The organism is Microcoleus sp. F4-D5 (assembly GCF_036704885.1).
In the GTDB taxonomy this organism is placed as follows: Bacteria; Cyanobacteriota; Cyanobacteriia; order Cyanobacteriales; family Microcoleaceae; genus Microcoleus.
The window spans coordinates 115344-173014 of the sequence record NZ_JAUBSX010000003.1 but is presented as its reverse complement, the minus strand read 5'-3'; the positions used below and the strand labels follow the sequence as shown (position 1 = coordinate 173014).

45 protein-coding genes and 1 pseudogene (2 of these 46 cut by a window edge) are annotated in these 57671 nt (G+C 45.6%); 21 read left to right on the top strand and 25 right to left on the bottom strand.

What is annotated here, in order from left to right:
• Together QUA80_RS02905 and QUA80_RS02900 are read left to right on the top strand one after the other, a co-directional pair.
• A protein-coding gene (locus QUA80_RS02905) for a type IV pilin-like G/H family protein (RefSeq protein WP_333421242.1) crosses the window boundary here: on the top strand, positions 1–219 show its 3' end. 336 nt of this gene lie to the left of the window's left edge; the window shows 219 of its 555 coding nt (coding positions 337–555); its start codon lies off the left edge, out of view; the stop codon is at positions 217–219.
• A 132-nt stretch (positions 220–351) separates the two neighbouring features.
• A complete protein-coding gene (locus QUA80_RS02900) occupies positions 352–2589 on the top strand; it encodes an O-linked N-acetylglucosamine transferase family protein (protein WP_333421240.1) in 2238 nt (745 codons plus the stop codon).
• Between the two features lie 5 nt (positions 2590–2594).
• On the opposite strand, the gene QUA80_RS02895 is transcribed toward QUA80_RS02900, so the two are convergent.
• The 8 genes and pseudogenes from QUA80_RS02895 to QUA80_RS02860 form a co-directional block, all read right to left on the bottom strand.
• Positions 2595–3623 carry an FkbM family methyltransferase gene (locus QUA80_RS02895; protein ID WP_333421238.1) on the bottom strand — a complete coding sequence of 343 codons (1029 nt, stop codon included), beginning with the start codon at positions 3621–3623 and terminating at the stop codon, positions 2595–2597.
• 6 nt (positions 3624–3629) lie between these two features.
• Complete coding sequence (locus QUA80_RS02890; protein ID WP_333421236.1) at positions 3630–8456, bottom strand: FkbM family methyltransferase; 4827 nt, start codon at positions 8454–8456, stop codon at positions 3630–3632.
• Between the two features lie 25 nt (positions 8457–8481).
• A complete protein-coding gene (locus tag QUA80_RS02885; RefSeq protein ID WP_333421234.1) occupies positions 8482–11757 on the bottom strand; it encodes an FkbM family methyltransferase in 3276 nt (1091 codons plus the stop codon).
• A gap of 107 nt (positions 11758–11864) precedes the next feature.
• Positions 11865–12257, bottom strand: coding sequence for a tetratricopeptide repeat protein (locus tag QUA80_RS02880; protein ID WP_333421232.1), 393 nt, complete (start codon positions 12255–12257; stop codon positions 11865–11867).
• Positions 12258–12447: 190 nt separating this feature from the next.
• A complete protein-coding gene (locus tag QUA80_RS02875) occupies positions 12448–12699 on the bottom strand; it encodes a hypothetical protein (RefSeq protein WP_333421230.1) in 252 nt (83 codons plus the stop codon).
• Positions 12700–12795: 96 nt separating this feature from the next.
• Positions 12796–13555 (bottom strand): annotated as a pseudogene (locus tag QUA80_RS02870) (Uma2 family endonuclease).
• A 189-nt stretch (positions 13556–13744) separates the two neighbouring features.
• The gene (locus tag QUA80_RS02865) at positions 13745–15223 is read right to left on the bottom strand and encodes an MlaD family protein (protein WP_333421228.1); all 1479 of its coding nucleotides are present in this window, start codon (positions 15221–15223) and stop codon (positions 13745–13747) included.
• Between the two features lie 100 nt (positions 15224–15323).
• Positions 15324–16106 (bottom strand): ATP-binding cassette domain-containing protein, encoded by a 783-nt coding sequence (locus QUA80_RS02860; RefSeq protein ID WP_333421226.1) that lies wholly within the window; start codon positions 16104–16106, stop codon positions 15324–15326.
• A gap of 174 nt (positions 16107–16280) precedes the next feature.
• Here QUA80_RS02860 and QUA80_RS02855 point away from each other — a divergent pair, with 174 nt between their 5' ends.
• Both QUA80_RS02855 and tsaE read left to right on the top strand, forming a co-directional pair.
• A complete protein-coding gene (locus QUA80_RS02855; protein ID WP_333421224.1) occupies positions 16281–17681 on the top strand; it encodes a gluconeogenesis factor YvcK family protein in 1401 nt (466 codons plus the stop codon).
• 113 nt (positions 17682–17794) lie between these two features.
• The gene (gene tsaE / locus QUA80_RS02850) at positions 17795–18244 is read left to right on the top strand and encodes a tRNA (adenosine(37)-N6)-threonylcarbamoyltransferase complex ATPase subunit type 1 TsaE (protein ID WP_333421222.1); all 450 of its coding nucleotides are present in this window, start codon (positions 17795–17797) and stop codon (positions 18242–18244) included.
• Positions 18245–18393: 149 nt separating this feature from the next.
• Here the strand turns inward: tsaE and QUA80_RS02845 are convergent, their stop codons facing one another.
• The 3 genes from QUA80_RS02845 to QUA80_RS02835 are packed head-to-tail and all read right to left on the bottom strand — an operon-like array spanning position 18394 to position 20457.
• On the bottom strand, positions 18394–18729 hold the full coding sequence (locus QUA80_RS02845; RefSeq protein WP_333421220.1) for a DUF5615 family PIN-like protein: 336 nt from the start codon (positions 18727–18729) through the stop codon (positions 18394–18396).
• 3 nt (positions 18730–18732) lie between these two features.
• Positions 18733–19074: a DUF433 domain-containing protein gene (locus tag QUA80_RS02840; protein WP_015174644.1), complete on the bottom strand. Its 342-nt coding sequence runs from the start codon at positions 19072–19074 to the stop codon at positions 18733–18735.
• A gap of 60 nt (positions 19075–19134) precedes the next feature.
• Complete coding sequence (locus QUA80_RS02835) at positions 19135–20457, bottom strand: dihydroorotase (RefSeq protein ID WP_333421218.1); 1323 nt, start codon at positions 20455–20457, stop codon at positions 19135–19137.
• Between the two features lie 403 nt (positions 20458–20860).
• Between QUA80_RS02835 and lepB the strand changes: the two genes are divergently transcribed.
• Complete coding sequence (gene lepB / locus QUA80_RS02830) at positions 20861–21469, top strand: signal peptidase I (RefSeq protein ID WP_333421217.1); 609 nt, start codon at positions 20861–20863, stop codon at positions 21467–21469.
• Positions 21470–21644: 175 nt separating this feature from the next.
• Here lepB and QUA80_RS02825 read toward each other — a convergent pair whose 3' ends face one another.
• Both QUA80_RS02825 and QUA80_RS02820 read right to left on the bottom strand, forming a co-directional pair.
• Positions 21645–23180, bottom strand: coding sequence for a peptide ligase PGM1-related protein (locus QUA80_RS02825; RefSeq protein WP_333421216.1), 1536 nt, complete (start codon positions 23178–23180; stop codon positions 21645–21647).
• Positions 23181–23550: 370 nt separating this feature from the next.
• A complete protein-coding gene (locus tag QUA80_RS02820; protein WP_333421214.1) occupies positions 23551–25167 on the bottom strand; it encodes a glycosyltransferase family 39 protein in 1617 nt (538 codons plus the stop codon).
• A gap of 318 nt (positions 25168–25485) precedes the next feature.
• Between QUA80_RS02820 and recA the strand changes: the two genes are divergently transcribed.
• Positions 25486–26625 (top strand): recombinase RecA, encoded by a 1140-nt coding sequence (gene recA / locus QUA80_RS02815; RefSeq protein WP_015174639.1) that lies wholly within the window; start codon positions 25486–25488, stop codon positions 26623–26625.
• A 274-nt stretch (positions 26626–26899) separates the two neighbouring features.
• On the opposite strand, the gene QUA80_RS02810 is transcribed toward recA, so the two are convergent.
• The gene (locus QUA80_RS02810; protein ID WP_015174638.1) at positions 26900–27337 is read right to left on the bottom strand and encodes a hypothetical protein; all 438 of its coding nucleotides are present in this window, start codon (positions 27335–27337) and stop codon (positions 26900–26902) included.
• 300 nt (positions 27338–27637) lie between these two features.
• Here QUA80_RS02810 and QUA80_RS02805 point away from each other — a divergent pair, with 300 nt between their 5' ends.
• The 4 genes from QUA80_RS02805 to QUA80_RS02790 all read left to right on the top strand — a co-directional run bounded on the left by QUA80_RS02805 (position 27638) and on the right by QUA80_RS02790 (position 31303).
• Positions 27638–29122 (top strand): NarK family nitrate/nitrite MFS transporter, encoded by a 1485-nt coding sequence (locus tag QUA80_RS02805; protein WP_333421210.1) that lies wholly within the window; start codon positions 27638–27640, stop codon positions 29120–29122.
• A 534-nt stretch (positions 29123–29656) separates the two neighbouring features.
• The gene (locus QUA80_RS02800; RefSeq protein WP_333421208.1) at positions 29657–29848 is read left to right on the top strand and encodes a hypothetical protein; all 192 of its coding nucleotides are present in this window, start codon (positions 29657–29659) and stop codon (positions 29846–29848) included.
• 727 nt (positions 29849–30575) lie between these two features.
• Positions 30576–31049, top strand: a complete 474-nt coding sequence (locus QUA80_RS02795) for a Coq4 family protein (protein WP_333421206.1) — start codon at positions 30576–30578, stop codon at positions 31047–31049.
• 29 nt (positions 31050–31078) lie between these two features.
• Complete coding sequence (locus tag QUA80_RS02790) at positions 31079–31303, top strand: response regulator transcription factor (RefSeq protein ID WP_083888111.1); 225 nt, start codon at positions 31079–31081, stop codon at positions 31301–31303.
• Between the two features lie 642 nt (positions 31304–31945).
• On the opposite strand, the gene QUA80_RS02785 is transcribed toward QUA80_RS02790, so the two are convergent.
• The 3 genes from QUA80_RS02785 to QUA80_RS02775 form a co-directional block, all read right to left on the bottom strand.
• Complete coding sequence (locus tag QUA80_RS02785; protein WP_333421204.1) at positions 31946–32842, bottom strand: alpha/beta hydrolase; 897 nt, start codon at positions 32840–32842, stop codon at positions 31946–31948.
• Between the two features lie 217 nt (positions 32843–33059).
• The gene (gene dacB, locus QUA80_RS02780) at positions 33060–34547 is read right to left on the bottom strand and encodes a D-alanyl-D-alanine carboxypeptidase/D-alanyl-D-alanine endopeptidase (protein ID WP_333421202.1); all 1488 of its coding nucleotides are present in this window, start codon (positions 34545–34547) and stop codon (positions 33060–33062) included.
• 109 nt (positions 34548–34656) lie between these two features.
• A complete protein-coding gene (locus QUA80_RS02775; protein ID WP_333234604.1) occupies positions 34657–34983 on the bottom strand; it encodes a (2Fe-2S) ferredoxin domain-containing protein in 327 nt (108 codons plus the stop codon).
• 245 nt (positions 34984–35228) lie between these two features.
• On the opposite strand from QUA80_RS02775, the gene QUA80_RS02770 reads away from it, so the two are divergent.
• From QUA80_RS02770 to QUA80_RS02755, 4 genes are all read left to right on the top strand, one after another.
• A complete protein-coding gene (locus QUA80_RS02770; protein WP_333421201.1) occupies positions 35229–35690 on the top strand; it encodes a CBS domain-containing protein in 462 nt (153 codons plus the stop codon).
• Between the two features lie 144 nt (positions 35691–35834).
• The gene (gene nblB, locus QUA80_RS02765) at positions 35835–36509 is read left to right on the top strand and encodes a phycobilisome degradation protein NblB (protein ID WP_333421198.1); all 675 of its coding nucleotides are present in this window, start codon (positions 35835–35837) and stop codon (positions 36507–36509) included.
• 511 nt (positions 36510–37020) lie between these two features.
• Complete coding sequence (locus tag QUA80_RS02760) at positions 37021–38331, top strand: CAP domain-containing protein (protein WP_333421196.1); 1311 nt, start codon at positions 37021–37023, stop codon at positions 38329–38331.
• Between the two features lie 171 nt (positions 38332–38502).
• Positions 38503–39033, top strand: coding sequence for an adenylate kinase (locus tag QUA80_RS02755; protein WP_333421194.1), 531 nt, complete (start codon positions 38503–38505; stop codon positions 39031–39033).
• Between the two features lie 204 nt (positions 39034–39237).
• On the opposite strand, the gene QUA80_RS02750 is transcribed toward QUA80_RS02755, so the two are convergent.
• The 4 genes from QUA80_RS02750 to QUA80_RS02735 all read right to left on the bottom strand — a co-directional run bounded on the left by QUA80_RS02750 (position 39238) and on the right by QUA80_RS02735 (position 42848).
• The gene (locus tag QUA80_RS02750; RefSeq protein ID WP_333421192.1) at positions 39238–39960 is read right to left on the bottom strand and encodes a hypothetical protein; all 723 of its coding nucleotides are present in this window, start codon (positions 39958–39960) and stop codon (positions 39238–39240) included.
• Positions 39953–41146: an AAA family ATPase gene (locus tag QUA80_RS02745; protein ID WP_333421190.1), complete on the bottom strand. Its 1194-nt coding sequence runs from the start codon at positions 41144–41146 to the stop codon at positions 39953–39955. Before QUA80_RS02745 ends, QUA80_RS02750 begins: the two co-directional genes overlap by 8 nt.
• Positions 41147–41340: 194 nt before the next feature.
• Positions 41341–42255, bottom strand: coding sequence for an N-acetylmuramic acid 6-phosphate etherase (gene murQ / locus QUA80_RS02740; RefSeq protein ID WP_333421188.1), 915 nt, complete (start codon positions 42253–42255; stop codon positions 41341–41343).
• 218 nt (positions 42256–42473) lie between these two features.
• Entirely contained in the window at positions 42474–42848 is a 375-nt protein-coding gene (locus QUA80_RS02735) for a DUF3110 domain-containing protein (protein WP_333421185.1), read from the bottom strand.
• An 847-nt stretch (positions 42849–43695) separates the two neighbouring features.
• Between QUA80_RS02735 and QUA80_RS02730 the strand changes: the two genes are divergently transcribed.
• Positions 43696–50340: a translocation/assembly module TamB domain-containing protein gene (locus QUA80_RS02730; RefSeq protein ID WP_333421183.1), complete on the top strand. Its 6645-nt coding sequence runs from the start codon at positions 43696–43698 to the stop codon at positions 50338–50340.
• Positions 50341–50445: 105 nt separating this feature from the next.
• Here QUA80_RS02730 and QUA80_RS02725 read toward each other — a convergent pair whose 3' ends face one another.
• On the bottom strand, positions 50446–50613 hold the full coding sequence (locus QUA80_RS02725; protein ID WP_333421181.1) for a hypothetical protein: 168 nt from the start codon (positions 50611–50613) through the stop codon (positions 50446–50448).
• 81 nt (positions 50614–50694) lie between these two features.
• Between QUA80_RS02725 and QUA80_RS02720 the strand changes: the two genes are divergently transcribed.
• Entirely contained in the window at positions 50695–51060 is a 366-nt protein-coding gene (locus tag QUA80_RS02720) for a hypothetical protein (protein WP_333421179.1), read from the top strand.
• Positions 51061–51178: 118 nt separating this feature from the next.
• Complete coding sequence (locus QUA80_RS02715; RefSeq protein ID WP_333421177.1) at positions 51179–52153, top strand: Rpn family recombination-promoting nuclease/putative transposase; 975 nt, start codon at positions 51179–51181, stop codon at positions 52151–52153.
• 128 nt (positions 52154–52281) lie between these two features.
• On the opposite strand, the gene QUA80_RS02710 is transcribed toward QUA80_RS02715, so the two are convergent.
• Complete coding sequence (locus QUA80_RS02710; protein WP_333421175.1) at positions 52282–52833, bottom strand: Uma2 family endonuclease; 552 nt, start codon at positions 52831–52833, stop codon at positions 52282–52284.
• A 155-nt stretch (positions 52834–52988) separates the two neighbouring features.
• On the opposite strand from QUA80_RS02710, the gene QUA80_RS02705 reads away from it, so the two are divergent.
• The 3 genes from QUA80_RS02705 to QUA80_RS02695 all read left to right on the top strand — a co-directional run bounded on the left by QUA80_RS02705 (position 52989) and on the right by QUA80_RS02695 (position 53988).
• Positions 52989–53150 (top strand): hypothetical protein, encoded by a 162-nt coding sequence (locus QUA80_RS02705; protein WP_333421173.1) that lies wholly within the window; start codon positions 52989–52991, stop codon positions 53148–53150.
• Positions 53151–53404: 254 nt separating this feature from the next.
• Complete coding sequence (locus QUA80_RS02700) at positions 53405–53635, top strand: prevent-host-death protein (protein ID WP_333421171.1); 231 nt, start codon at positions 53405–53407, stop codon at positions 53633–53635.
• Positions 53620–53988, top strand: coding sequence for a type II toxin-antitoxin system VapC family toxin (locus tag QUA80_RS02695; RefSeq protein ID WP_333421169.1), 369 nt, complete (start codon positions 53620–53622; stop codon positions 53986–53988). Before QUA80_RS02700 ends, QUA80_RS02695 begins: the two co-directional genes overlap by 16 nt.
• A gap of 278 nt (positions 53989–54266) precedes the next feature.
• On the opposite strand, the gene QUA80_RS02690 is transcribed toward QUA80_RS02695, so the two are convergent.
• Positions 54267–55820, bottom strand: coding sequence for a GUN4 domain-containing protein (locus QUA80_RS02690; RefSeq protein ID WP_333421167.1), 1554 nt, complete (start codon positions 55818–55820; stop codon positions 54267–54269).
• 6 nt (positions 55821–55826) lie between these two features.
• Positions 55827–56237: a Pepco domain-containing protein gene (locus QUA80_RS02685; RefSeq protein WP_333421165.1), complete on the bottom strand. Its 411-nt coding sequence runs from the start codon at positions 56235–56237 to the stop codon at positions 55827–55829.
• Positions 56238–56574: 337 nt separating this feature from the next.
• Between QUA80_RS02685 and ispG the strand changes: the two genes are divergently transcribed.
• Positions 56575–57671 carry the 5' portion of a (E)-4-hydroxy-3-methylbut-2-enyl-diphosphate synthase gene (ispG, locus tag QUA80_RS02680; protein ID WP_333421163.1) on the top strand. 124 nt of this gene lie beyond the right edge of the window, so only the first 1097 of its 1221 coding nucleotides appear in the window; it begins with the start codon at positions 56575–56577; its stop codon lies off the right edge, out of view.

Below are 57671 nucleotides of genomic sequence, written 5' to 3'. Positions count from 1 at the left end.
CAGGTTGGAAATGTCGCGTCAGGTCAAAGCACAGCGCTCAAATCGTATATAGGATCGGTAGCTCTGGTTCTACCGGCAGGCTCACCTGACAAAACCAGCACGGCTGTATTGTGCGAGAGTACTGGGGCTGGTGTAGCTGCACCGGATTTGGCAGTTACGCCTGCTACTGCTACTAGCTTAGCTTGCAACAACACTACCTATACCGTAGTGTCGAAGTAGGAAAGCCATCAAAGCAGGGATTGTTCCTGCAAGCCTAACCTGAATTTTTTAACAAAGTGGGTAGTGTTGTTTACACTACCCATTGCTATTCAGGAGGTTTATAAAAACTGGAAAGCTTCAATAACTATTACTATGACAATCTCTTTAGAAAACATTTCATCGACTGTTCTAGCTGATTGGCAGCAAAAAGCCCGTCAATATCTAATCGAAGGAGATTGCACTCAGGCTGCCAACCTCTACGAAAAGGCAATTGGAGCGGAGCCGGAAACTAAGTCCCACTACTGGCACTTGGGGTTGATGTTGCTGTTGCAGGGGCAAGAGATGGAAGCTCAAACGACTTGGCTGCTGGGCATGGCAGACGGGGAACCGGAAGAAGTTGAGGAATGGACAGCTCAACTTTTATATGTGCTGCAAATGGAAGCAGAGCGCCGGGAGGTTTTGTCAGACTATTCTGTTGCTTGGGCAATTCGGCAGCATATAAGGGAAATTAATCCGGCGGATGTTAACAACTTGTTGCGTTTGATTGAGCTTTTCATCCGGCTTGAGACTTTTACAGGAGACGAACTGACTTCTGTTGGCTTGATCGAGTTGCTACAGGTAGAGCCGGCAATTGAGGTTGACGCAGCTCTGTTAATGCAAGTATTGCAAAGTGTTTTGGCTGGCAAACCTTCACATCCGGCAACGCTGGAGTTTGCAGAAGTTTGTCTCGCTCATGTCCGCGAACCTCAAGTTTATATCGGAATTTTATTAGAAACTGCTTGCGAGCTAGGCTATATATTAAGACTAACTAGAGTAGCAATACACTTGGCTGAGCTGGTTTTACGCTTAGATTCAGAGCATCCCGAGATGGTTCGCCACTTGGCTTGTTTTTATCAAAATGCCGGTGAATATGATGAGGGGATACAGACAGCTAAGCTTTTCTATTCATTAATACAAGAATTACCGGCTAAAGTTTATGCGAATCACCTGATTTTGCGGGGGTTGATGAGTGCAGGCGGATACTGGGAAGAAGCTTGTTCGGTACTCAAGCGGCTCAAGTCAGATCAGGAGTTGTTGATAGAATCAAAGCCGACATCGCTTAACTTATCGACTGTTGACGACTTATTTGTTACGAGCTTTTTTTACCCATACTTTCAGGACGAGCCAATAAATGCTAGAAAAATTAGTAACGAATTGGCTCAGCTATGCCAACTCAACGTTCAAAACAACAGCAAGGAGCAGATAGAGGGATACCGACAGCGACAGTTAGCTCGAAAAAGCCGGGGCATTTCTGCTAAGCCGCTGAAGATTGGCTATTTGTCCCACTGCCTGAGAAGGCATTCTGTGGGCTGGCTAGCACGATGGCTGTTTCAGCATCACGATCGCGATCGGTTTCAAATTCATGCTTATTTTCTCAATTATGTTAATACCGATCACTTTTTACAAGAATGGTATGTCAATCACGTTGATAAAGCCTATCGGTGCGGGATTGTCAGTACCAACGTTGCCGAGCAAATAGATAAAGATGAGATTGATATTCTGATCGATCTCGACAGCATTACTCTAGACATTAACTGTGAAGTGATGGCGATGAAACCCGCGCCCGTTCAAGTCACTTGGTTGGGTTGGGATGCGTCAGGAGTGCCTGCAATTGACTATTTTATTGCCGATCCATACGTGCTGCCGGAGTCGGCTCAGAATTATTACAGTGAAAAAATCTGGCGCTTGCCCCAGACTTACATAGCTGTGGATGGTTTTGAAGTTGGAGTGCCAACATTACGTCGCGATCAGTTGAAGATTCCTAACGATGCTATTGTGTATCTCAGTAGTCAGAGCGGTTACAAGCGCCATCAGGACACAGCGCGACTACAGATGAAAATTTTGAAGGAAGTGCCGAATAGTTATTTTTTAATTAAAGGGGGGGCTGACGAAAAATCAATTAAAAATTTGTTTTGCCAGCTAGCAGAAGAAGAGGGTTTGGAGGGCGATCGTCTGCGATTTTTGCCAACAGTTACTTCAGAGGAAGTTCACCGAGCTAACTTAGGTATTGCGGATGTAGTTCTGGATACTTATCCTTATAATGGAGCCACAACTACTCTAGAAACTCTTTGGATGTGCATTCCCTTGGTGACGCGAGTCGGGCAGCAATTTGCCGCACGCAACAGCTATACTATGATGATGAATGCAGGGGTAACAGAGGGAATTGCTTGGACTGAAGAAGAATATGTGGAATGGGGAATTCGCTTAGGGAAAGATGCTGCTTTGCGGCAACAAATTTCGTGGAAACTGCGGCAGTCAAGGCAAACTGCTCCGCTTTGGAATGCCCAGCAGTTTACGCGAGAGATGGAAAAAGCATACCAGCAGATGTGGGAAATTTATCTCCAAAGTTAGTCTTATTAAGCTATACTCTCAAACGAGTCAATATCACAATCACTAATATAATCCCGAATTCGGGCAACGATAGGCAGGGAACCTAGTCCCTGCTTGACTAGCTCGGGAAATTGAGCTAGGCCCTCAATGATATTGTTGGCAAAGTTATATTGGGGGTTACTGCCATGTTGCAAAGTCAGATATTCAAATAATTCTAAAGCGTAGTCCGGGAAATTCATAGTGTCGGCAATGCAAGCCAATTTAAGAATATTATCAGGTGTTGTCATATTTTGATCGATTTCTTTTCCAATTAAATCGCGGAAGTAAAACGCATCTCCCCACAGTAATTGTCCGCCGCGGAGTGTTGAACCAATAGGGGAATGACTGCGGAAACGGCGAGCACCTGTTAAGTCAAATAGTGTAAAACCTTGGTTTCTGAGATAGATATCTACATCTGCAAACAAAGGTTGATTTAAGTATAAATTTGAAAACGAGACTTCAACTTGAACAGCTAGAATACTTCGTTTTAAAATTTCTACTGCACCTTCTAATACCAAAAGTTCGGCACCTTGAACATCAATTTGCAGGAAATCTATTTCATCAATTCCTTCCTGCTGGCAGAACTCATCTAAAGTGGTGGTTTCAAGTTCTATACAAAAATCTAAGTTCACAAGTTCGGGTAGTCCTGAAAAACGTTCCAAGTAAGGTTCATTCGGTGGATAAAGCGAACTGCACATGGGATGTTGTGTGACATAAAGTGTGGATTCACCTACAGACTTTGCTAAGGCTAGAGGAATATGTTTTTCAGTCCAATTGACTTGTCGTGCTTCAAGGTCAGCATTGGCGGCTTCGCAAGCATCTGCATCTGCATCAAAACCGTAGATAGTCAGCCGAGGTGCAAAAATATTCCATCCCTGGCTGCCATAGTCATCTTGGGTCGTTAATTTACGACAGCCAACATTACAAACTGTCATGTTAATTTGTTCTAAATGACCGCTTTTCTTTAAGCTTTCAATAAAAAATGTCATACTCAAAGTATCCTCTTCTTTTTCCAAAACTGATTATTCTTGAGTTAATAGGTAACTTTGATTTGAGGGTAAAGCGATGATATTCATGTTTCCGTGCAACTCTTCGGCGGAGTTTACAGGAATTAGTTTCTGCAGGTAAGGTTGATAGCGGAATAATCGATATCCTCTCCCTCTAAGGTAGTCAGCAACAGGTAAATTGCTGTCTTTACTTCCGGCAACAATATTTTCATACATAATGACGGGAGCAAATTCAGATAATATTCTGTCGCTGCCGGTCAATACTGACAATTCGTGCCCTTCAACATCTATTTTGAGGAAATCTACTCGGCTCAAGTTTTCCTGCTCAATCAAGCTGTCTAGAGTAAAGCAGGTGACTTCTTCAAAAGAGTCTGGCTGCATTTCTGCGACAGCTTCGCCAGTGGCGATTTTGTTTAATTCACTGGCAGGGGAAAGAGATAAGCGAACTGTTCCAGAGCGATCGCTGGCAGCACCGGCACAAACTTTCACCCAGTTTAGATGATTTATTCTACAGGTTTCTTGCAAATAGCTAATGCAGCCAGAAAAAGGCTCTACTGCCAGCACGTGCCCTTGGGAACCGACTCGCAGAGCAGCGCTAAAGGTGTAAACTCCCACATTAGCACCCACATCGATAACGGTCATGCCTGGTGCGATCGCACTGCGCCAAAATTCCATTTCTTTTTCAAACCAGTCTCTTTCGGCAATCAATACGCTGCTGGTTATACAACCGTAAAACCTCGGTTCAACTGCTAATAAAAGTTGAGTTTCAAAAGGCACATAAGTGAAGAGACTGTTAACTTCTAAGTCAGTCCATCTCCACTCTAGAGAATTGGGATGCTGTTGAGCCAATTGTCGAGCAAAATTTAGCCATTCCTGGGCATATTCTATCTGCTCTAAATCTTTACAGGCGATGTATAGAGCTTGCAGCACGGGTGCGGAATTCGAGGAAATTTGTTTGGCACGGTGCAAATACATGACTCCTTCCGATCGATCGTTTAGCAGACTGTATACTCCTATTTTTAAATTTATGGAACCAGAATCTGGTAAAACTTGAGCCGTTAGGTGCAGCAGCCTCATTCCGAATTCATTGTAAGAAATTATCTGCGATCGACCTAGAGCTTCAATTAACAATAATATCGATTGACTGCGAGCGTCTTCGGCTTGTAAAATTTGAATTAGCAGTTCTGCTTGGTACATCTTCAAACTACTACCAGTCGGCGGCAGATAAACAAGAGCTGGAGGAATTTTTTCTCGTGTGCCGCCAGCAGACTGCTGAATACCAAGGGATACCAAAAAATGAAAAGCTTCTTTAATTGCTTCATCGGATTCTCCCGTCAGGGCAAGAACTAGGGCAAAATGAGCTGCACAGAGTGGATGATTGTATAAATCTACTGCACTCTTTAAGGCTTCTAAAGCTGTATTAATATATATTTCTTTGAGGGATGATTCCTGGCACTGCTCTGCTTCTATCAAGGCTACTACAGCAAAATTGTTTAAATCCGTCGCTGATACAGGTTCGTCCCAAGATGTATTCTCAAGAATTGAAGCTACGCGCGACCAGGTATCTAAATCGATAGTCCGACAGTTTATTTGGAGGTATTCTAAGTAGCAAATCGCGGAGGGTTTTTCGTTAATATTATGTTGTCTTTGAGAGACTTTGAGAAATAAACTTTCTGCTAAAATGAACTGCCAATCTCCTGTTTCTGATTGGACGGCTCGCTGGCGGCTGAAGCTAGCGAGATCCCAGCAGGGAAGGTTTTCTGCTTTGGCTGCTGCGATCGCCTGTTTATTTTCGTTCTCTATGACAAGTCTACCCTGGATGCGACTCAACAGCGCTTCCCGCTGTTTTTCCTCCAGTTGTCCTACCAAGGAAATTTCGGCACACTCAGTAACGTCCAAATCTTCTTCTATCAGCAGATTCATAGCAACACTGGATAAAATCAGATTTGCATCCTCGTTAGAAATGTTGCCAGTATCTACAAGTAATGTCATCTTCATTCGATCGGGGTGAGAGGCGATCGCCCTGATAACTTGTGTAAATTCTTCGCAAATCGTCTCTTCTGATGCTAGCCAATTTGGGAAAACGATTAAATTGATTGACCGCAGCTTTAAAGGCAAGAATGCTGCATCTATCAAAGCCAAACTCACCGTTTTCGCCATTTTCGACCACGAAAAATTTTGCGCTTGTTTGAGACCTGCAGCAATTAAGGCCTTGCGAACATCCGGCTTTTGCACTTCGCAAAGCGCATTCGCCAGTCCGCTAACATCAGTATCGTTCACATATAATGCCGCTTTTCCTGCGACTTCAGGTATAGACGCATTTGCACAAGTAATGACTGGACATCCGCAAGCGATCGCTTCCAGCACAGGTAAGCCAAAACCTTCATACTTCGAGGGATAAACCAGTGCAACAGCACCGGAATAAGCAGCTATCAACTCTTCATCGCTCAGTTGCAGTAAAATATGTACCGCACAGCCTGACGTATAGTCTCTAAACTTTGTATCTAATAACAAATCGCTACCCGTACAGACAATTTCAAACCCTTGTCTGCTTTCAAGTTGAGCAAAAGCCTGGAAAAACAAAGTTCCATTCTTATAGCCGATTCCAGGCCCGATCAAAAGAAAGTATGGCTTTGATATACCGTACTTGTTTTTAAAATGATTAACTGCCTCTGGACTCGCTGGTGAAAATTTACTGTTAACTCCGCAATGAGCTACAGTTACTGAATCTGAGGCAATATCTGGAAAAAACTTTACTAAGTCACGGGCTGTATTTTCGGAAATTGCGATGTATGCAGATGCGTGGCGAATCCCGAAATGCTTTTCACGCCACATCGGTGTACTTAAATTTACTCCTTCAACTTCTGGAATCATGTCATACGCTATGAATGCAGAGGGAGTTGATAGGGGAGTTGTGTAGTAAGTCGAGATAAATAAGTCTGCACTCTGTTCGTCACAAACTTGCTGTAGCATTGCGCGATCGGCATCCACTGTGTCATAGTTGTAACCAGGCAAAGGACGGTACTGGATGCCGGGAATTTCCGGAACAGTTCCCGTTCTGTCAATAACAACTACGTGTTCGGAAAAACCGTTTTCTACCCATTCTTCTAAGAGAGATTTCCATACCCGAGCAATTCCAGTTTTATAGCGCTGAAAAAATACGCCGTCTACAATTATTTTGGGAAATAGCTGGTGAGGTTTGGCAGACTTTTGTTGCTGAGGTACTTGTACAAACTTCCAGGTATTGCTATCTTTTTCTTTCTGCGCGATCGGCTGGATTCCACAAGCCTTTGCAGTATCAACCGCCGTTAAATCTTTAACCCAGGGAAAATACTGACTCAAGCAAAGCGGGAATCTAGTTTGTCGCTGCAACTCTGTCCATTTAGCAACAGCATTAGCATAGCCGTAGTATTGCTCTTTAAAACGCAACTGTTCTTTTGTGGCGTAAGCGAAATGTTGAAAAATTAGCCCGGCTGCTTCAGTTTCTTCGTGTAAAAAAGGATTGACCGCAGCCACATCGCGCCAACCGTCAGGATTGGGTTCCGCTAATCTTGGAGGTTCGTGAGAGATCCAAAATGCTCCGGGCTTAAATCTCCAAGTACGCAACCAATCTTGTTGAGGATTCTGAGCATAACAATTGCGAGTGCTAATAACCAGATTCTCTCCGACAAAATACCAGCACCAGTAGAAAGCTGCTGTTTTTTCAGGATGATTGATAAACATCTGCCGCGCAGTACAAATTTGCTCGGCTGTCCACAGTTCATCTACATCCAATTGCCACAGCAAACATTCCTCTCTAATGTTTGTCAATGGCGCATTCGTCATTTCGCGTTTTCCATCCCAGAAAACACCTTCCGGTTTGCGATATACTGAAACGTTTTCAGGGTATTGTCTTGCCAGTTCGTCTATGTACTCAGCAGTTCCGTCATTACTGCGTCCGTTGTTGTGAATTTCGTCCGCAATTTTTCCCCCGGAGTTTAAAGACCAAGCTGTATCGTGCTTCAAGTCTGCTACACCCTCAACAATATGCCAGTGCCACTGAAAAGGTAACTCTTTTAAAACTTGGATATGGTAACGAATAAACGGTTGTCCATTGAGAACGATTGTGAAAAAATGTAGGGGCATATCGGAAACTTGGCGAGTTTTTTTTATTGTTTCAGTCTTCTTGAAAACGGAATAACCGTGACGCAAAAATAGATTTTGCTCTACCAGTACATAGTTGGAATCTAAAAGTAATCTGCAATGATTCTGATAGTTCTTAAACGTATCGATGTCGTCAAGCATAATAAACTTGGCTCCATATATTTCGTCTAGTTCCACTCGTCCCGTAAATTCAGAGCCGTCTATTATCACTACATCAAAAATATCGATGTTATTTTCTTGCTTTATTTTTTTGATGCCGTTCGGCTCAACCCCGGATTCTTTAACATATTTTATATTATCTCGCAGCCAATCTATTACCTGTGCGAGTGGATAACCTCTTAAACCTGTATTAATGTTGTTGTAGAAGTTGATAACTTCTTGTTCCTCGGGAAATTGTTCGAGAGAAACAGTAGAGACGTTGTAGCACTTGACAAAATCATCATTAGCATATCTATTTTTTAGTTGAGCAAAGCGAGGTTGTGAAATTTCTACACAAAATAGCATTGGGTTGTTCTGATTTTGCCGAATCCCTGTCACCAATGCCTCTGTACTTCCTTCTCCCGATGACGAGCCAATTTCTAAGACTGTTTTAATATCTTCGTTCTGAACAATCCTTTGAATAGCCAGATAAAATTCATCATTTTTAATCTCAGGTGGAATTATCCTGTTGAACGACGATTTAGAAACGTTATTGTTCATAGTTGCACTCACTTAAACTTAGTTTTTATAATTTGATATTTGCGAAGGTTTCTATTTTACACAGTGGCAAGTTACCTGCTCTGTGTGCCACGTGTTTATTTTCTTGCTCCAACACAATGCGAGCGCGAAGATGGTGCGAAAGAATTTCCCATTGCAGTTCGCTCATCTGTCCGATTAAGGTAATTTCCGGCACCTCGCCAACATCTAAATCCTCTTCCAGCAGCAAAGTCATGGTAACATTGCACAAAATAAGGTTAGCATCCTCTTCATCAATGTCGCTACTGTCTATAAGTAGAGTGATGCGATCGCGATCGCGATGAGCCAAAACACCTTTGATGACCTCTGACAACTCGCCAGAGAGAGACTCTTCTGGCTGATGCCAATTTGGGAAAATGATTAAATTAACTTCTCTGAGGTTTAATTTCTGGATCGTTTCTTCAATCAAGTCAAGATTAATTGTTTTCGTAGTTGTTATTAATTCGGGGTTAATTTCGTTAGTAGAGCGGATAAGGTTGACATTCCGCAAAATTGGTTCGCTATTCCACGGATCGAAAGGAATGAGTTTTTGAGCCGATAAGTGCGGACGAAAGAAAAATTTGCCTTTTTGGTTGAGCATACAAGCTGCGAAGGAAAATGAGCTATTGGAAATTGCTGTGATATCGCACTGGCTCAATAAATAAAAATCTGGATAAAATTCTGCTTCCGGTAACTCCAAACCTAAATCTTTTGCCGTGATGGGATTATACTCCTCAAAATCACTTAAAACTTTTTCCGGTTCATCGCTAGCAATAAATAGTATTGGTTCGTCGAGGGTTTCCCACAAACCTTTTAGCCATTCTCTGTACCATTCGCTCGGTGCGATGAAGAAATCGCTGTAGCCGTAGTCTCCCCGCCGCAAGTGCAAACCGACGATTGTTTTGCCGCGCGATCGCAAACAATCCAAGGCTTTCTTCATTTTAGTTTCTATTGTCGGCACCGGTTTGAACAGCGATATGAAATACTCCTTGTGCGGTGCATAATACTTTGTATGGTACTGAAAGTAACCCCAAAAATCCACATTTTTGAAGGTTTCTTTGGCTTTTGGTATGCGAGCTTCTAAAAGGTTATTAGTTTCTTCGCTAACTACAGGTAACTCCTGAGAAATTGGCTGATCTTTGCAACCAAAGAGAGCCTGACCAATCCAGGCTGGTGTCTCTACTCTGAAGTTATGTTCTTTTGCGTATATTGTCAAGAAAGCATACTGAAATATTTGATTGGCAAACCGTCCGTTTCTGCCAAGCGTGGACATTGTAATTACCGGCTTTTTCACATAAAACGCATCGCCCCAAGATGGATGGAAGGGTGTTGCAGTTGCAGCGCGATCGAAACCGCACCTCTCCAGAAAATCATCGATTTCGTCAATTAAAGCGCAGCCTTCATAGAGTTCTTCATAATTAACTTCCGTGTTTATTGCTTCTATGTGTCTGAGAACGTTCGTTGCTCCCTGCAAAGCCAATAACTCTGCACCTTGAATGTCAATGTTTAATATATTAAATTCGGCGGGATTAATTTCAAGTTCTTCTAGAAGTGTATCCAGAGTTCTCGACTCCACAACTACACGCTCAACTTCCTTTATTTGTGGATAAAACTTTTGATGATCCTTCAATGGTAAGATAGAACTGCTTTGATCCAAAGAAGTTACATACAATGTGCTTGTGCCGTTGATGTTGCTAACTGCACAATTCACCGCTAGCACGTTAGGAAAACCCGCTATATTTGTTTTCAAACGTTCAAATACAGCAGGATTTGCTTCAACAAACAGTACCCTTTGCACTCCCATTTCTCGGTATCTTGCAATTTCCTTGCCTTCGTGTGCCCCAATGTGAATAATGCCGCGCGGTGCAACAGAATGTTTTCCGCAAAGCTGCTGCAAATCGAGCAGATTTGGTGCTTGACTAAAAATCAAAGCTGTGAACCTCTCGTTCACAGCTAAAAAGTTGCTATACTCGTAATTCTCATATTCTGGTAAAAACTCGGGTAAGGGTTGTAAAGCATGGGGCAGTATTTTAAAGATTGTATAACGAAATTTTTGTAAATGCTCGAATACTTGTTTTAATGTGATGTTGGCATCAACAAATGTTCCGCCATACTCAAACTGAATATAATCTACTTTGCCTTTTTGTAAGAGGTTCGTTGCTCCGCTAAGAACTTCTAGTTCGCCGCCTTCTGTATCAATTTTTAAGAAATTAATTCGCTTTATACCCCTTGTTTGGACATAATCATCAAGGGTAGCTGTTAAAATATGAAATGGCTGAGGCGACTGAATATTATATTGTTTTTCGATTTCAAATCGGCGGTGAAATGTACTCCATCCTGAAAATTTATCGTAGTAATAAAATTCCCTGATTTCCTGTTGGTGTGCTATTGCCAAGTTGTTTAACACGAGTTGACCTGTTTTAATCGGTTCAGCCAGGTTTTGTAGAAGTGTTTGATATATTGGCGGTGCTGGCTCAAACAAATGGATTTGAACGTCGGGGCATATGTTTAATACTTGATTTGTCCAGCTACCTATGTTTGCGCCAATATCGAAAACCACATTACCGGAAGCAATAAAATTTTCTATAATCTTTAATTCATAGTTATTGATAGACTCTACCTGATTAATATTATTAGCAGACACCGCAGTGCTTTGATGATTTTGTTCCGGCTTCCCGGTGCCTGTATTTCCTAAACTTGTGTTCAAATTTTGGCAATACTGAAAAATTAGTTCTTTTGCCCGCGCCGGAACAGCAATAATAACATCATCAATAATTACAATATACCTGCTGTTTTTTCCTGAATTTAAAAAGTTTAATACTGCGCTAATATCCGGCCAATGTTGAGGTGAATGGGGCGGCGGTGGAGGAGATAAAAACAATCGGGCATCATCAATAAAAATAAAGTGTTCGCAGTCAGATCGGTTAATTATTTTGATTTCAGCGAGTAAGGGACACTCATCGATTTCTCCATAGGTTTGCCCTCCGCTCCAGTGAGCGTCTAGCCAGAATAAACTTGGGCTTTGAAGTTGTGATACTGTATTATCAAGAAGGTTTCTGGTATCACCGTACAAAAAGTCTATGTTTTTGATATGACCGTATTTTTCGGTAACTTTTTGATAAAGGTTTTGAGAATACTCTATTGTAAAAACTTGTTCAAATAATTGGCTTGCCCAGTATGCTGTATGACCTTGATAGGTTCCTGTTTCAATAAAATTATTAATCCCGTAAGCTGCTTTTAGTTGGGAGATGATGTCTATTGGTGGTCCCATGCGTACTATGCCCATATTCAATCCTTCGTTTTGTGAAACTAAGTCGGGTATTTTAATTAGGAAGCTGCATTTAATTTAAGGATTTTCAATCTCTCTTACTAACAAAATTGACCGATCGCCTACTATTTCCCCTTCGCCTGCGCCAACAGCGCCTTATAATCCGATCGTCCGGGATTTAGCTTCACCAACTTCTCCAAAGGCTCGATCGCCCCTTTCCCATTATTCATCTGCAACCGCACATTTGCTAACCCCTCCAGAGCCGTCTGATTCTGCGGTTCCCGCTGCAAAACCGTTTCATATCCCCTTTCCTGCGCCGCCAGCAAAGATTCCTGGGAAACAGCAGCCGCCGCCGGCTTTTGCTGGTGCTGGCTGCTCAAACCGCTGCTGAACAGACTGAAAATACCAAAAATCGCAGAACCACCAAACGAAACCATTGATACTAACGCAAAAATCTGCTTAATTCGATCGCTCCGATGAACCGGACGAGCACTAGATTTTTTTTGTGTACTTTCCATTGCTAATTCTTGGCCTCGCTGTTTTCCAGGCACTCAAGAAGCGCCTATATCTAGATTGCCCAAGTTCGATCGCAAAACGATCGCCCCTCGCAATTTAAAATTTTCGCTAACACTACTTACACATCAACCGATATTTGTCAAGCAAATTCAACCAATTGTCTGGTTCACAAGCGGGCCGAGCTTCTAACAATTATCGTATAACTTTACAAAGACGCGCCCGGACGCAGTACAGGTATGCTTCTAATAAAGCCCTGATAGTACCCTTTGTCTCTTCATGTTCGGGGCTAACTGTCATAATTTCTAAAATTCCATCTAAGTAAGCAAATTTGATACCGCCGACAGACTCAAAAGCGGCTTCTAGCGATTCAAATTGCGACCAACTCACTCCTCTTAGAGTCAGACAACTATCGGTGACAGAGTTTTTGACTGCTGTTTGTGTCATGTTTTCTCCTTATCCTTTTTTTAGATTAATCTTTTGAGAGCGCAACTGTTTTCTCAATTTTATTAACTTTTGTTCGATCGCGCGAACCCTACACCCTCAAACTCCATCAGGATTGATACCCTGACTTCTCAAGTATGCCATTAGTCGATCGGCCCTCTGGCGTTCCTCTTCGGCGCGCTGGCGTTCCTGTTCCACCCGTTCGGCACCCCACAGCAGCAAATTTTCATTCTCATCCCACCAGCGCAACCAATAACCCGTTCTCTGAGATTTTTCACCTTCCCAAACCCCCAGAAATAAACCCATTGATTCTATCCAGAATCGTTGATTAGCATCCGGTTCTTGCAATTCGTATTCTCCCGAGGTCGAGAGTCTGTACACTTCCAATACTCCCGATTTAGGTTGAAAAATTACATAAATCGGTACTTGCAAAATTCGCTCATAAAACCGCCATTTCCCGTAAGGATATGTCGGCTTATTTGAATATTCACTGCCGTCAGTATCCGATAAAAATTCCATCACTACAGCAGGTACTTCTCCCTCAGCATTGCGCGTATAACTAACTGCGGCGAACTTCTCCTGTTTCTGCGGGCAATACCGAGGGAACGTACACCCAATCTGGGGCTTTTACTACTATTTTGTCGTTGACTTTGGCACAGAGTCCAAAATTGGAAGCTATTAGCATTGAAGCTAGGATAAATCCTGCGATATCCAAGGCTTCTCGGAGGGCGGCGGCTAAAAGTGGTTGGTCGATGTTTTCTACAGGGTCGTCTGGTAATTTAAAGTCATCTGGCAATTTTTCCCAAGTTACAGTATACTGGGTTTTGCTTTCAGCCGATTTCGATAATGTTTGCGTCATTGATTTTACTTTTTGAGCTTGAAAAATTTTTTGTTAATAGGGTTTGGACAATAAATTTAATGCCGGGTGCTAAAGGCGCACCTTATTAACTAGCTGTAATCGGAGTGAGTATTACCCACCTTACTAACTAGAGGAAGTTGCGAATCTTGCAAGGGCTGTTATTCAATGATACCTCTTTTAAGGGGTATTTTATGGAGCAATTTGTTCTGCTGACCTGGCAGTTTGAGCAGGTATAACAGGCAATTTTGGCTGTTTTTGCAAGCGAGGAAATCCAGGCTCCACTGATGGATTTCTGGCAGTTTTACTCGCATTTACTTTCTGAGAAAGGGGAGCTAATGTTTGAGTTACTTTAACTTGCTGTCGCAGTTGTTCTGTCGAACCCAATAAGCCTCCCAATCCGTTGAATAACCTGCGAATGTTGTTGCGGAAAGCCGGATCTCCTGTCAAATCATCCACGTCGGAAGTAATTTTCTGCACGTTCTGAAATGTAGCTCGTGCAGAATCTAGAGTTTGCTGCAATAATAGCAAAGTTGCCGGATTGTTTACCTGGCTGGATAAATCTCGCAAATTACCAGAAGCTTGGGCTGCATTCGCTGATAAAACTTCTAAATTGTTCAGCAATTGTCCTTGGTTGATGCGATTAATTGTCGGACTCAAACTGCTGACAGCTACCCGCAGTTCCTGACTGCTTTGATTGATGTTATTCAGAGTTGAAACTAAACTGGCGCGGTTGGTTGCTACTAAAGAATTGAGTTGGTTGGCTGTTAATGTAACTTGATTGGCTGCTTGAGTTACTGAATTAGCAGAATTTATCGCAGCGGCAGATACGGCTTTTGTGGAAGTGTCCGCCGTAGCTGCTACTTTAGAAATATCAGCCGCGACTGCTGATATTTCCGTCTTTAGCGATTGATTTAAGGTGCTGGCTTCTCCCTTTAATGATTGATTTAAACTGCTTGCCTCTCCCTTTAATGATTGATTTAAACTTGCTATTTCGGTTTTAACCGATTGATTTAAGCTTCCAATGTCTCCCCTGACAGATTGATTTAAATTTTTGATTTCGGTTTGGGCAGTTTGAGTTAATTTCGATAAATCTTGAGTGAGTTTAGCTGCGCCTTTAGCGGTGTTGGCTGTATTTTCTGCCAGGGATTTAATATTGTTGAACAGCGCGGGGTCGGTGTAGAAATTAGCTAGGCGGACTGTGGATTTAATTAGTTCGTCGATAGTGACTCCAGCTTGACCTTTTAAGCGCGAATTTTGGCAGATAATCTCAGGGGGACAGTCGGCACTAACGGGATTGGCGGTAAGTAACGATTCTGGCAAAATCGAGTTGGGGGTAATGTCGATCGACGATTCGCCAATTAAACCGGATTTATTCGCTTCGATCGTAACATCCCGGGGAATCACTAAAGTACCGGGGGCAATTTCCAGCGTCACGTCTACGCCGTTGGAACCCGGTTTGAGGGCGGTAATTTTACCGACTGCAACCCCGCGATACCTGATGGGCGTGCCTATTTGCATTCCTTGGGCGCTGGCAAATTCTACGGCGAATTTGTAGCTGCGGTTCCCTAGCTGCACGCCCCGCAGCCAAAGCACTAAGCCGCCAAATAAACCGATTCCTACTAAAATTAAGAACCCGACAGAACCTTCTCTTACAGTTCGCGATCGCATATTACCTCCTCAGTCATCGGTCATTGGTGATTAATCGTTAGTCATTGGTCATCAGTCATTTCAATCTAAAATCTAAAATCTAAAATCTAAAATTGGCTGACTATCCAATCACTTGAATTGGCCCAGTAACACTGCCGCTAAAAAATTGTTGAATTAACAAATTATCTGTCGATGCAATGTCATTAACAGTTCCCTCCCACTGCACTTTGCCTCGATAGAGAAACACGATGCGATCGGCAGTGCGGCGGATGGTACTGTCTTGGTGAGTGACGATCGCATAAGTGCTGCAAACACCTTGGGCCGCCTGCAAGTCGCGGATTAAATCTTCAATTACCGTCGAAGCGATCGGATCTAAACCCGCCGTCGGTTCGTCGTACAGCAAAACCTCTGGATTGTCTCTAGCATTATCGGGATTCGCCATGATGGCGCGGGCAAAACTTACCCGCTTCCGCATTCCCCCAGACAACTGCGCCGGATAGCGTTCGCCAATTGCCGGCAAACCCACCATCTCTAACTTCTCCTCTACCAATTCCCGAATCCGGCGGCGCGGCAGCTTAGAATGCTGGTACAGTAAAAAACCGACATTCTCCTCCACCGTCAGCGAATCAAACAAAGCCGCTTGCTGAAACACCATCCCAATTCCGATCGGATCTGCCACGTCGTCAACCCATCCGACCCTGCGCTGTCCCTGAACGAAAACCTCACCGGCATCCGGGGCCAACAAACCCGCAATTATCCGCAGAATCGTAGATTTCCCCGTCCCGGAAGGACCAATAATTGCCAGGGCCTCTCCCCGATAAATCCTCAGATCGACTCGATCGAGGATCGGGTTCTGGCCGAAGGACTTACTTACCCCCTTGAGTTCGATTAGCGGCTCAATCATAAGATGTTATCAATAAGTTGTCAGTCCTCAGTCATCAGTCTAGCTAATCACTAATGACGAATGACTAATGGCTTAAATTGACTGATGACTTAAATTGACTGCCAGAATCAAAACTCTCTTGTATTGTAAATTTGTCAGCTCGAGCTGTTCCAATACCCTTAAGACTAATTAACCATGTCAATTAGTTCACTTCCTAAAGCCCTCCGCGTCTTGGCTAAAGCCAAGCAGGTTTTTGCCCAATCCAGAAATCCTTACGCCCCTTCTTTGCGGAACGGGCGAGTTCACCAGTGGTTTAAGTGGTTAGCCCCCGGACTTTTAGTGAAACGGTGGCTGCTGATCAGTGCCAGCGGCGTGGTACTTGCCACTTTGGGTTTAGCAATTTGGACTGGGATGACTCCCATTTTCTTCTTATTGCAATTGTTGAGAAATTTTTTAGCGTGGATTGCGGAAGTTATTCCCAATTACGTGTCGGGGCCGATCGTGATTGCTGGCGGGATTTTGTTAATTCTGTGGGGGCAAACTCGCAGTTTGAACTCTATTACTCAAGTGCTGATGCCCGAAGGGAATGAGGAATTGGTCGATCGACTCCTCAACCACCGCCGCTTGCACCGCGGCCCGAAAATTGTGGCAATTGGGGGCGGTACCGGTCTTTCTAATTTGCTCAGGGGATTGAAGGATTACAGTGCCAAAATCACTGCTATTGTCACGGTGGCGGATGACGGCGGTTCTTCCGGGCGGCTGCGCCGGGAAATTGGGGTATTGCCGCCCGGAGACATTCGCAATTGTTTGGCGGCTTTGGCAGATGAGGAAAAGTTATTGACTGAGTTATTTCAATATCGCTTTCAGGCAGGTGACGGTTTGATGGGTCACAGTTTTGGGAATTTGTTTTTGACGGCGATGAGCGATATTGCTGGAGATTTGGAACAGGCGATCGCCGCGAGTTCTAAAGTTTTAGCAGTTAGGGGAGAAGTGCTGCCGGCTACTCTGAGCGACGTTTCTTTGTGGGCAGAACTGGCTGACGGCCGGAGGATTGAGGGGGAGTCCAGCATTACAAAAGCTAACGGAAAAATCATCAAAATTGGCTGCACTCCTGCTAATCCTCCGGCGTTGCCCAAGGTGGCCCAAGCACTTCGGGAAGCGGATTTTATGATTATTGGGCCGGGGAGTCTTTATACGAGTGTCATTCCGAATTTGTTGGTGCCGGAAATTGCTGATGCGATCGCCAACAGCGAAGTTCCGCGTATTTATGTGTGCAATATTATGACTCAGCCGGGGGAAACAGACGGATACAGCGTTGCAGACCATATTCGGGCGATCGACCGCGCTTGCGGCCGGCCGCTGTTCGATGCTGTAGTAGTTCAAGGCAAAGTCCCTTCTGCAAAGGCTTTGATCCGCTATTCTCAAGAGAATTCTTATCCGGTTGTGCTCGATCGAGAAGCCGTAACGCAATTGGGGCGGCGAGTTGTCATCGCCAATGTCATGGATGAAGATCAAAATACGGGTTTAATTCGCCACAATTCTCAAAGGTTGGCGGGAATGTTGCTGCGTTGGTACGGCCGCGCCCAGAACATTTAAGCTGCTGAGTGCTGACAGTTGAGTGTTGACTAATTTTATTGGTTATTGGTTATTAGCAGCCACAAGCAAGTAACAAATAACAAATAACTAAGGACTAATGACTAATTATTGAAATGAAAACTTTGCTTCCAGATTCTGAGGCTACGCGCAACTTTGGTGCTGCGTTAGGTCGATCGCTCCCCCCCGGCACTATAATCTTATTACAAGGAGATTTAGGTGCGGGCAAAACTACCTTGGTTCAAGGCATCGCTGAAGGTTTAGGAATCTCAGACTCGATTGATAGTCCTACTTTCACGCTGATTAACGAGTATTTTGCTGGGCGAGTTCCGCTGTATCATCTAGATTTGTATCGACTGGAACCCGAAGAAGCGGAGGCTTTGCACTTAGAAAGTTATTGGGACGGGTTAGAAAGGGATTTGGGAATTGTGGCGATCGAATGGGCGGAAAGATTGCAGTACAAACCAGATAATTCTTTGCAAATTTATTTGAGTTATCTAGATAACGGGCGGCAAATTGAAGTAATGGGTAATGGCGAGTTATTAAATTGGCAATTGGAAATTTGAGAAAAGGCGATCGAATTTAAATGTTGCACTATTCTCACTCAGCCTTTTCAGCAACAGGCTTTCCGGCCTGTGAAGCGAGAAAATTCACTCTTCGCGGAACAGGCCCGAAAGCCTGTTAAGAGAGAATGGTGCAACATCTCAGCGCGAACTTACTGTGGCGGACGGTTGACACGAATCAATTTACCTCTCAAAGTTTCTTCACCAGCAATAGCATCATTGATGCGTGTTGCCAACCTTTCTAGATTTTTATCGTCTGTACACACGATAATACCAGCATGATTTGGTTGTTGAGCGTGCAAGCGAATGAAATGCCGACGATTTTGCGTCATAACCGCCCGATCGTTATTCACAGCAAAGGCTAATACTTCGGGGTCATCATCTCCGGCATTTCCGGCCTCTTGAATAGTCAGGGCATCGTGACCTAAATTTCGCAGCAATGCCACAACAGGAAACGGGAACTGTTCATCTGCATAGAGACGTGCCATAAATTATACTTCCTGCATCATTGCTGCTGCTTCTTCTCGGAGTGCTGTTTCAATTTCTTCGGAGTTAGCCTCAGCATAAGTCCAGACATTTACTAAGTTTGCAGCATTCAACTGGGGATAAAATTGTAGAAGTTCAGCATCGCTTGAACCTTGACGGCGCAAACTCACGAACAGCCACACGGGAAGTCTAGTTTTGGCAATGCAAGCATCGCCGCCACACACGTCGGGAGTTTTGGTAATTCCTGGCCAGCTATTGTTTAAACTTTGGGTTAAAAGCCGGATGGCTTCAGCTTTCTCAGTCGGAGTTAAGGCCAGGAGTTGTGTTTCTAGTTCTTGGAGAAGCATGGGTAATATCGCCTTTGCGATCGGGAATACCCAATTATAACACTTGAGTTAAATTCACGCTTACTCAGCGTCAAATGTCAAGGCTTCTCCCCTCACATTTGTATCCAATTTACCATTCTCAAAAACAACTTTTCCTCCCACAACCGTGACCGCAGGCCATCCAGTTAAATTCCAACCTTCAAAGGGACTCCAGCCGCACTTTGTCACCATTTCTTCTCGCACGACAGGTCGATAATTATCCAAATCTACTAATACCAAATCTGCATCAAAACCCGGGGCAATCGCCCCTTTGTTGGGAATCTTATAAGCCTTAGCAACTGCCGCCGACATCCAATTAGCAACTTGCGCCACTGTACATCTTCCCTCTACTGCTTGGGTCAGCATCAAAGGCAAAGAAGTTTCGACTCCCGGCATTCCCGACGGCGTATTCGGATAATCTTGAGCTTTTTCTGCTAATGTATGCGGCGCGTGGTCGGTGGCGATAAAATCAATTACGCCGTCGAGTAAAGCTTGCCAAAGTATTTCGTTATCGCGGGGTTCGCGCAAAGGCGGATTCATCTGAGCTAAACTGCCAATTTTTTGATAGGCGCTGGTATTTAACAACAAATGCTGCGGCGTAACTTCTGCTGTCACCCAACTAGGTTTTTCTTGGCGCAACAACTCAGCTTCATCCCCAGTTGAAAGGTGCAGAATGTGCAGACGCCGGTGATATTTTTTAGAAAGTTTTAAGGCTAGCTGAGTTGCTAATAAAGCTGCTTGATTGTCTTGAATTTGGGAGTGTACGGCAACATCGGAAATCCCGGCAAATTCCTGACGCCTCTGGTTGATTCTAGCTTGGTCTTCTGCGTGCACGGCAATTAGTCGATCGCCCGCAGCAAAAATCGCCTCTAAAGTTGCTTCTCCATCCACCAAAAGCTGCCCGTGCATCGAACCCATAAACACCTTAATTCCCGGAGTCGGATTCGCATTCAACAAATCAGGCAAATTTTCGGGGGTTGCACCAATAAAAAAGCCGTAGTTCACCAAACACTTCTCGGCAGCGCGACTTAGTTTATCATCTAAGGCAGCTTGGGTTGTGGTCAGAGGTCGCGTATTCGGCATTTCCAGAAACGATGTCACGCCGCCTTTAGCGCAAGCACAGCTAGCCGTAAACAAGTCTTCCTTGTGTTCTAAACCCGGTTCGCGGAAGTGTACCTGGGGATCGATTACTCCGGGTAACAGAGTTAAGCCTTTCGCATCTATTTCTCGATCGCCCGATGCGGCAATTTCAGGAGCAACCCGAACAATTTTGCCATCGGAGATTTGCACGTCCCCTACCAAAAACTCGCCGTCGGGTAACAAAATGCGAGCGCGGCGGATTAACAAACTTGATGTGGTCGGCATAAGCTATAATTAAATGAGTGATGTGTGTGTGTGAGTCTAAAAAAATTTTATCCTCAAAATAGGTATGCTAATAGTAAGAAATATGAATCAGACTTGCGCTCGCCAACCCTGTTTATACCAAAAACAAGAGGTTGAGGACGATATATCTATGTAAAAAACCCGGTTTCTTATTGGGCAGGTTTGAAGTGAGAAGCAGATTCCTGTCAAGCAACAAATATTTTTTTATGGGTAGGCATTCCTAGCGAGTAATCAAAAAATTATTCGCATACAAATCGAGGTTTTCAACTCGTCAATTAACAGGGTCAATGCAAAAACCCACCCTGCCGGCAAAGATTTTGCAGATTTCCTGAAAAAACTCTGAATTAAGTTTATAATTTGTATCCAGCCCAGTCACTTAATACTTATGACTCGTCTAGACAAGTCAGCCGACGAAAAACCTCCGCAAGACACCGAAAATCCTTGGATCGAAGGAATTAAGACGATCGGCTTAGCAGCCTTTTTGGCCTTTGGCATCCGCACCCTGGTTGCCGAAGCTCGCTACATTCCCACTGGCTCGATGCTTCCAACCTTACAAATTAACGATCGATTAATTATAGATAAGGTAAGCTATCGATTCCAAGACCCCCACCGAGGAGATATTATCGTATTTATGCCTCCTGACCCGGCTAGTTTGTGCACGGGACAGCCGCCACCGATCAAAGATGCGTATATCAAGCGAGTTATTGGACTTCCAGGGGACACTGTGCAAGTCAAAGACGGAAAAGTTTTTATTAACAAGCAGCCGCTACAGGAAAAATATATTGAAGAAATTCCGCAGTATCCCTACGGGCCTGTAGTTGTAGCTCCAAATTCTTACTTGGTGCTCGGCGACAACCGCAACGCAAGCTGTGACAGCCATTATTGGGGCTTTGTGCCGAAGCAAAATATCATCGGTAAAGCAATTGTGCGTTTTTGGCCGCTCAACCGCACAGGTTCGATCGACCCCACGCCCCTCTATCCCGCTAATAATTAGCTCTAACCGAAGAAGGAAGAAGGAAGAAGGCAAACAGAATAATAGCAATGGTTTTGGTGATTGAGAACATCCTAATCGTCTTGCCGGTTGCTATACAAAACGCGAGGGATATTAGATCCCCAACTTCTTCAAGAAGCCGGGGATCTACGCTGACTGACTGGATCAAATCTAAAATCTAAAATGTAAAATCGCCTGACGTTTCGCGATCGAGCACTTTCACAACTTTGTTATACATCTCCTCAGCTTCTTGCTGCGAATTGCCGATACTCGTCAATCCCAATTTGCCAAACTCCGACAAACAACCCATTAAATGAAACACGCTGCCCGTCTCTGTACTGGTGTCAAAGTGCAATTGATTGTCAGCAATAATATCCATCAAATCGTTCGGCAACAATCCCCGATACCGCTCTTTTTTCAAATTGTCAGAAGCAACATAATATTTCGGACGGCCCTGCTGGCTGTAAAATAATCCTGTCGAACGTTCGTACCGACCATTTGTTAACAGCTTCAGCGCCATAAACGGATGAGTTGTGCCTCCTTTCCGCAAGTTAATTTCTATTGCTTGCATATCCCAGTTGCCGTCTGATTGCCGCACCGCAAGAAAATCTACTCCAAATCTCTCTAAAGCACCTTTTTCGGCTAAATTTTTCCCGACTTTCCATCCTAATTCTTGCAATGCCAGTCGGTAGGATTCGTCCGCAGGAAATCGGCAGCCCAAGAAAATTTGACCGTCTGGGCCTCCTAAAATTTGGTCGTGGGTTGAGAGAATTTCTACTTCGCCGCTGGGAACAATTCTGCCTTGAACGCTGGGCGATAACTTTTCTTCTCCTTCGATAAATGCTTCGGCAATTGCCCCTAATTCGGGAATGCGGCTGCTAAAATTTTCCCAGGTTTCGCCCGTTGCTTGAAAGCGCAAATTATGGAAGCTATCGCCAATTGCCTTCGCTCTTTCTTTAGGCGCTTTACCGGCGAGGGAATTCAGATCTAAAATAGCATTTCCTTCACCGGAAAAACCTTCATTTAACTTAATTACGATCCGCTTTAAATGCGGCTGCCTTTCCCAGAGCCCGGCCGCAGATTCGGCTAAATCTTCCACATTCCAAACCAACTCGGAACCGTCAGGATAAGGCAACCCACATTCTTTAAAAATTTGTCTGCTGCCACTTTTTGTTCCCCAGTATAACAGATCGGGATCGCTAGCCCACAAAGGAATCCCCAATTTAACAGATAACTCGCGTTCTAAGGGCGTCGAGTTATAACAAACCATATAAGATTTTGTCGGCCGCACTGCTTGACGAATGCGCTCCATCAAGCGGGGACGCTCTAAAATTTTCTGGGTGAGGGATTTGGCAGAAGCATCGTAAGTACAGAACAGCAAAAGCCGATCGCGCGCGTGAGAAAATGGAATTCCCGGCAGCAATTGTAGGTAATAATCCACAATCATGGGGTGCAGCGGCTCGGAGGTAATGTAAATTAAGCGCGTGCGGGGATTTCGCAGGCGAATCAATGAAAATAAATGCCGCTCTTCGTAGTGGTAAGCACCCTCAACTTTCTTCATTTCTTGCTGATCTAAGCTGAGAGAAGGAATGATAATAATGTCACAATCTCCGCTGTCGAATTCTTCGATAGCTCGCCAACGTTCGCGTAATTCTTTTTGAAGATTGCGAAATTCCTCTGCGAATTCGGAAGATGAATTATTTAACTCTTGCATTGCGTTCGATCCTAAGTATTTAAATAATTATTGCGGATAGTGTCGGGTGCGTCAGCCCCAATAGTTGAGACAACTGACACAGTTTTTTTCTGACGTACTTTAGCGGGATTTTTGACAAAAATGCCCCAATAGTGATTTAAGGTGTGTCAGTCGAAATATTTGAGGCAACTCAAACAGTTTTTTTGTGACCCCGCCCAAAAACGGATACCGTGCCACGTACTCCTACTCCTGTCGTGGAAAGATAAAAATTTTAGACCAAAGTTTAATCTCCCAGATTCATCTGTCCAATAAATCTAAAATCTAAAATCTAAAATCTAAAATCCACTGACTTACTCTACCGGGGACGATCGTGCATTTCTGTCAATCTGCTCTAAGAAGCTCGCCGCACTCGAAAAAGTCTGGCATACTCCAATATTGGCTCTAGGCGGCGTTGATTTTGCTTGAGTGCCGATCGCAATTTTTCCGAAGGGCGCAATACCAGGGGAGCCGAATATTTGTTCAGCATCTCGATTTCTGGCGACTGGCTCATCAGGATCAGCCGCACCTCTTTGTCGAGCAAATAACTCAGAGATAGCAAATCTCCCATGTTCGTAAAATCGTTGCCGCGATCGCTAATTACAATTGTATCTTTAATCGATCGGTTAGCTATCGCCTCTTTGTTAATAATTTTCGCAACTTCAGCATTAAAATAGCTCAAGTCTTTGCTCCACCAAGTATCAGAAAAAGCGCTGACCGTACAGGATGATACACTTGCTGTAAATACCAAGGCTAAAATGACTTGCCAAAACCGCTGCTGAGTTTTCACGTTACTTGCGAGCAAGTAAGCAACTGCTAGCTGCACTCCCGGAAAGCAAGAAATCAGATAGCGGCTGACGGCGGAACGTTTGCCGCCTAGGATTAAATCCGGTAACGCCAGCATCAAAAAAGGTACAAAAATAGATGTTAAAATAAACAGCCAAGTTGAACTGCTAGTCCGGCGGCAGATTGTGTAAAGGGCTGCCGCAATTAACAGCAAAAATGGCAATCTCAGCAGATAATTCCCAATATTATCAAAGCCGAAGTCGAAGTCAAAAAATAATGCTGTAAAGCTGAGCGCCCACAATTTGACAAGATACAGCCAACCCGGAGATAGTCGCGTCCAATCAGTCGTAGCTGATGCTCGTTCCAGGTTGGTTGCCAGCACGTAAATCCACGGAATATACAATATTAAAGCTGCTATTACTGCTAGGAAAAATTGGGAATTAGTTACATGACCTCGCAATTTTGTTTTTTTGACAAACAACCAGTAAGAAATTATAAAAACTCCGTGTCCGATGAGTGTTAAACTGAAGAAAGGGTGAGTGTAGAAACCAAGGGCGATCGCCAGCGAGTAAAATACCCAATTTTGCCAACCCCGCAACCGCACTGCTCTCAGCAGCAGCCAACTGCTGCCAATAACTGTGGCTGTCAGCAAACTGTACTGCCTTGCTGTCTGAGCAAACAATATGTCAAAGGGAGATAAAGCCAAAAGTGCTGTTGCTAATAACGCCGCCAAATTCGAGGCGAAAAGTTCCTGAGCTAAAGCGTACATCAAAGGCAGCGACAGCAAACTCAATATTGCTGGCAAACTGCGGGATGCTGTTAGAGAACTCCCAAATTGCTGCATCCACCAACGAGCCATGAGAAAGTATAAAGGGGGATGCTGCGGGTCTTCGAGTGCCAAAGAACGAATTGTATCTGCTTCTGTACTTCCCGGTTTAATCCGCTGATATTTTTGCAATTCGGGTGCCGGAACAATCCGGTTTTGGAATAGTTCGTCGTCGATTTCTTGGCGTGTGAAACCAGCGGCGCGGATTGATGTGTAAACTTCGTCGTGCCAGTACAGTTTGCGATCGATCTCAAAAAACCGAAATCCGATACCTAGTAAAATGCCGATCGCCAATAAGTTCATCAGCCAGCGGGAATTTTTGGTATTAACAGATGTGTCTTGATGTGTTTTAGATCCCATGCTTGTCCTAATTGTGGCGATTCTCTGCAGGATAGCTACGGTTGACGGAATTTGGCACTGTAGACCATCTCAAACCTCACTCAAGGAGCGATCGATACCCAGTACATATCCCAACAGACAATAATTTTACCCTCTGCCGGATGCCGAATACCTTATAGATCGGAGCCTTCTGAAAGCTGGCTGAGGCTGAACCACCCCCAAAATCAAGAATCTTCAACCAGATCCTCCCAGAAGCTCCAGAGCCCAAAAATAACTGCTAACATACGTGTTGTACAGTTAATCAACAAGCTCCGCAAGGGGTCTACCCGCGTACCGCAAATGCCAAAAAAAGAAGCGTCTATAAAAACTTCCACTGAAAACTCAGAAAAGCAAAAAGCCCTAACTTCCGTACTTTCCCAAATCGAGCGCAGCTTTGGCAAAGGGGCGATCGTCCGATTGGGAGACTCCACTCGCATGAGGGTAGAAACCATTCCCACCGGAGCCCTGACACTGGACATTGCTTTGGGCGGCGGTTTGCCAAAAGGTCGAGTCATTGAAATTTACGGGCCCGAAAGTTCCGGTAAAACCACTCTAGCCCTCCACGCGATCGCCGAAGTCCAAAAATCCGGCGGTATCGCAGCCTTCGTCGATGCCGAACACGCCCTCGATCCCACCTACGCCTCAGCTTTGGGCGTCGATATTGAAAATCTCTTAGTTTCCCAGCCGGATACCGGCGAAATGGCCCTAGAAATTGTCGATCAACTCGTGCGTTCCGTCGCCGTCGATATCGTAGTAGTTGACTCCGTAGCCGCCCTCGTCCCCCGCGCCGAAATCGAAGGCGACATGGGCGACTCCCACATGGGTTTGCAAGCGCGCTTGATGAGTCAAGCTTTGCGGAAAATCACCGGCAACATCGGCAAATCCGGCTGTACCGTCATTTTCCTCAACCAATTGCGGCAGAAAATCGGCGTAACTTACGGCAACCCCGAAACCACAACTGGCGGTAACGCACTCAAGTTCTACGCCAGCGTGCGGCTTGACATCCGCCGGATTCAAACCTTGAAAAAAGGCACAGAAGAGTACGGCAACCGCACGAAAGTTAAAGTTGCTAAAAATAAAGTTGCTCCGCCTTTCCGCATTGCCGAATTTGACATTGTATTTGGCAAAGGCATTTCCACTTTAGGCTGTCTGACTGACTTGGCCGACGAAATGGGAGTAATTATCAAAAAAGGTTCTTGGTATAGCTATAACGGCGAGAACATAGCTCAAGGACGAGACAAAGTGATCCAACACATGGAGAAAAATGCCGACTTCAAAAATGAAATTGAGCAGCTAGTTAAAAAGAAACTTGAGACTGGTGCTGTGGTTTCTGCTAATTCTGTTGCCCCTGTTGACAATGATGATGAGGATGCAGAAGATCTAGACAATGTAGAAGATGTAGACAATGTAGAAGATGTAGAGGATTTGGAAGAAATCTAAATCTTTTAAGCTGAGCTGCATCTAAATTTTACAGTCAAGTGTGATGAAGTTCCTGTAGGGTGGGCGTCTCGCCTGCCCTAAAAATACAATGCAAGATGCGCGACAGCTTAGCAATAGTAGGTGGGCTTGAATTGACCCAAGAACTATATTTTCAAGAACAGGCAAGATGCCTGTTCCACAAAAATTCAATTTTCTTGTGGAACAGGCATCTTGCCTGTTGCTGAAATTGTTGCAAAATCTGAGTTTTAACCGCCAGATACTTTTGAGAGCGCGTTTAATGTTGAGGGTTTTGGTGGAAGGAAATCTCTAAAACTTCTATCTGTTGGTTGAGAGTAGCAGAGCGCTTCTGAGCGTATTTGTCGTGCAGAAAAATAGTTAAGCCCACACCCACTGGCAACACAAAATAGATAAATCCCAGCAACATCTGAGCAATTTCTGCTTGCGCTGCTGCATCGAATTGAGGCGCAGCAGTAGGTTGACTTGTCGTGCTGTTGACTGGCTGCTGATTGGATTGCTCGATCGCCTGTGCTTTTACTTGCGGTTGAGCTTCCTGGGCGATCGCCCCAGAAGCAGTTCCCAAGCATCCAGCCACTGCTACACATACTGTCAGAAAACTAAAAAGTCTTGATTGAACCTTTAATCCGTTGTTCATGGCACTGGTTGAGCGGCGATCGCCTTGCTGAGTTTCTCTTTCGGTTAAGCTTACAAGCATTTTTACTTACCTATTATTAAAATAAATTTAATTTCTGTATTCAAATATACTGTTTTTTTTATTTCAACGCAATAAGTATTTATTACTAAAATAAGGTTAAAATGCACGATCTGCATTAATTCCATGCGCCAGTTGGGTTTTTGAGCGCAAACAGTAACTTTGTATACAATTTTTCCTCTGGACATCCACTTGAATTGGAACGCAACATCAAAGCGCGATCGTAAAAAAACCGTTACCCCAAACAGTTAGAAAGTCAACTCTAAATTAATAATCTGTATTATTTATTAGGACAAGTTATATATGCTTCAAGGGCTTTTATCGTTCAGAGGGCCTTTTCGGATTCTGAACCTGAGTTGGTTTGCTTTTTTCTTAACTTTCGTAGTGTGGTTCAACTACGCACCATTCAGCACAACGGTGCAGCACGATTTGGGACTGACAGTTGGGCAAGCCAGAATCATCAGTCTGTCCAACCTAGCTTTCGCAATTCCTGCACGTATTATTATCGGGATGTTGCTCGATCGCTTCGGGCCTCGCATCACCTTCTCTTCACTCCTGGTATATGCAGCATTTCCGACACTGGCATTCGCCTTTGCCCAAAACTTTAATCAGTTGGTTTTGAGCCGTTTGGCAATGGGAATTGTCGGCGCTGGATTCGTGGTTGGTATTCGCTTAGTTGCCGAATGGTTTCCCCCAAAAGATATCGGCTTCGCTCAAGGTATCTATGGCGGCTGGGGCAACTTTGGCTCTTTTGCTGCAGAAGCAGCGTTACCCGCGATCGCGGCAGGAACAGCTTTTCTCTCAGTCGGACACACAAATTGGCGGCTGGCGATCGCCCTTACCGGGATTGCCACAGCAGTTTTCGGAGTCATTTTTTACTGCAACGTTCAAGACACTCCTCCCGGCAAAGTCTATCAGCGCCCGACCCGCAACGGCGCAATGGAAGTCACCAGCGCCAAAAGCTTTTGGGCACTGTCGATGACCAATATTCCTCTATTTGGTGCCTTAGCTTTGATTGTGTGGCGCTTGCAGAAAGCAAATTTTCTGACTGCAAATGTGATGTACGCTATTTGGATTAGTTTGACAGCACTCTATTTAATTCAGGCTTACAAAGCCTGGGAAGTTAACCGAGAAGTTGTCACCGGCAAAAAACATTACCCTCCTCAAGAACGCTATAAAATCAGTCAAGTATTCGTATTAGAATTAGCTTATGCAGTCAGCTTTGGTTCAGAGCTCGCTGTGGTTTCGATGTTACCGGAATTTTTTGAACACACTTTCAATCTAAATCATGCGATCGCCGGGCCGATAGCTGCTACATATCCGCTGATGAACTTGGTCAGCCGTCCAGCCGGAGGATTAATTTCTGATAAAATCGGCAGCCGCAAGTGGACGCTGACAGTGACGATCGGCGGAGTAGGATTGGGGTATTTAATTATGAGCCAAATTACGGCAAACTGGCATTTAGCAATTGTGATTATCGTGACCATGTTATGTGCCTTCTTTGTCTTCGCCGCCGCAGGCGCAACTTTTGGCATCGCCTCCTTAATTAAACGAGAAGTAACTGGTCAAATTGCCGGAAATATCGGTGCTTACGGCAGTGTCGGTTCTGTAATTTATGCCACCCTTTATAGCTTTCTGCCCCAAACAGTGGCAGGCAACCGCAGCTTCTTTGAGGTACTCGGAATTGCTGCTGTAATTGTGTGCTTCCTTTGTGTTTTTATCCTGAAGGAGCCGAAGGTTATTGCAAGCAAAGATTTGGCAGAAGAAGCTATGCTGCTGGGCCACTAAATGGCAAATCAGGTTTTAAGTAGAACAACTTAAAAAAAACAGAACACCCAGAAGCCTGACTTGTTTATTGAAGAACTAGGGCTTTGAGATGAGCAGCAGTTTATTTATCACTTTTGTCACTTACTGTGGCATAGAGACTGGCTGAACGTATTGAGAATTAGCACGCAAATAACAGCCATTTGTTATCAGGAGCCAGGGTTGACATTTCTCAATTGTCATTGCATTTCTTGCCCTGAGTTAACCGAAAATTCTATCTTTATTCGCGCTGTAAACTTGTTTAATTGCTCCGTTTGGGATCTGGCGACAGTTGAGTTTTCCATCCCGCGACGTGATTCGCCACAATGGCAAAGTTGCTAAGCCAGCAGTTTATGTCAGCCAAGTATTAGCATTTTTAGAAGTATAGTCGCCGCTAGCATTAGCACGCGGTAAAGGCTCAACTAAATTCTTTTGAAATGTCTGGATGGAGGGACAATTTTCTCCTCTCTTCAGCTTCCAAGTAACTTTTACTCCCAATTAGCCGCTCGTTCCAACTTCATGCCTGACAATGGCGATATCCCCAGAACAAACAATTTTTCTGCCAGGCGCGATCGCCCGATTTTGGAAAGTTCCCTTGTAGTGGTAAGAGGCGGCCGCGCCTTCAGAACGGTTGATTTTAATATCGCCTATAAATTTGCGATCGCCTACTTTTGTCTAATAAAACCCTCGGGGATTATTACCTTCTTCTGATAGGTTTAACGAAGTTTTACCCGTGGCACTAATATAAGTAGTAGCGCTAGCAGCACCCCACCAAAATAAAGACAAAACTGCTGCAGACAACCAGATATCATGTTTTTTCATAGCCACACAGGGTATAAATTCATACTTTATTTATAGCTATTGGTGAAAATACTTGCCAGTCGCTCGATCGAGTGTCATTCCTTTGATCGACACCGCGGGCGGGCTGAGAGTGTCCAGCCCACAACAAAATTTAATTTTTGTCGAACGCGCCGGAAAGCCTGTTCTTGAGATCCATTGACGGTATCAACTCTGCAAAACTTCACCCTACTTCAGCTCCCTTCAACTCTTTTCACTGGGAAGCACCCGTATCAATAAACCTACACGGTCTCACTTCTGACTCATTGCAAGTGCTAATAATTCCTAGCAAAATAAATTTATATACGTAAGTAAGGAGCTGGAATCACCTTTCAATACTGTGGAGTTTACGGAGTAGTGGCGCGACGGCGAAGTTGGTGTTAGCAACACTAGGGCGATCGTTAAAGTGGGCAAATTTCACATCTCAGGCTGTTTGTAAAGAAATGCAAAGGTTCCTGAAAGCAGATTCCTCGAATAGAAAAGACGAATTTCTGAGCTAACTAGCTCAAAAAATCAAGTTGGTCTAGAGCGCGAATGAACTTTAAGGCACGCAAATTAAATTATGAGTAAAATCAAGTTTTTGCTTAAGGTAAAATAAATTATGGCTGACCGTCAATTAGAAGTTATATTAAAGATGGCTCAAACAATTAATCCTCAAATTGAGAGCGATCGACATCTTGAAATAGACTTGGCAAAATTGCGCCAACTGCCAGCAGGAACATTAGGGTGCGAAGTGGCGCGATTTCTAGACGAACAAGGCTTTGAGCCGATCGCATCGGGAGACTGGATTCAGCGAAACCACGACGTTTGGCACGTTCTGACAGGTCTTTCGGCTTCAACAGAAGATGAATTGGTACTTCAAGCGTTTACTAGCGCTCAAGTATTTCGTCCTTCTTGTGCGATTTTAGTGTTAGTTGGACTGATCGGCGGCAAATGCGCGATCGGACAAATTATCAAAGGCTTAAAACACGGAAAATTCGCCACTCGGTTAATTAATTGGGACGTTGCATCTGATTGGGAAACTCCTTTATCTGAAGTTCGAGAAAAACTCAGAATTCAACCCTTAACTGATTAGATTTTAACTCATTACCTCATTGCAAAAATATGCAAAGCACAAGTTACAAACCGGAAATTAGCCTGAGTCCACGGGAAAGAGCGATCGCGCAATTAGTAGCCCAAGGTCTGCCAAATAAATGTATTGCCAAAAATTTAAATATCAGTCACTGGACGGTTGCTACTTACGTGAGGCGGATTTTTATCAAACTCGGTGTTTGTTCCAGAACGGCGATGATTGCACTGCTGATCCAAGAAAATTTGCTCTGGGATTAACCAACACAGTCCTGGACGCAACAACGCGGTTGATTCAGGCCATTTGGTCATATACGCTCGAACGTGACAGCGAGAAACCGGGTTTTTTGGGAAAGCGTGCGTCCACGACTGATATCGTTTCCGGTAGCATCTGAATGATCGAGGACACCGCGAGTGGAAGAGTGTCCCTACCCCGATTAATTGTGGGGACGCAGGCACTCGCGGTGTCCTGACTGTGGATACTATTAATTCCGACGCTACTGGAGTTGATATGAAACAGTAGAATTTCTCAGACATCGAGAACGGGCTTTCCGGTCCCTTCCACAAAAATTCAATCTTCTTGTGGAAGGGGCCGGAAAACCCGTTCTTATTTGCAAGCGTTAATCTAAACTTCCCCCATACAAATTTATTAACAGTCCTAAAACTCTTACTCAAGAAATGATACAAATGTTGAGCTAAAAATTTGTAGCCATCGATCGGCAATAGCTGACGCAGGATCTCGCGCTCAATTGTTGTAGATTCAATATCATGACCGATCGCAAACAGGTATCAATCATCTACATGGGTACACAAAGTTTTACTCAACAATTGAAACCTTTGCGCTCTGATACTTTTGAGTCTTTGTAAGTATTTTTGCTGAGGGAAGTTCAGGTTAATTTTTTTCTATGCCAAAGCCAAAGAAGGAGAAGAATTTCTCAGAAAACTCAGCAATTCTCGATTCACCGTTTGCGGCGCTTCCTGCTGAATCCAGTGACCGCAGTTAGGAACTAATTTCAACTTAAACGGAGCCGTAATTAATCGATCTAAACCTTCTATAAGTTTGTGGCTCAAAAACGAATCTTCTTCTCCCCAAAGCACCAAAGTAGGAACTGTCACGGGTTCTAATTTCTGTCCCCAATTCCAAAGCCGCTGCGGGTGAAACATCTGCTGGTAATAATTCATCGCAGCCGCTAATACTCCCGGCTTTTCTAAAGCAGTCTGATAAATCTTAGTTTCTTCAGCGCTAAAAGCTCCTTTGCGAATAGCTTGTCCCTGCAAAATACTTTGCACAAAATCTTTCAAATTTTGCCGGATCAACCATTCGGGGATGCCGGGAACCTGAAAAGCCAAAATGTGCCAACTGCGGCGGATTTGATCTAAGTTGCTCGCCATTTCCTGCACGAATCGCTGCGGGTGGGGAGCGTTTAAAATAGCCAAGCGGTTGAGTTTTTCGGGGAATTTTTGAGCTAAATTCCACGCGATCGCACCTCCGCAATCGTGACCGACAACGTGAGCTTTTGCATAGCCCAAGCTGGCAATCAAACCGCGAATATCGGCGCTCAGCGTATCTAAATCGTAGCCGCTGGCCGGCTTGTCGGAATCGTTGTAGCCGCGCAAATCCGGCACCACAACCTTGAAATGACGGGCTAAAGCAGGGATTTGATGGCGCCAAGAGTACCAAAACTCTGGAAACCCGTGCAGGAGGAGAACGAGTTCGCCTTCTCCTTGAGAAACGCAGTGCAGGCGGATGTTGTTGGTCTCGACAAAGATGTGTTGCCGTTCGGAATCGAAAGAATTCATAGTTGGAAAGTTAGACTTATTTTGGGGAAGTACAGAACCCGCCGACTGGTAGCAGGCTGAAACTGCCCAATGGTTTTAATGTTTCTGCTTTTATTGTAGCTGCTTTTCGAGTCCCGCCGCTGCTATCTAATTAAACTTAAAACTTGTAGGGTTTTTCGGCGTCCTGTTTTTTAGGTGTCATTACTAATCTTAACTTTCTCACCTTAAATTTGTTGTTTTAACAGCGGCGCAGGCGATTCAATAATAGCACAATTTCGTCAGTTGCCGATCGCATTTTTGCAGCCGATAGGTCTGATTGATTTACGATAATGCTAAACACCAGAGGCTCGTAATTCGGAACTTCGATATATCCCGACAGCGCCGAAACTCCGCTCAAAGTTCCTGTTTTCGCTTGCAAAGTTACGCGGTTTGGTGTAATATTTAATCGATTTTTCAAAGTACCGTTCTCGCCAGCGATCGGCAGTGACTGGCGGTAAATAGATGCAGCAGGTGAGTTTGCCATAAATCTCAAAGTTTGCACCAAGGCTTCTGGACTAATTAAATTGTGGCGAGACAAGCCGGAACCGTCGGCTAATATGTAGCTGTTTGGGTTTACTCCTAATTGAGTTAAAACTGTCTTTAACTCTTTCAAACCGATTTCACCTGTATCCTCTTGTGGCACAGGCATCTTGGCTGTGAGTGTTTGCGGCAGGGGCATTTTGTCTGTAACTTTTCCCAGCAACCTCAATAAAACTTCTGCATAAAGATTGTTGCTTTCTCGATTAGTTTCTTTCACCAATTCCGCCACCGCAGGCGATTCAACAGTCGCTAATTCTTGATTGAAATTCCCAGAAGCAGATGCAACGACAGCCTGTTTGACAGGAATTCCCTCCGCCGCCAGAACTTGCTGAAAATGCTGCAAAAAATTATTAGCGGGGTTGACAACGGCGACATAAGCTGGTTCTGATTCTGCACCAACTTTCAACTGTCCGCTAACTCGAATTGCAGGTCGATCGAACTCCCGGCCAACTTCAATAAACTCAGATTCGTTTTGGGCGACTGTTAGTGAATTGTTCTGAATTTGCCACTGATTTGCCAGCTTTGGTTCGGCAAAAGTAACTTTCAGAGGTTGCCCGAGCTCCTGCGGGGACAAGAGAAGTTCGATCGCGTTTTGATTGAAAATTAAACTGTTAATCGGCGCTCCGTAGCCAGCTTGCGCGTCTTCCCATTCCCAATTCGGATTGACTGCACGGCCTTGAAAATAGCTGTCATCGCCAATCAACTCGTTAACTTGACTGATTCCCCGCTGCTTCAACTGCTGCGCCAAGGATTTCAACTGAGGCTCAGCAATGCTCGGATCTCCCCTGCCGGCAACGTACAAACTTCCATTTTCGCCGCTGTAAACCGATGTCTTAATCCGAAAACCTGCACCGAGTTTCTGCAAAGCAGCGGCTGTGGTTAGCAGCTTGGCATTTGATGCGGGAATAAAATATTTTTGGGCGTCGCGGCTGTAGAGAGTAGCAGTAGAAGATAGAGGTTGAATCAAAATGCCCCAGCGCGATCGGCTAAATTCGGGACGGTTGACGATCGCATCTACTTGCGCCCCCAATTCCGCAGGACAAATATCCCCAGCAACCCCCGACGTTTGAGCAGCAACCGCCGAGGGGCGCCCCAGAACTAGCACTAACAAACTAAGCGCAATTCCTTTGATTCTCAAGTCGTACATATATTAGAGATCGATCGTACAAACCGGGTTGATGAGCGCAAGTTCCTTAACAATAATTATTAAAATTAGATGCGCGAGAGCTTGGAAGTGTAACGGAGTCAAGTCAAATTTAATAATAATAACGCGCATGAATTCTCGGATTGAACAGCGCCTCTACAGGTTTTCCCCCTTTGAGGTGCTGTTCCACAATCAACGGTACATCACTCGGTTTAACTCGACAATACCAAATTTCGTCAGGGGTAACTCGTACAGTCGGGCCAGTGTTGCACTGTCCCTGACAGCTACTGGCCTCAACTGTTACCCCTGCAACTTGTTGAGCTTCAAAAGCAGCTAGCACTGCTGCTGAACCGTTTTTCAGGCAAGATTGATACTGGCAAACCAATACACAGCGCGGTTCTGGTTGGGAGTCTGGTTCTGAGGTTGGAGATTCTGGCATTGCTAAGGATTTATCCGCTCTTTAAGATATCTTAACAATCTTGTCAGCCCGATCGCCCGCCGGAGGGAGAGAAAGGGCAGAATTTTACAGTGCGATCGAAAAAAACAGCAAAAATTCTGGCACTCAAAATTTTTCCTTGCTTCTACCTTCTAACGAATCCCTTCAGCAGAGCTGCCTTTCTTCAGTCTGTGCCGCGCTTTCCCTATATGATCGATTTAGAGAAACAACTCAATCAACCGCTAATCATGCCAAAAACAGTAGCCGATATAATGAGCCGCGAGCCGATTTTGGCGCGACCCGAAATGCCCTTGAACGAAGCGATTAAAATTTTAGCCGATCGACGCATTAGCGGTCTTCCCGTCGTAGATGAGAATGACTTGTTGGTAGGAGTCATCTCCGAAACCGACTTGATGTGGCGCGAAAGCGGCGTAACTCCGCCCGCTTATATCATGGTGCTCGATAGCGTCATTTATTTGGAAAATCCCTCTCGTTACGAGCGAGAACTTCACAAGGCTTTAGGACAAACAGTAGGAGAAGCGATGAGTAGAGAGCCAGTTACCATCGGGCCCGACAAATCTGTCCCAGAAGCTGCCAAACTGATGCACGATCGCAGCATCCACCGATTGCCTGTGGTCGATTCTGCAGGCAAAGTAATCGGCATCCTCACTAGGGGAGATATTATCAGATCGATGGCTGCAGAATCTTAATTAACGGTTGCAGTTCCAGGACTGTATCAGAAAATGAGTCGTGAAGCGAAGCTATCCCGTAGGGAATCGCTCCTTAAATCTCCCTCGCTTTTGGCAATTACCAATTACCAAATCTAAAATCTAAAATCTAAAATCTAAAATCCGATGAGCATTACCCCTGAGTCTGTCGAACAATTGCTGAATTCCGAGGATTTTGGCGAAAGACTGCGAGCAGTCAACCAACTGCGGCAACTAGAACCCGCGATTGCCTATAAACTGATTCAAACTGCGATCGGCGACAAAAACGTCCGCGTTCGCTACGCAGCAGTCAGCCAGATATCAACCCTCGGCACGCAGAATCTGCCGAATGCTTTAGAGGTACTGCTCCACAGCCTGCACAACGACCCCGAACCCGACGTGCAAGCAGCAGCAGCCGATGCTTTGGGCGCATTGAAATTAACCGATGCTTTAGAAGATTTGCAGCAAGTTTATAGCAGTACCTCTGAATGGCTGGTGCAACTGAGCATCGTCGCGGCTTTGGGAGAAATGGGAGATCCCAAAGCCTTTCCGATGTTAGAAAATGCCCTGAGTTCTGAAAACGAATTGATCCAAACCATTGCCATCAGCGCATTAGGTGAATTGGGAGATCGGCGGGCGCTGCCGCTGCTGCTTCCCTACGCTTCTAATGCAGATTGGCAGGTTCGTTACAGAGTCGCCCAAGCTCTAGGGCGGCTGGGCGGTACAGAAGCAGAGGCGGCTTTGGAAATTCTCGCCAAAGATGAGGTTGAACAAGTTGCTCAGGAGGCTAAAGTCGGACAAGAAAATAGTTTGAAATCTTGAGATTGTTTTGGCGATCGCGAACAAGCCTGCGCGGTTGTGAATTTTGAATTTATTTAGAATTTTTGGTGAAGATTCTACTAAAAACTCTGTTCGCGATCGCACGCAGAATTCAGAAACCCGGTTTCTTCCTATATTGCTCGTTTTTGTCTGCAAAACTCCTAGAAACCGGGTTTCTAGCCAGCCAGCGGGCTGGGTGCGTAGCCCAAACCTTACTAATCAGGAAAAATCTAAAATCTAAAATCTAAAATCTAAAATTGTATTGAGGTCACAGGCGATCGCGAACTCTCTGAAAACTCTCCTCAAAGTCGATCGCACTCTTCTCTTTCCCAACCAGAGCCGGCATCTTGACATCCGCACTTTGAGAACAGCTATAATCAAAATAGATAAAGCAGCGGCAGGGACTAAGACAATTATTAAATTGTACCCATCCCGCTAGCGATCGGGGAAACTATCGTTAAGAGGGTAAGTCATCTACCAGCAAAAACAACTGTTAAAACTCTTGATCGTCCCCATGCTTGAACAACTACAAAATTCCGGTTATCAGTCCTCTGACATTTTAACAGGAGAGCGATCGGCCTCTCAAGTCGCACCAACTCCAACCAATCAAAACTTTATTTATAGAGTTTTAGAACTTACCAACATCGAACGCGGCAAATTGAGTTTATCCCCGCTAACCTTAAATACTCAGTTACTAAATGCGGCGCAAACTCACACCCAAAACATGGCAGTGCAAGACTTTTTCGATCACACCGGAAAAGATGGTTCATCACCCGGAACCCGGATTACTGCAACGGGCTATAAATTCTCAGCGGCGGCAGAAAACATCGCTGCGGGATCTTCTACACCCGAACAAGTTGTATCATCGTGGATGAACAGCAGCGGTCATCGCACTAACATTCTCAACCCAAATCTCAAAGAAATTGGCATCGGTTACTATTTCTTAGCCGACGATACTGGCACAGAAAATTGGAATCACTATTGGACGCAAGTTTTTGCGACTTCTCTTGACGGTAGCGTCAATCCCGCACCGACACCAACTCCCACACCAACTCCCACACCAACTCCCGCACCAACTCCCACACCAACTCCCAACACATTGGTATCGATTATTTCACCAATACCCAATGCTACAGGGGACGGCAGCCCGACGACAGCACCTCAAAATACAGCCAGCGGCGGCAATTATTTCCTATCAGATAGTGCCGATACTCAAATACCGACAAATGCTGCGGGATTGCCAATTTTTGCCCTTTCCGGCAAAGATAATATCAGCGGGGGAGAAGGTGCTGATAGCATTAATGGAATGCAAGGTGCGGATACAATTAATGGCGCAGGAGGCAATGACAGCTTATCGGGCGGCAAAGAATCGGATTTAATTGATGGCGGTGTTGGCAATGATTTTATCAGCGGCAACAACGATAACGATCGACTAATCGGAGGAGACGGTAACGATACTATTCGCGGTGGCAAAGAAGATGATGTCTTGATTGGCGGTAACGGTGACGATTTGTTGGCGGGCGATCGCGGTCAAGATATTCTGACCGGCGGCGGCGGAAATGATACGTTTATCTTGGCAGGAGGTTTGTCTGCTTCGGCTACTTTAATTGGTGCGGATGTAATCGTCGATTTTGGGGCTGGGGATAAAATTGGTTTGACTGACGGTATCGGATTTGCAAACTTGACTTTTGAAGCTGTGAGTTTGCAGTTGGATGGAGGTGCAAGCATCGCTTCTACGGCGATTAAGTCTGGCAGTAATTATTTGGGAATAGTGCAAGGTGCAAGTCAAAGTCAGCTTACATCGAGCATTTTTGTGAATGGGTAACGGGGAATCGGTAGTGTAAAATTTCACTTATGCAGCTTGTAAGGTGCGTCAGTTGGTAGGGATTGGATGGGTAGCCCAGATTGTCGAAGCTGACGCACCCTACTACTTCAGTTGTTATAGCAATTCTCCAAAATCTTGCTACAAACTGCATGATTACTAAGAAGGGTAACTATGAAAAAAGTAGCGGTGTTTGGCAACACTGGAGGCGGTAAATCAACTCTCAGCAAGAGATTATCAGAAATCACTGGTTTGCCACTTTACCCCTTGGATAAAATTCAATATCAATCTGGAGGCGCTGAGGTTCCACATGAAGAATATAAGCATATCCATGAGAAAATTTTGGCTACTGACCGATGGATTATAGACGGGTTTGGTTGTATGGAAACCGTCTGGATTCGACTCAACGAGGCGGATAGTCTGGTTTTTGTGGATCTGCCCTTATACGTGCATTTCTGGTGGGTGACTAAACGACTAATCACAGGTAGCTTTATGCCGCCAGAAGGCTGGCCGGAAAAGAGTCCGATCTTGAAGAGTTCAATTAATAGTTACCGCGTTCTTTGGTTGTGTCACAAGTATTTGACTCCCAGATATCGCGAGTATGTCGATCGCGCTCAAAATACCAAAAGTGTTTATCACATCAGATCCGCAGAAGAGATTGCACAATTTTTGGAATCGATATCGCAAATGACAGTTGACTCTTGACTCTTGACTGATGACTGTTGAAGGAGGAGTTAAAAAAATGAAAATTGCGCGAATTATTTGTTGGCCTCCGGATTCGACTTTACGCCCGAGGATGAAGCGCGGATTTGATATCATTCCGGCCTGACTGCCGGAATTGATATCAGAGGTTGATTTGAGCAGGCTTCCGGTAGCCAAGTAACTCACAACAGACCTCAAGTATTTTTGTCAACTTTTCTGCTGCACGGACTTGATTGTTGCTAAAACAAGATGCTCAAAATCTTCTGCCTGAGTACAGATTTGCTTGACCTGTAACCATTTTTGCGTAATATGTGGAGCATGAAAACTGTACTCCCTTCTTGTTTTCTTGATGCGTAGAGCCTTGGGGAGTTGCTCTAGTCTCGACTCTAGGTTGAGCTCGCACTCGGCGTTAGCCAGCAATGGGTGAGATGAATCCAGAACAGCAGCAGCTAACCAAGTACCTGAAGACTGGGCAGGTAGACAAAATAATGTTCGATCGCCTGGTGTTACCTGTCCCAACCAGCTTTTAATCACTACACCTAGGAAGTCTGCTGTATCAGATACTGGCGGGCAGGGCTGCTTGCAGGGGAGACTTCCCCAGTTACTATTTTGGGCGATGGCTGCTACCGCTTCGCCGCAGTCACCATATTGCTGGCTCGCCACATCAACATCCAAATGGATGATGATTAAATCAAAGCCCACCAGAGTGGGATCGGTATCTATTGAACCATGATGTAGCTGATGGCGCTGATGCGCCGCTTGGCACCATTTGAGTACACCGCACCAACCTGTCCCCATAAAACCTTGAGTAGGTTCTGGTTGCAGTTGTACCATCGTAAAGGGCTTGGCTAGCACGGATTTGAGGGCTGCTTGAATTACTTCATAGTCCGTCGGTCCCTCGGCTACTAGGGCAATACGTAAATCAGACATTGGGCACGCCTCCCAGATGTCCCATCAGCCACAGACGAGATAGGGGGTATTGTTGATTGAGGCTTGTCAGTTCGGCGGTTACTTCTAGGCGACGCACGCAGGTTTGTCCATTGCTATTGCGTTCCACGACGAATAGGCGAATTTCAGGATCGGATAAGTCTAGCCCATCTAGGGCGGCGGGGTTGTGCGCTGTAAATAGCAGTTGCCGATCGCGATCGTTGAAGTGGAGCCAACCGGATAGGCGGGAGATGAGTCGCACCAGTAAGCGGGGGTTGAGAGCTTGGTCTAGGTTATCGAGCGCCAGCAGATGGGGAGCTTGGGGTAGCAGACAGAGCAGGGCGGTAAAAATCACATAAAGTGCTCCTTCACTGGCATCGTAAGCGGTTAGCTCGTTACGGTTTTGGTTCATGAAGCGATCGGTAAATTTCAGGAGTAGCATAGTGCGTGGCACTTTGGGCGACAATAGGGTAGTCCCGTGGCTGGTAGTCTGGATATCTGCTACCCAGTCGATCAGTTCTAGCACCTGCTCTAGGATGTCGGTACTCTCTTCTTCCCCATTGTCTAAGTGCTTGCGTAAAGCGGCAAAACCCTCAGCGATTTGTCCGCCACTCAAACCGACGGGCGCACGGGATTGTTGATCGGGTACGATGCCGCGTAGGGTGGGCGTGTTGGGACAATAAATCGCAAACTCTTGGAGGCGCTGCATTAACTGGGCAGCGGGATTGGTTGGTTCTAGGTCTACCAGTGTCAATGCAGCCAGCCCAGCCTTCTTGTTGAGGTTTTTCTTGCTACGAATACCAGCCGAAACGATCTCCCTTTCTCCGTCACTGAGGACTTCGGTTTTGTAAGACCAAGCGGGTTCGGGGGAATCGAGGGGATTGAGCAAGGAAACACCATAGTATTCGTTGCTTTCACCGGCCACCTCAATGGCGATGTGAGCGGGGGTGCGTTCGGTGGCAAAGGAGCTTTTGTACAGGCGTGGCAATCCAGCCCGCACGCCACGACGCAATAAGCTTTCATCATCCACGACCCCATTAGCTGCTGCCCCCAAGACACCAAGGGCTTCCAGCAGGTTGCTTTTGCCTGCTCCATTGGCTCCGATGAAGCAATTGACTCTACCTAGTTCGATCGTTGTTGAGTATATGGATTTGAAGCCTCGAATATCTACCTTGCGGATTTTGCTCATACCAATCCAAATAACAGATTTTTGATAGCTATTTTGGTGTTTTTAATCAGGCTTTCAGATTGAGTGAGCATATTCAAGCCCTCCAGATAGCGATAGAAATGACAGAGAGGGTCTGAGGGGAAGAAATAAACTTGCTACATCATAAAGGAGGTTAATAACCAGGATTTAGATGACTCACACCTAAAATCTCAAATTTAACATCCTACTGAGGCTACGGCCGATCGCAAATTGCCTTGAAATTCGCCCAAAATGCGATCGCACTCTTCCTTCTCCAAACCAGTCCAGTGCATCATCAAAGCTAACTTAACAGACTTGCCGCTTTTTTCGAGCAAAAAACCCGCTTCATCCCGGTTCAAATCAGTCAAATCCTGCAACATCCGCACAGCCCGATCGCGCAATTTCTTATTAGTTACTGCCACGTCAACCATCCGATTGCCGTAAACCTTCCCCAGCTTCACCATTACGCCAGTCGAAAGGATATTCAAAGCCATTTTTGTCACCGTACCGGCTTTCAAGCGCGTCGAACCCGCCACTACCTCCGGCCCAACCAACAACCGAATATCAACATCAGCCTCAAACTTCACTTGTTCGACGGGTACGCAGGCCATAAACACAGTCTTCGCCCCCCGCTGGCGCGCCGCCTGCAAAGCGCCCGCGACAAACGGCGTCGTACCTCCAGCCGTAATCCCGACAACTACATCTAAGTGGGTAATTTGACGGTTGGCGATCGCCTCGGCCCCATCCTCAGCCCGATCCTCCAAATCCTCCGAACTCCGCACCAAAGCCCCCGCACCCCCGGCAATTATGCCCTGTACGAGTTCTGGGGGCGTGCAGAAGGTGGGGGGACACTCGGCCGCATCCAGCACCCCCAAACGCCCGGAAGTACCCGCACCGACATAAAACAGGCGGCCTCCTTGACGCAGAGACTCGGCTGCAATGTCGATCGCTTGGGCTAACTGTTTGCGGGCACGGGCGATCGCGCTTAAGGTTTGGGCGTCTTCCCGGTTGAACAAGTCCACTAATTCGATCGAACTGAGTTGGTCTAAATTCTCGCTGTTGGCATTCACCTGTTCCGTCAGCAGATGGCCCCGTTCTTCCAAATTCTTCATTTTTTGTCAGTTGTTAATTGTCAGTTGTCGGCTACCAACCGAAGTCAAGAGACATAAACAGTCCCCGGTTCAGCCTGGAAGCCTTCATCTAGAAATTGAGCCTAGGATCGATCGCGCTGGAAGATATCAAATTTATCCTTCTTCCCTCTTCCTTCTTCACCTCGAGCCTCAATATCCATCCGTTCAATCCCGTACACTACTCGTTGCCGAACATCCCATTACAAAAGTCCTTCGAGTCGGCGGCGAATAGAATCCAGTTCGTTTTGGGAAACCTCAGAATCGAGCTCGGGCTCGGGCTCGGAGTCCGGCTGCCACTGAGTCTGTGTTACATTGTCTTCTGGCGGAATAGCCAGCGCGCCCGCGGGCACAAGTTCCCAATCATAATCTACACTGTCGCAGAACTCCTTAATTTCCTCCTCGTCGATCGCCTCAACAGTGGGCTCGGGGAAATCCTGAGCTTCCAACATCACCCCAAAGCGGGTGGCGTCGTCTTCTGACTCAAACATTAGAACTTTATTGCGATCGCCGAGTTGAATGGTATGAATTCCCTCATTCTCGGTGCGGGCATTGAAGAGTAAGACGAACACTCGCATAAGTTTTAAAGACCTTCTTAACCACCGTTTTTTTATCTTAGAAGCGATCGGGCAACCGATTTTAGATTTTATATTTTAGATTTTAGATTGACCGCCGATCCTGCACTGGCGGGATCGAAAGGATTTGGGGCCTTTGGAGGACTGGGTTTGAGATTTGAGATTTCAGATTGACGACCGATCCCGCCAGTGCGGGGGGAATCTAACCGATTTTAGATTTTATATTTTAGATTTTAGATTGACCGCCGATCCTGCACTGGCGGGATCGAGAGGATTTGGGGCCTTTGGAGGACTGGGTTTGAGATTTGAGATTTCCGATTGACAACCGATACTGCACTGCAGGGGGAATCTAACCGATTTTAGATTTTATATTTTAGATTGGCTATCGATCCTGCACTGGCGGGATAGAGAGGATTTGGGACCTTTGGAGGACTTGGTTTGAGATTTGAGATTTCAGATTGACGATCGATACTGCACTGCAGGGGGAATCTAACCGATTTTAGATTTTATATTTTAGATTTTAGATTGGCGATCGATCCTGCACTGGCGGGATCGAGAGGATTTAGAGGAGTTGGAGGACTTGGTGTTAAATCGTGTTGCGTGTTTTGATTAAGTTTAGTAAAGGTTATTGGACTCTGACCCGGAGTGCGACGTGAATCTTGAAATTCGATTCTCTGCGTTGGCGTAGCCCCCGTAGGGGCGGGCTTTGCTAACGCGCGATCGGCACTTCCGACCTCACTTGTGAGTCTACCAAAGGCAGAAGGCATCCTGGCGAATCGCAGAAATTATACCTGTCTAAAATCGGCTGATTCCCTTAATTCCTGAATTCTCTGATTTTTGAGAAACACCCATGACTAACTCGGACGATAACAAAAATCAACTCGCACCCCGTCCCCACCGCCGCTGGTGGCGTCTGCTGCTGCTTAGCGGTACTGGATTGAGCATTCTCGGCTTGGTTGGGGTGGCCGTAGCACAGGCGTGGGTGCGGGAAAAGTTAGCTCCTTTGGTGGAAACTGAAGTCAGTCAGTTGCTGAAGCGGCCTGTGCAAATAGGACGTTTGGAGAGATTTTCTCCGACAAGTTTGCGGTTTGGCCGATCGACTTTACCTGCAACTCCTACCGATCCCGATTACGCTTCTACAGAAGCAGTCGAAGTGCAATTTTCAGTTTGGCAACTGCTGTTCAACCGCACTCTCAAATTAGACATTACCTTAGTTAAACCCAGCGCTTATATCGAACAGGATGCTAAAGGTCGCTGGGTTAATATTCCAACTAGGGAGCGCAAATCTCCGGGTTTATTTAAAACTGAAGTTGACGCGATTCGAGCTGAAAATGTCGCCGCAGTTTTGGTACCGAGTCCCGCAGTCGGACAGAAAACTTCGGCTCCGATTTCTGTAAGCTTGAAAAATGGCAGCGCTCTATTTCGCGACCAAAATCAGCGCGTTCTCTACGAACTAAACGGTCAGTTTACTAACAGCGATAATTTTATAGTTAAAGCTGATTCTCTCTTACCTGTGGCTCAAACTAACGTGCAGTTGCAAGGTCAAAATTTGCCTTTGCCAGACCTCGCTCGCTTGTTGAAACTTCCCCGTATTTATTTACAAAAAGGTCTGGCAAATGGCAATTTGACAGTACAATTGCGAGACAATAAAGTATCGGGAATTACCGGAGCGGCTAGTTTTGGAGGAGTGCAAGCGAGTATTTCTCCGCTGAAACAGATAGTACAAAATAGCAGCGGTCAGTTGCGCTTTCAGGGAACTAACTTGATTGTCGATAGTCTGGCGGCTAATTACGGTTTAATTCCGCTGAAAATAGCAGGAACAGTTGCGACTGGAGCTAATTTTAATCTCCAACAAGCTAGCTTCAATCTGACAACGAACGTGCAACCAGTCGCTTTGGCAAGTGTTGTCAGTGCGGTGGAAACAGAGTTAGGGAAGAAAGTAGTATTGCCCGTGGCTGTGGCGGGGGAAGTGAAGGCGGATGCCAAGCTGACTGGAACAGTTGCAATGCCGGTGCTGACAGGTACGATCGCCTCGACAAAACCCGCTACAGTCGATCGACTGCAATTAAATAATATTAGCACTAATTTCAAATTGGAACGGGGGAGAATGGCTCAAATCCCAACTCCCAATTCTCAATCTTCTATTCCCCCGTTTTCCTCTTTAGCTTTGACTTTGAGCGATATTTTGGTAGTGCCGGCTGCGGGCGGTAAAATTGGCGGGAAAGGTGAAGTTGATATTGCATTGGGAAGTGAGAATTCGCGATCGGGTTTGGTGTTTGACTTCCAAGCTGAAAATGTACCCGGAGACGCGATCGCCCAAATTTACGCTCTCCCAATTCCTGCTGGTGTTAATATTGGCAGTGTCTCCGCCAAAACTCAAATTTTCGGCCCGTTAGACAACATTCAAGCGAGAGTTCAATGGCAAGCACCGCAAGCAACTTTCCCCGCAGCGGGCGAAATTCGAGCCGGACGTAATTCGGCGGATTTACAAAATACAGTTGTGAAAATTGGCGACGCTTCTGTTAACGTGGATGCAGCGCTAAAAAACCGTCAGTGGCAAGCTTTGATCGAGGGCAATGGCTTGGCGCTTAACCGTTTGCAGCAAGTCCTGCCGGGGCTTAATTTGCCTCCTGAACTAGCCGGTTTGTTCAGCGGAACCCTCGAAGCCGCGGGAACTCTGGACGATTTGAGTTTAAAGGCGATCGCTGCGACGGGCAAAGGAACGCTGAATATTTCTGACAGTATAGTTGACGTTAATGGCGAACTAGAATCGGGCAACTGGCAAGTTGTCGGCAACACTGAAAAAGTTGCCGTCAATCAATTAATTGATATTGGCTTGCCGTTTTTAGCACGGGGAACGACCGCCAATCTAGATAATCTCAAATCCAAAATCCAAAATCTAAAATCGCTCGGCGGACAGCTAGCAGGTGAATTTCAAGCCGCGGGAAATGTTGACAATTTGACTGCCGGCGGAATCAATATTAATGCTAACGGCAGGCTCAATTTTGCCGACAGCAATGTCAATTTAAATGGAGAATTGGTAGCGGGAAACTGGCAAGCAACAGCACAAACCGATCGCACTTCCATCAGCCGCTTGGTAGATTTGACACTGCCGATTTTAGATGTAGCTTCAGCATTCAATCCCGAAAATCAGCAATCTGCAAATCTAAAATCCAAAATCCAAAATCTAAAATCGCTTGACGGACAGCTATCGAGTCAATTTACAGCATCGGGAAGTCTTGACAATTTGACTGCTAGCAGCATCAATGCTAGCGGCAGCGGCAGACTCAATCTTGCCGACAGCAATGTTAATTTTAAAGGAGAATTGGCAGCGGGAAATTGGCAGGGAACAGCAGAAACCGATCGCACTTCGATCGGCCGTCTGGTAGATTTAGGATTGCCGCTGTTAGATGTTGGCTTGGCTTTCACTGCTGACAATCCCCAAACAGTCGCCAACCTCAACAATCTCAAATCCAAAATCCAAAATCTAAAATCGCTAGACGGACAAATATCGAATCAAATTCAAGCCAGCGGGAATCTTGATAATTCAACCGCCGCCGATATTTCTGTCAACAGCAGCGGCCAACTCAATATTGCCGACGGTGCTGTCGCTTTTAGAGGTAAATTAGAAGACAGACGCTGGCAAGCTTTCGCCGATGCCGATCGAGTTATTCTCAGCCGCTTAGAACAAACTGTTCGCAATCTCCAACTGTTTCCGCTGACTGCGACTTTGCCCAAAGGATTTGACGGCAGAGTTAACGGCGAATTCCAAGCAGCGGGCAGTTTGGATAACTTGACAGCCAAGGGAATTAGTGCTAATGGAGAAGGACGGATTTTGGTCGATCGACTCGGGGCGATCGATACTACAGCCAAATTGGAAAACGGCAACTTGCAAGCATTGCTAGAAACCAACGGAATTGCCGTCAGCAATTTAGAACAAACCCTCAAACAAACAGGTTTGCTGACAGCGGATTTACCGCCAGAAATTAACGGAACCCTCGACGGCCAAGTCCGCATTTTGGGAACAGTAGATAATCTAACCGCCAACGGCATCACCGCCAACGGCGACGGACAAATTCGACTCGCCAACGGCGGAGGAACTGTCAATGCGGTTGGCAGCGCGGCATCGGGGAATTGGCGCGCGTCTATCGAGGGCGAGCAAATTGCTCTAAGTCGCTTCCAGCAAGCCTTTGAGTCGCAGCGCCAAAGCTTGCAAGGCCAAGGTTTAGTCTCCGGTGCCCAAAATCTCCCCCAGCTTGCAGGACTGTTTAACGGCAATATCAATTTATCCGGCCCGATTGCCGCTTCCCTACAAACAGTTCGCGCCGGCGGCAGTTTCCGCATCTCGGAATTGCCGTTTTTGAAACAACCTTTTGAGGCAGTATTTAATTGGGACGGCAAACGGGTGGAAATTGAGAACGCCACAACTCCCGGTTTGACGGCAAACGGCTTTGTTAACGTCGAGTTGGCAGGTAAAAGAGTGCCTTCGATTTCCAACTTGGACTTGAATGTAAAACTCGCCAACTTTAACCTGGAAGCTTTGCCTGCAGAACAACTAGCATTTTTGTCCACCGTGGCGGGCAAAAATTCCTCACAGCAAAACGCACCCCTACGGGGCAATGTCGATTTTACCGGCAGCCTCACCGGAACCCTCGCCGCCCTCAGCTTAGTTGGCGACGTGGAAGTGCGGAATTTAGCAGTAAATCAAATCGCTTTTGACCCGGTACTGGCGGGGACTGTGAATGCGGATGCTGGGAACAGTGTAGATTTGCGTTTGGCCGGTGCCAGCGACAAAATTGAAGTAGCTTTAAATCAATCTTTTCTGCCGACATCTTTCTTAATTCAACGCGGGGAATCTGTGGCTAGGGGCCAAACCGAGGGAGAAACTTTGCGAGTTAATTTAAGCGATTTTCCCCTGGCTGCTTTGAATCTATCACCCGGTAAAGAGGCCGGTTTGGGGCCGATAACTGGTACAGTTTCGGGACAAGTGAATGTGCCCGGTTGGAAGATGCCTTTAAATCCGGCGACTTTGCAAGCAAGCGGACAAATTGCGATCGCCCAACCGGCGATCGGCTACATTAAAGGTGACAGTTTCCAAGCCGAATTCAGCTACGCTAACGGCAGCGCCACTCTCACAAACGGCATATTACGTCAAGGCAGCGGTCAATACTTAATTTCCGGCAATGTTCAAACAGGCGCCAACCCGCAATTTGCCGGCAAAGTTAACGTCCAGCAGGGGAATTTGCAGCAGGTTTTAGCCGCTTTGCAATATTTCAATTTAGGCGACTTGGCTAGAGGCCTAAAACCTCCCGTTTACGGTGACAGTGGCGACGTGCAAACTGTGGCAGTCGGAGAACCGGATGCCCCGCTAATCGAACAGTTGCGCCGCTTGGCAGAAATTGAAACAATTTTGCAGCAGCAGCAGGCAGTGAAATCATCGGAAAAATTGCCTGCCTTGTCTGAATTGCAAGGCACTTTCGGCGCGGAAATTGCTGTTGCCGGTTCTTTGCAAACGGGCGTGCAAGCTCAATTTAACGTGAAAGGCGATAACTGGCAGTGGGGACAATATGTCGCTGAAAAGTTCAGCATTGAAGGCAGTTTTCAGGAGGGGATTTTAACTGTTTTGCCTTTGGAAATTCGATCGGGCAAAAGTGCGATCGGCTTTTCGGGACAACTCGGGCAAAAAGCTCAATCCGGGCAGTTGCGGGTAGAAAATGTACCCGTCGAAGAGTTGGCAAAACTGGTGGAATTACCTTTTGTGGATGTCACGGGAAATTTGAATTTGCGGGCGAATTTGGCCGGCAGTTTGGAAAACCCGCAAGCCACCGGGGAATTGAGTTTGCTTGAGGGTACGCTAAACGGAGAACCGATTAAACAAGCCGACGGCAGTTTCAGTTACAGCAACGCGCGCCTGAATTTTGGCGGCAGCGCTTTGGTAACTCAAACCGAACCGATTGAAGTGCAGGGAAGTTTGCCTTTTGAGTTGCCGTTTGCAGCGGTGAAAGCTGATAGCAATCAAATCGATTTGAGGGCGAATTTGCAAAATGAAGGTTTGGCAATTATTAATGTATTGACTCCGCAAGTTGCATGGGTCAGCGGTCAGGGACAGGTGCAAATTCGCGTCGGAGGGACGCTGCAAGAGCCTGTAGCGCAAGGAATTGCGAATTTTGAAAATGCAACCGTCCGGGCGAGAGCCTTCCCAGAACCGCTGACAGGGCTGACTGGGACGGTGCGCTTTGAGGGCGATCGTATTCGGGTAGAGGGAATTCGGGGACAGTTGAGTCAGGGAGAAGTTGTCGCCGCTGGCGTGATTCCGCTGTCTGTGCCCTTTGCTGAGGGCGATGTCGATGCGGATAATCCTTTGGCTGTAAATTTAGACAAGTTGGCAGTGAACCTCAGAGGATTGTACAGTGGCGGCGTAGTCGGTCAAGTGCAAGCAAGGGGCACGGCTAGGCGCCCGCAGTTGAGCGGTAATATTGAACTGTACAACGGTGAAGTATTTCTCCGGAGTCCCGGCGGCGGCACAACTGAGTTAGCTTCGTCCTCTTCTGCTTCTGATTCTGATTCTGATTCCACCTCTTCTCCTTCCCCTGCGGCTGATGTTGCTGCTTCCCCTTCCCCTTCCCCTTCCCCTTCCCCTTCCTTTGAAGTTGGATTGAACGATTTGCGGCTGAATTTGGGCCGGGGAATTCGGGTAACGAGTGCGCCGATATTGAGTTTTCAGGCCGCTGGGGGTTTGACGGTGAATGGAACTTTAGATGACCTTCGCCCGGAGGGTACGATTCGGTTGACTTCCGGGTCGGTGAATTTGTTTACGACGGAGTTTAGACTCGATCGGGGATACCCGCAGACTGCTACCTTTGTACCAGCACAAGGACTCGATCCGACGCTGGATGTGAGATTAGCAACTTCGGTTCAGGAAGTAACGCGGTTCCGCACTCCCGGCACATCTGTAGCCTCTGAAATAGCAGACGAACCGACAACTTTCGGCAATGTGCGGAGTGTCAGAATTCAAGCGTTAGTGCAGGGAAGGGCTTCTCAGTTGGCCGAAAGTCTGGAGTTGAGGAGTTCTCCGAGTCGATCGCAAACAGAGATTGTAGCGCTGTTAGGTGGCAGTTTCGTGCAGACTTTGGGACAGGGAGACAGTACGCTGGCGATCGCCAATTTAGCCGGTGCGGGTTTATTGAACAACATTCAATCTGCGATTACTAACGCCACAGGATTGAGCGAATTTCGCTTATTTCCCACTCGGATTAGAAGCAACGAAGCACAAACAGCTAGTTCCAGTTCTGGTGCGGGTTCTCTCGGTTTAGGTTTAGAAGTTGGGTTTGACATCACGCGCAATATTTCAGCCTCAATCATTCGAGTTTTGTCAGCCAATCAACCGACAGAATTTACTGTGCGCTATCGATTGAGCGATAAACTTTTACTCAGGAGTTCGAGTAATTTTCAAGGAGACAACCGCGTCACTGCTGAATATGAATTGAGGTTTTAGGCATCAGCCAACAGCCAACAGTCAACAGTCAGCAGTCATTAGTCATTAATTGTCATGGCGAATACAGCTTTACTCGGAGTGAAGCAATCGCATATTCTGCGAACGTTACCGTATCCCCAGCGACATAATACCAATTATGTAGGGAAACGGCATTGCCGTGTCCGCCGCGAGGCGACTTTTAATATTGGCATTAGATTGAGGACTGTCGCAAGACGTTTTTAAATTGGTATAACCGAACATGATAATCGCAATTATCCATAACGCATTCCCCATTCCCAATTAATTTGCTATAATAGTAACAGCAGCAAATTGGTGCTGCCAACCCCGCACACAAGGTTATAGGAGTTAAGTCAAATGGCAAACAAACTCCAAGTAAAAACAGAGTCGATCGGCTACAGCGACTTTTACTGGAACCGCTTTAGTCCGAGAGTTGCGACTATCAGCAGCGTCCGCAACGCCAATCACTGGGACGGCGGATTTATCAGCTATATTGCATTTCCCACAAAAGTTGAAGCTACAGCAGCAATGAAATATTTGCTCTTGCATCAAAAAGCTGCTGATGTCGATATGCGGAAACCCAAGCGAATGAAAGCAAAAGGCATTCGGTGGGAACTCAAAATTCGGGGTTTAGCTTTTAATGAAGTGCTGAAGCTGGCGACTATGGATATAGCTGGAAAACTCGCGATGTCGCCTGCAACTACTAATGAAGCCACAGGCTGATAATTGAAAAACTTCGTAGTTGCGCTAAGGGTTGTAAAGCGCAACTACCAACCTAAAAACCCCTAAAATATTGCATTTTCCTTCTTCCTTCTTCCCTCTTCCCTCTTCCTTCTATAATATGCGTTTCATCAGTCCCAAAACAGACTTTGCATTCAAAAAAATATTCGCTTCTTCCGAACATCCAGAAATTTTAATCAGCTTCCTAAATGCAATGCTGTATAACGGAGAACCAACAATCCAAGAAATAGAAATCATTGACCCTTATTCAGCCGGAAGCGTTACAGGATTGAAAGACACTTACCTGGATGTCAAAGCCAAGATTACCGGCAACAAAACCGTGATTGTTGAAATGCAGGTACTCAACGTCGCCGCCTTTGAAAAACGGGTAGTGTACAATGCAGCCAAAACCTATTCTACTCAACTCAAAGCCGGAGAAGGTTATTTAAAGTTAAATCCGGTCATTGCTTTAACCATCACCGACTTTATCTTATTTGAAAACACCGAAAAACTAATTTCTAATTTTGAATTCACAGAAACTGAAGAGAAATTCGTCTATCCCAACTGCGAGTTAAAGTTAGTCTTTGTGGAGTTACCGAAATTCAAAAAAGAATTGAATGAACTCGAAACTCTGCCGGAAAAATGGATCTACTTTATGAAAAACGCGCCCTCTTTAGAAACAGTACCAGATAAATTGGGGTCTATTGAAGAGATTAATACCGCGCTGGGAATTGCCAACAGAGCAAATTTGACACTTGACGAATTGAATGATGTAGACAAACGAGAAATGTTTATCCAAGACCAAATCGGGTCTGTGATGAAAGGGATAGAAATTGGTATACAACAGGGGATTGAACGGGGAATACAACAAGGAATCGAACAAGGAATCGAACAAGGAATCGAAAGGGGTAAAATTGAAGGGGAAATAGGATTAATTATGCGTCAGATAGTGCGGCGGGTGGGTGAGGTTACACAGGAAGTTCAAACTCGCATCCAGGGGTTATCTGGGGAACAGTTAGATGATTTGGGAGAGGCTTTGTTGGATTTTAGGAGTCAAGAGGATTTGATTGGGTGGTTGGAGTCGGCGGCGGGATGAATTCTCGTAGGGGCGAGTTTTACAAACAATCTGTGCCTTTGACCCATAATCTCATAAACCCGCTCCCACCCAACGGCAAATCTCGCTCTACCTCTATCAAACCTGCTTTAAATCATAGGAGAATTGCCTTAATTGCTGACGATCGCACTTACGGATATAATTACACCGGGAAATGCGATCGGGTTAACTGTTCCACCTGTTAGCGTGAATTTGGAAGCGTAATCTCCGTCTTGGGGGTCTCGAAATACGACCAACTGTCTGTTTTTGAGGTTAACTACCCAGTATTCGGGGATTCCGACTTCAGCATAGATTTTCGTTTTCGTCTCCAAGTCTTTGATGAGAGTGGAATCAGAGTATTCAATCAGCCAAAAAATATTTTCTGGATAGGGGTGATGTTCGAGGTATGTGCGGCCCAAGGGCTGTACGATCGCAATATCTGGTTCTGGTTCCGAGTTGTTAGGAAGGGTAATTGGTTTTGCCGATCGGATTGTAGCGCGATCGCCTAACAGCCGGATCAGATATGCTCCTGCTTCGCTGCTAAAATAGGCGTGGGCTTCTCCTTCCGGCGACATTTCTACAATTTCTCCTTTTAGCAACTCTACGCGCCGATGTTCCAAGATGCCTGCCGATATCATTTGGTGGTATTGGGCGATCGTCCATTTGGCTGCAATTACGCTCATGGCGATGTTTTTTGATTGCTTGTTAATTTTTAATTGTAGCTGATTTTTGATTTTAGGCGATCGGCGATTGAAATCGTTTCTTGTCAAACGAAGTCCTAGCAGAGGGGGACTGAAGAATCAACCCGAGATTAAAGCAGGATTTGCTATGATATCGAATGTCGCTTAAATGCCTCCTCAATTTCGCTTGTCTGCGGAGGCAGACTTTGTTTGTGCGCGATCGGTTTCAACCGCCGGGTGCAATCTATGCAAATACGGCTGCTACGGCTTTCGGCAATGCGACAGATAGCATTGTTAATGTCTCCTTTGTATCCAATTAATCCATCGATTTGCATCTGGTAGATAAATCGCCTCTAAAGCTTTCACCATACATTAAGTATAGCTTTTCTCATAAAGATGAGGTAAGATTGGGTAAAAGTTAATCAGGAAAAAAAGAATTGCTCGCCCCGCACCTCCTTTAACTCAAAAGCCTCATAGTCCCTGCGATTACTTTCCCGTAGCGCAATGACAGGCTTAGCTAAGTGAACCGTCTTAAGGTATAATAGAGTTTGAAAACAACACCAATCATTGTCCTATGAAAACCATAGACAAAAGTCAATTAACAGGTCAATTACTCGAATTCTTGCGAGTTGTCGAGCTTGAAGGCGAAGAAATTTTAGTGATGGATGGGGCTAAACCAGTTGTGATAATTTCTCAGTATGAAAAGTCTCTTCCAACTGAAGAATTATTTAAGGATATGCGGGGGAAAGTAAAATATTTTGAAGATTTAACTGCGCCAACAACTGAAGAATGGCAGGAAGTATGACAGTTGTCCTTGACACCTGCGCTCTCATCTGGTGGAGTTTAGATCCAGAGAAACTTTCTCAATCGGCAAAAGATGCTTGTCAGCAGATGGAACAAGAAAAAAATGGTTTGGTTCCATCAACGGCCATCTGGGAAATAGCTATCAAGATCAAAAATCATAAGTTAGATTTAGGAGTAAGTATTGATGACTATATCGCTACTTTAAAAAAGTCTAATGTTATTCGGATCGTTCCAATTGATGAGGACATTTGGCTAGAAAGTGTCAAATTAGAATGGGAACACCGAGATCCAGCAGATAGAGTGGTTGTAGCAGTTGCCAAAAGAAGTCAATCGATTTTAGATTTTAGATTTTAGATTTTAGATTGACCCCACGGATAAATGCGGGGGCTTGAGGATTTTCGATTTTAGATTTTGGATTGATTCCACGGATAAATCACGTGGCGGGTACCATCAAGAAATTCTTGGTCAAGCTGCTATTATTACAGCCGATCAAAAAATAGCTAGTTTCTACTCTTTAGTAATTTGGTAAATCGAATGTGCCAGGTATCGGAAACGTAGAACAGTCGTGGTTTCGTGGTTTTTGCCTTTGTAATAAATCTTTATGAAACCCTGAAACGCTTAGATGTTAGAGTCTACAAGTCTCGACGCGAGAGAAGAGACCTCAAACAACCCCACAAACCAACCCCTCCCTCCCCCCACCACCTTGGGAAGTGTCCTTGAGGTGCTTTGGTGTTGAATTTTAGATCATTATATCCTATCCACGAACTATTCACACCCCAACCTAAGAACCAACTATTCACACGCCAACCTACGCGATCGCCAAAAGCTTCCCAACTTTTCTGATCATATTCTCCTCTGCTTCCCCCCAGACTTTCATAGATGCGTTTCTGCACCGAAAAGCCGAAACGTCCGTTACTGTATTTTACCCAAAGTTGGTCAATAGTTCGTAAGTCTTCACAGGGGAGTCGATCAATATCTTCCTCCCTCAGCCACTTTTCATTTGTTCTATCCGCTACTTCCAGCATTTTTTTTAGCGTTTCCCCATCCGCTTCTTTCCATTGTCCTGTTGCCAGTAAATCGCGCAACTTAGTGTAGTCTACTCCCCGCTCAGATTTGAGAGGAACATCAGGCTCAATAGGAGTAATATTCGTTATAAGTTGAGATTTTGGAGATAATGGAGATTCCGCTTGCTTCCCAACGCTGGTATTAACAGAATTATCTTGATATACTGTTCCCCAGATAACCCCTCGATGCGAGGATGCCTGATCTTCTCTCTGTAACCGATCGATTCTTTTGATAGCCTCAATAGCAGACATATCCTTACCCGAAGCCGCAGCTAATACGCGAATCCATAACTGTTCTGCCAGTTCAAAGTTTTTCTCAGCTTCTGCCTGGAAAGCATCAATTTTGAGCGCAGCAATATCAGCCAAAGTTGCGTACTTCGGCAAAATAATCAAATGATACTTTGTGACAGGTTCCACAATAGTATAAGGCATTTGCCGCACTTTTTCGCTTTTATGTTGCCGGATAAGTTCAGGAACTCGCCAACGCAAATAATCATTCAATCGCTCAACAGTTGCACATTTACCTTGAATGCCTAACCCTTCTAGTAACGCACTGGTAAAAACTCCTTGCTGTAAAGTTTCTATTTCGTAAGAATACTGATCTGGGCTGCAAGAAAAAATGCTGATCACTCCCATTTCTCTTGCTATGTCAGCAGTTTGTTTGCCAATTCCTTCCCCAGAGCGAGTTCCCTGTTTTCGACAAGCATCCAGAATTAGCAAAACATTATCAGCACCGCATCGACGCAGGCATTGAGTAACGTAACTAATTGGAATCGCCGTATTTGCAACATCCCCCGGATCGCCATCAACGGGCATTATGTAATCGCATCCATTATCGGGTACTCCGTGACCGCTGAAAAAAAACCAAAAATTATCCCCATCCCCCATAAAAGGTTTGTCAAACATTGTCCTCAAAACTCGTCTCAGATTGGTAAAAGAAGGACGAGTCGATCTACCCATAAAATCAGGCGTCGAGTCATCTGAGAATAACAAAACTTGCTCAAACCCCGCCTGATTGCAAAGAAACTCCTGCATTAATTCAGCATCCCGCTTTGCATACTTCAGCGGTTGCAGGAAATCATATTTATTGATGCCAATGGATATCGCCCAATTTTTTCCCATCTCACCTTAAGACTTCCGTTTAAATCTCAACAATACAGTTCTGGTATCTGCAACTTTAGCTCCCAGACCGACTAAACTGAAAGAACCCTCGGCGTTAATCGCAACGGATAACTCAATTTCAGATAACTCGATCGCTTTCATGTCAGCTTCCGCATCCGCACGGCTGAACATTTGATCTACCGTTTGCATGAAGTCAACCAATTCTTTTTCTAATTTCTTGATACTGACATTGTGAAGTCGCAAGCTATCAACCGCTTTTGCCGCCTGCTTTTGGGTCGGCTCATTTGGCTGCGCGTCCCAAGCATCACTCCAATCCAGGCCTATATGTCCCCCATTCTTCGCACCGTCAGAATCAGGTGCATCAGGAGACTCGTCCGAAGTATCGGCGGTCACAATCCAAATCGTTTCATCTGGCATAAGTGTTTAAGACTCCAAACTATCGAGATAATTTTGCTAGATGCGATCGCCCACAATAATTTTAAATTGTACCTAAAATTTCTCAACCGTTAAACAAGCCCCCGGATTCATCTGTGGAATGGGCATCTTGCCGACCCGGAATGTTAAATTTTAATACTAAAAAATCGATCGCCCTTACGCCCAAAACTACATAATGTGACTTACAAGTTCGATCGTACTTCTATCCCAAATCCTAAATCCCAAAACCTCATTGTCCAAACAGACCCTTTCTATGGCAACCTGAAAAATAGGAAACAGAATTTTATAGAGCTTGGTAACAGAACACTAGCAATCACTTATGCAAACTCTACCAAATCCAACTAAAACCGCATCTAGCCAACCGATTTTCGACACCACCATCAAACGCCGCAAAACCCGTCCCGTCAAAGTCGGTAGCGTGACGATCGGCGGCGGCAACCCCGTCGTCGTACAGTCGATGATTAACGAAGACACCCTCGACATCGACGGTTCAGTCGCCGGAATTCGCCGCTTGCACGAAATTGGCTGCGAAATCGTCCGCGTCACCGTGCCCAGCATGGCCCACGCCAAAGCTTTAGCCGAAATCAAGCAAAAACTGCACTCCACCTACCAACCCGTGCCCCTCGTCGCCGATGTCCACCACAACGGCATGAAAATTGCCCTCGAAGTGGCGAAACACGTAGACAAAGTGAGAATCAATCCGGGACTTTACGTGTTCGAGAAGCCGAAAGCCGACAGAACCGAATACACCGATGCCGAATTCGCCGAAATTGGCGAAAAAATCCGCGAAACCCTGGAACCTCTGGTGATTTCCCTGCGCGACCAAGGCAAAGCTTTGCGAATCGGCGTCAATCACGGTTCCCTCGCCGAACGGATGCTGTTTACCTACGGCGACACGCCCGAAGGAATGGTGGAATCGGCCCTGGAATTCATCAAAATTTGCGAATCCCTAGACTTCCGCAACATCGTACTTTCCCTGAAAGCCTCCCGCGCGCCGGTGATGGTGGCTGCTTACCGCTTGATGGTGCACCGGATGGACGAACTCGGCATGGATTACCCCCTGCATTTGGGCGTCACGGAAGCAGGAGACGGCGAATACGGCCGCATCAAATCCACCGCAGGCCTGGCACCTTTGTTAGCTGACGGTATCGGCGACACTATCCGCGTCTCGCTGACAGAGGCCCCAGAAAAGGAGATTCCCGTCTGCTACAGCATCCTGCAAGCCTTGGGACTGCGGAAAACGATGGTTGAGTATGTCGCTTGTCCTTCCTGCGGTCGCACTTTGTTTAATCTAGAGGAAGTGTTACACCAAGTGAGAGAGGCTACGAAGCATCTCACGGGTTTGGACATAGCAGTAATGGGCTGTATTGTCAATGGCCCCGGAGAAATGGCTGATGCTGATTACGGCTACGTCGG

Bases quoted from the DNA above. Each gene is read 5' to 3' on its own strand.
- QUA80_RS02735 (WP_333421185.1), bottom strand. From the start codon at position 42,848: ATGCGAGTGTTCGTCTTACTCTTCAATGCCCGCACCGAGAATGAGGGA.
- QUA80_RS02730 (WP_333421183.1), top strand. From the start codon at position 43,696: ATGACTAACTCGGACGATAACAAAAATCAACTCGCACCCCGTCCCCAC.
- QUA80_RS02750 (WP_333421192.1), bottom strand. From the start codon at position 39,960: ATGTCTGATTTACGTATTGCCCTAGTAGCCGAGGGACCGACGGACTAT.
- QUA80_RS02840 (WP_015174644.1), bottom strand. From the start codon at position 19,074: ATGCTTCTCCAAGAACTAGAAACACAACTCCTGGCCTTAACTCCGACT.
- QUA80_RS02855 (WP_333421224.1), top strand. From the start codon at position 16,281: ATGTCAATTAGTTCACTTCCTAAAGCCCTCCGCGTCTTGGCTAAAGCC.
- murQ (WP_333421188.1), bottom strand. From the start codon at position 42,255: ATGAAGAATTTGGAAGAACGGGGCCATCTGCTGACGGAACAGGTGAAT.
- QUA80_RS02695 (WP_333421169.1), top strand. From the start codon at position 53,620: ATGGCAGGAAGTATGACAGTTGTCCTTGACACCTGCGCTCTCATCTGG.
- QUA80_RS02710 (WP_333421175.1), bottom strand. From the start codon at position 52,833: ATGAGCGTAATTGCAGCCAAATGGACGATCGCCCAATACCACCAAATG.
- lepB (WP_333421217.1), top strand. From the start codon at position 20,861: ATGACTCGTCTAGACAAGTCAGCCGACGAAAAACCTCCGCAAGACACC.
- QUA80_RS02790 (WP_083888111.1), top strand. From the start codon at position 31,079: ATGCAAAGCACAAGTTACAAACCGGAAATTAGCCTGAGTCCACGGGAA.
- QUA80_RS02705 (WP_333421173.1), top strand. From the start codon at position 52,989: ATGTCGCTTAAATGCCTCCTCAATTTCGCTTGTCTGCGGAGGCAGACT.
- QUA80_RS02890 (WP_333421236.1), bottom strand. From the start codon at position 8,456: ATGAACAATAACGTTTCTAAATCGTCGTTCAACAGGATAATTCCACCT.
- QUA80_RS02795 (WP_333421206.1), top strand. From the start codon at position 30,576: ATGGCTGACCGTCAATTAGAAGTTATATTAAAGATGGCTCAAACAATT.
- dacB (WP_333421202.1), bottom strand. From the start codon at position 34,547: ATGTACGACTTGAGAATCAAAGGAATTGCGCTTAGTTTGTTAGTGCTA.
- QUA80_RS02755 (WP_333421194.1), top strand. From the start codon at position 38,503: ATGAAAAAAGTAGCGGTGTTTGGCAACACTGGAGGCGGTAAATCAACT.
- QUA80_RS02900 (WP_333421240.1), top strand. From the start codon at position 352: ATGACAATCTCTTTAGAAAACATTTCATCGACTGTTCTAGCTGATTGG.
- QUA80_RS02880 (WP_333421232.1), bottom strand. From the start codon at position 12,257: ATGGAAAGTACACAAAAAAAATCTAGTGCTCGTCCGGTTCATCGGAGC.
- QUA80_RS02690 (WP_333421167.1), bottom strand. From the start codon at position 55,820: ATGGGAAAAAATTGGGCGATATCCATTGGCATCAATAAATATGATTTC.
- recA (WP_015174639.1), top strand. From the start codon at position 25,486: ATGCCAAAAAAAGAAGCGTCTATAAAAACTTCCACTGAAAACTCAGAA.
- QUA80_RS02810 (WP_015174638.1), bottom strand. From the start codon at position 27,337: ATGCTTGTAAGCTTAACCGAAAGAGAAACTCAGCAAGGCGATCGCCGC.
- QUA80_RS02715 (WP_333421177.1), top strand. From the start codon at position 51,179: ATGCGTTTCATCAGTCCCAAAACAGACTTTGCATTCAAAAAAATATTC.
- QUA80_RS02760 (WP_333421196.1), top strand. From the start codon at position 37,021: ATGCTTGAACAACTACAAAATTCCGGTTATCAGTCCTCTGACATTTTA.
- QUA80_RS02885 (WP_333421234.1), bottom strand. From the start codon at position 11,757: ATGGGCATAGTACGCATGGGACCACCAATAGACATCATCTCCCAACTA.
- QUA80_RS02700 (WP_333421171.1), top strand. From the start codon at position 53,405: ATGAAAACCATAGACAAAAGTCAATTAACAGGTCAATTACTCGAATTC.
- QUA80_RS02770 (WP_333421201.1), top strand. From the start codon at position 35,229: ATGCCAAAAACAGTAGCCGATATAATGAGCCGCGAGCCGATTTTGGCG.
- QUA80_RS02775 (WP_333234604.1), bottom strand. From the start codon at position 34,983: ATGCCAGAATCTCCAACCTCAGAACCAGACTCCCAACCAGAACCGCGC.
- QUA80_RS02725 (WP_333421181.1), bottom strand. From the start codon at position 50,613: ATGGGGAATGCGTTATGGATAATTGCGATTATCATGTTCGGTTATACC.
- tsaE (WP_333421222.1), top strand. From the start codon at position 17,795: ATGAAAACTTTGCTTCCAGATTCTGAGGCTACGCGCAACTTTGGTGCT.
- QUA80_RS02860 (WP_333421226.1), bottom strand. From the start codon at position 16,106: ATGATTGAGCCGCTAATCGAACTCAAGGGGGTAAGTAAGTCCTTCGGC.
- QUA80_RS02825 (WP_333421216.1), bottom strand. From the start codon at position 23,180: ATGCAAGAGTTAAATAATTCATCTTCCGAATTCGCAGAGGAATTTCGC.
- QUA80_RS02835 (WP_333421218.1), bottom strand. From the start codon at position 20,457: ATGCCGACCACATCAAGTTTGTTAATCCGCCGCGCTCGCATTTTGTTA.
- QUA80_RS02745 (WP_333421190.1), bottom strand. From the start codon at position 41,146: ATGAGCAAAATCCGCAAGGTAGATATTCGAGGCTTCAAATCCATATAC.
- QUA80_RS02785 (WP_333421204.1), bottom strand. From the start codon at position 32,842: ATGAATTCTTTCGATTCCGAACGGCAACACATCTTTGTCGAGACCAAC.
- QUA80_RS02720 (WP_333421179.1), top strand. From the start codon at position 50,695: ATGGCAAACAAACTCCAAGTAAAAACAGAGTCGATCGGCTACAGCGAC.
- nblB (WP_333421198.1), top strand. From the start codon at position 35,835: ATGAGCATTACCCCTGAGTCTGTCGAACAATTGCTGAATTCCGAGGAT.
- QUA80_RS02805 (WP_333421210.1), top strand. From the start codon at position 27,638: ATGCTTCAAGGGCTTTTATCGTTCAGAGGGCCTTTTCGGATTCTGAAC.
- QUA80_RS02865 (WP_333421228.1), bottom strand. From the start codon at position 15,223: ATGCGATCGCGAACTGTAAGAGAAGGTTCTGTCGGGTTCTTAATTTTA.
- QUA80_RS02820 (WP_333421214.1), bottom strand. From the start codon at position 25,167: ATGGGATCTAAAACACATCAAGACACATCTGTTAATACCAAAAATTCC.
- QUA80_RS02875 (WP_333421230.1), bottom strand. From the start codon at position 12,699: ATGACACAAACAGCAGTCAAAAACTCTGTCACCGATAGTTGTCTGACT.
- QUA80_RS02685 (WP_333421165.1), bottom strand. From the start codon at position 56,237: ATGCCAGATGAAACGATTTGGATTGTGACCGCCGATACTTCGGACGAG.
- QUA80_RS02800 (WP_333421208.1), top strand. From the start codon at position 29,657: ATGCCTGACAATGGCGATATCCCCAGAACAAACAATTTTTCTGCCAGG.
- QUA80_RS02845 (WP_333421220.1), bottom strand. From the start codon at position 18,729: ATGGCACGTCTCTATGCAGATGAACAGTTCCCGTTTCCTGTTGTGGCA.